Origin of the sequence: Acinetobacter sp. V102_4, from assembly GCF_031799005.1 — a bacterium.
GTDB classification, from domain to species: Bacteria; Pseudomonadota; Gammaproteobacteria; order Pseudomonadales; family Moraxellaceae; genus Acinetobacter; species Acinetobacter calcoaceticus.
Window position 1 is genome coordinate 1 of sequence record NZ_JAVQNR010000049.1, and the last position, 57,671, is coordinate 57,671.

General features: G+C 38.2%; 43 protein-coding genes and 4 pseudogenes. 19 read left to right on the plus strand and 28 right to left on the minus strand.

The window, feature by feature from the left end:
* Positions 1-377: 377 nt before the first annotated feature.
* Together RMB13_RS13515 and RMB13_RS13520 are read right to left on the minus strand one after the other, a co-directional pair.
* Positions 378-1,304, minus strand: a pseudogene (locus tag RMB13_RS13515) (amidohydrolase); the annotation flags it as partial.
* A 45-nt stretch (positions 1,305-1,349) separates the two neighbouring features.
* On the minus strand, positions 1,350-1,541 hold the full coding sequence (locus tag RMB13_RS13520) for a hypothetical protein (protein ID WP_311075393.1): 192 nt from the start codon (positions 1,539-1,541) through the stop codon (positions 1,350-1,352).
* Between the two features lie 127 nt (positions 1,542-1,668).
* Between RMB13_RS13520 and hutU the strand changes: the two are divergent.
* Positions 1,669-2,422, plus strand: a pseudogene (hutU, locus tag RMB13_RS13525) (urocanate hydratase); the annotation flags it as partial.
* 331 nt (positions 2,423-2,753) lie between these two features.
* On the opposite strand, the gene RMB13_RS13530 reads toward hutU, so the two are convergent.
* A complete protein-coding gene (locus tag RMB13_RS13530; protein ID WP_311075392.1) occupies positions 2,754-4,025 on the minus strand; it encodes a phage integrase central domain-containing protein in 1,272 nt (423 codons plus the stop codon).
* A gap of 952 nt (positions 4,026-4,977) precedes the next feature.
* Here RMB13_RS13530 and RMB13_RS13535 point away from each other — a divergent pair.
* Positions 4,978-6,726 (plus strand): FAD-dependent monooxygenase, encoded by a 1,749-nt coding sequence (locus tag RMB13_RS13535; RefSeq protein WP_311085479.1) that lies wholly within the window; start codon positions 4,978-4,980, stop codon positions 6,724-6,726.
* A 386-nt stretch (positions 6,727-7,112) separates the two neighbouring features.
* Positions 7,113-7,436, plus strand: coding sequence for a hypothetical protein (locus tag RMB13_RS13540; RefSeq protein ID WP_205470135.1), 324 nt, complete (start codon positions 7,113-7,115; stop codon positions 7,434-7,436).
* 119 nt (positions 7,437-7,555) lie between these two features.
* On the opposite strand, the pseudogene RMB13_RS13545 reads toward RMB13_RS13540, so the two are convergent.
* Positions 7,556-7,826 (minus strand): annotated as a pseudogene (locus RMB13_RS13545) (hypothetical protein).
* 676 nt (positions 7,827-8,502) lie between these two features.
* On the opposite strand from RMB13_RS13545, the pseudogene RMB13_RS13550 reads away from it, so the two are divergent.
* A pseudogene (locus RMB13_RS13550) lies at positions 8,503-9,059 on the plus strand (TetR/AcrR family transcriptional regulator).
* Positions 9,060-9,431: 372 nt separating this feature from the next.
* Here RMB13_RS13550 and RMB13_RS13555 read toward each other — a convergent pair.
* On the minus strand, positions 9,432-9,722 hold the full coding sequence (locus RMB13_RS13555) for a hypothetical protein (protein ID WP_311085480.1): 291 nt from the start codon (positions 9,720-9,722) through the stop codon (positions 9,432-9,434).
* Positions 9,723-9,790: 68 nt separating this feature from the next.
* Between RMB13_RS13555 and RMB13_RS13560 the strand changes: the two genes are divergently transcribed.
* Positions 9,791-14,377, plus strand: coding sequence for an RHS repeat-associated core domain-containing protein (locus RMB13_RS13560; protein WP_311085481.1), 4,587 nt, complete (start codon positions 9,791-9,793; stop codon positions 14,375-14,377).
* A gap of 48 nt (positions 14,378-14,425) precedes the next feature.
* Complete coding sequence (locus tag RMB13_RS13565; protein ID WP_311085482.1) at positions 14,426-14,911, plus strand: hypothetical protein; 486 nt, start codon at positions 14,426-14,428, stop codon at positions 14,909-14,911.
* Positions 14,912-15,308: 397 nt separating this feature from the next.
* Here the strand turns inward: RMB13_RS13565 and RMB13_RS13570 are convergent, their stop codons facing one another.
* From RMB13_RS13570 to RMB13_RS13605, 8 genes are all read right to left on the minus strand, one after another.
* Positions 15,309-15,668 carry a hypothetical protein gene (locus RMB13_RS13570; RefSeq protein ID WP_004641933.1) on the minus strand — a complete coding sequence of 120 codons (360 nt, stop codon included), beginning with the start codon at positions 15,666-15,668 and terminating at the stop codon, positions 15,309-15,311.
* Between the two features lie 378 nt (positions 15,669-16,046).
* Positions 16,047-17,405: an amino acid permease gene (locus tag RMB13_RS13575; RefSeq protein WP_311085483.1), complete on the minus strand. Its 1,359-nt coding sequence runs from the start codon at positions 17,403-17,405 to the stop codon at positions 16,047-16,049.
* Between the two features lie 148 nt (positions 17,406-17,553).
* On the minus strand, positions 17,554-18,999 hold the full coding sequence (locus tag RMB13_RS13580; RefSeq protein ID WP_311085484.1) for an FAD-dependent oxidoreductase: 1,446 nt from the start codon (positions 18,997-18,999) through the stop codon (positions 17,554-17,556).
* A gap of 18 nt (positions 19,000-19,017) precedes the next feature.
* Complete coding sequence (locus RMB13_RS13585; protein ID WP_198306792.1) at positions 19,018-20,349, minus strand: APC family permease; 1,332 nt, start codon at positions 20,347-20,349, stop codon at positions 19,018-19,020.
* 197 nt (positions 20,350-20,546) lie between these two features.
* Entirely contained in the window at positions 20,547-21,254 is a 708-nt protein-coding gene (locus RMB13_RS13590) for a cache domain-containing protein (RefSeq protein WP_311085485.1), read from the minus strand.
* Positions 21,255-21,319: 65 nt separating this feature from the next.
* Positions 21,320-22,039 (minus strand): FadR/GntR family transcriptional regulator, encoded by a 720-nt coding sequence (locus tag RMB13_RS13595; RefSeq protein WP_004641942.1) that lies wholly within the window; start codon positions 22,037-22,039, stop codon positions 21,320-21,322.
* 55 nt (positions 22,040-22,094) lie between these two features.
* Positions 22,095-22,865 (minus strand): nuclear transport factor 2 family protein, encoded by a 771-nt coding sequence (locus RMB13_RS13600; protein ID WP_198496245.1) that lies wholly within the window; start codon positions 22,863-22,865, stop codon positions 22,095-22,097.
* A 28-nt stretch (positions 22,866-22,893) separates the two neighbouring features.
* Complete coding sequence (locus tag RMB13_RS13605) at positions 22,894-24,324, minus strand: gamma-aminobutyraldehyde dehydrogenase (RefSeq protein WP_311085486.1); 1,431 nt, start codon at positions 24,322-24,324, stop codon at positions 22,894-22,896.
* A 431-nt stretch (positions 24,325-24,755) separates the two neighbouring features.
* Between RMB13_RS13605 and RMB13_RS13610 the strand changes: the two genes are divergently transcribed.
* On the plus strand, positions 24,756-25,205 hold the full coding sequence (locus RMB13_RS13610; RefSeq protein ID WP_311085487.1) for a hypothetical protein: 450 nt from the start codon (positions 24,756-24,758) through the stop codon (positions 25,203-25,205).
* 112 nt (positions 25,206-25,317) lie between these two features.
* On the opposite strand, the gene RMB13_RS13615 is transcribed toward RMB13_RS13610, so the two are convergent.
* On the minus strand, positions 25,318-25,740 hold the full coding sequence (locus RMB13_RS13615; protein ID WP_002120489.1) for an Lrp/AsnC family transcriptional regulator: 423 nt from the start codon (positions 25,738-25,740) through the stop codon (positions 25,318-25,320).
* 135 nt (positions 25,741-25,875) lie between these two features.
* Here RMB13_RS13615 and RMB13_RS13620 point away from each other — a divergent pair, with 135 nt between their 5' ends.
* The 4 genes from RMB13_RS13620 to RMB13_RS13635 all read left to right on the plus strand — a co-directional run bounded on the left by RMB13_RS13620 (position 25,876) and on the right by RMB13_RS13635 (position 30,678).
* Positions 25,876-27,111 carry an aspartate aminotransferase family protein gene (locus RMB13_RS13620; protein WP_311085488.1) on the plus strand — a complete coding sequence of 412 codons (1,236 nt, stop codon included), beginning with the start codon at positions 25,876-25,878 and terminating at the stop codon, positions 27,109-27,111.
* Entirely contained in the window at positions 27,108-28,202 is a 1,095-nt protein-coding gene (astA, locus tag RMB13_RS13625; protein WP_311085489.1) for an arginine N-succinyltransferase, read from the plus strand. The genes RMB13_RS13620 and astA overlap by 4 nt, the downstream gene beginning before the upstream one ends.
* A 400-nt stretch (positions 28,203-28,602) precedes the next feature.
* On the plus strand, positions 28,603-30,066 hold the full coding sequence (locus RMB13_RS13630) for an amino acid permease (protein WP_042897806.1): 1,464 nt from the start codon (positions 28,603-28,605) through the stop codon (positions 30,064-30,066).
* Between the two features lie 243 nt (positions 30,067-30,309).
* Positions 30,310-30,678 (plus strand): hypothetical protein, encoded by a 369-nt coding sequence (locus tag RMB13_RS13635; RefSeq protein ID WP_209830302.1) that lies wholly within the window; start codon positions 30,310-30,312, stop codon positions 30,676-30,678.
* Between the two features lie 46 nt (positions 30,679-30,724).
* Here RMB13_RS13635 and RMB13_RS13640 read toward each other — a convergent pair whose 3' ends face one another.
* Positions 30,725-32,185: a coniferyl aldehyde dehydrogenase gene (locus RMB13_RS13640; protein WP_311085490.1), complete on the minus strand. Its 1,461-nt coding sequence runs from the start codon at positions 32,183-32,185 to the stop codon at positions 30,725-30,727.
* Positions 32,186-32,314: 129 nt separating this feature from the next.
* On the opposite strand from RMB13_RS13640, the gene RMB13_RS13645 reads away from it, so the two are divergent.
* A complete protein-coding gene (locus tag RMB13_RS13645) occupies positions 32,315-33,385 on the plus strand; it encodes an AraC family transcriptional regulator (RefSeq protein ID WP_311085491.1) in 1,071 nt (356 codons plus the stop codon).
* 15 nt (positions 33,386-33,400) lie between these two features.
* On the opposite strand, the gene RMB13_RS13650 is transcribed toward RMB13_RS13645, so the two are convergent.
* The 3 genes from RMB13_RS13650 to RMB13_RS13660 all read right to left on the minus strand — a co-directional run bounded on the left by RMB13_RS13650 (position 33,401) and on the right by RMB13_RS13660 (position 37,407).
* Positions 33,401-34,297 (minus strand): DMT family transporter, encoded by an 897-nt coding sequence (locus tag RMB13_RS13650; RefSeq protein ID WP_311085492.1) that lies wholly within the window; start codon positions 34,295-34,297, stop codon positions 33,401-33,403.
* A 125-nt stretch (positions 34,298-34,422) separates the two neighbouring features.
* Entirely contained in the window at positions 34,423-35,970 is a 1,548-nt protein-coding gene (gene garD, locus RMB13_RS13655; RefSeq protein ID WP_311085493.1) for a galactarate dehydratase, read from the minus strand.
* A 72-nt stretch (positions 35,971-36,042) separates the two neighbouring features.
* Positions 36,043-37,407 (minus strand): MFS transporter, encoded by a 1,365-nt coding sequence (locus RMB13_RS13660; RefSeq protein ID WP_311085494.1) that lies wholly within the window; start codon positions 37,405-37,407, stop codon positions 36,043-36,045.
* A 282-nt stretch (positions 37,408-37,689) separates the two neighbouring features.
* On the opposite strand from RMB13_RS13660, the gene gudD reads away from it, so the two are divergent.
* The 4 genes from gudD (at position 37,690) to RMB13_RS13680 (ending at position 42,756) form a co-directional block, all read left to right on the plus strand.
* On the plus strand, positions 37,690-39,024 hold the full coding sequence (gene gudD, locus RMB13_RS13665; RefSeq protein WP_311085495.1) for a glucarate dehydratase: 1,335 nt from the start codon (positions 37,690-37,692) through the stop codon (positions 39,022-39,024).
* A 248-nt stretch (positions 39,025-39,272) separates the two neighbouring features.
* Positions 39,273-40,184: a 5-dehydro-4-deoxyglucarate dehydratase gene (gene kdgD, locus RMB13_RS13670; RefSeq protein WP_017391618.1), complete on the plus strand. Its 912-nt coding sequence runs from the start codon at positions 39,273-39,275 to the stop codon at positions 40,182-40,184.
* A 30-nt stretch (positions 40,185-40,214) separates the two neighbouring features.
* On the plus strand, positions 40,215-41,801 hold the full coding sequence (locus RMB13_RS13675) for an aldehyde dehydrogenase (NADP(+)) (RefSeq protein ID WP_311085496.1): 1,587 nt from the start codon (positions 40,215-40,217) through the stop codon (positions 41,799-41,801).
* Between the two features lie 241 nt (positions 41,802-42,042).
* The gene (locus RMB13_RS13680; protein WP_005042034.1) at positions 42,043-42,756 is read left to right on the plus strand and encodes a FadR/GntR family transcriptional regulator; all 714 of its coding nucleotides are present in this window, start codon (positions 42,043-42,045) and stop codon (positions 42,754-42,756) included.
* 75 nt (positions 42,757-42,831) lie between these two features.
* On the opposite strand, the gene RMB13_RS13685 is transcribed toward RMB13_RS13680, so the two are convergent.
* From RMB13_RS13685 to RMB13_RS13720, 8 genes are all read right to left on the minus strand, one after another.
* Positions 42,832-44,583 carry a tannase/feruloyl esterase family alpha/beta hydrolase gene (locus tag RMB13_RS13685; RefSeq protein WP_311085497.1) on the minus strand — a complete coding sequence of 584 codons (1,752 nt, stop codon included), beginning with the start codon at positions 44,581-44,583 and terminating at the stop codon, positions 42,832-42,834.
* Between the two features lie 33 nt (positions 44,584-44,616).
* Complete coding sequence (locus tag RMB13_RS13690) at positions 44,617-45,006, minus strand: PaaI family thioesterase (RefSeq protein ID WP_003652750.1); 390 nt, start codon at positions 45,004-45,006, stop codon at positions 44,617-44,619.
* Between the two features lie 39 nt (positions 45,007-45,045).
* Positions 45,046-45,582 carry a DUF3237 domain-containing protein gene (locus tag RMB13_RS13695; RefSeq protein ID WP_311085498.1) on the minus strand — a complete coding sequence of 179 codons (537 nt, stop codon included), beginning with the start codon at positions 45,580-45,582 and terminating at the stop codon, positions 45,046-45,048.
* Between the two features lie 57 nt (positions 45,583-45,639).
* Positions 45,640-46,890 carry an OprD family porin gene (locus RMB13_RS13700; RefSeq protein WP_311085499.1) on the minus strand — a complete coding sequence of 417 codons (1,251 nt, stop codon included), beginning with the start codon at positions 46,888-46,890 and terminating at the stop codon, positions 45,640-45,642.
* An 81-nt stretch (positions 46,891-46,971) separates the two neighbouring features.
* The gene (locus RMB13_RS13705) at positions 46,972-48,111 is read right to left on the minus strand and encodes an acyl-CoA dehydrogenase family protein (protein ID WP_311085500.1); all 1,140 of its coding nucleotides are present in this window, start codon (positions 48,109-48,111) and stop codon (positions 46,972-46,974) included.
* 75 nt (positions 48,112-48,186) lie between these two features.
* The gene (locus tag RMB13_RS13710; RefSeq protein ID WP_311085501.1) at positions 48,187-50,073 is read right to left on the minus strand and encodes a feruloyl-CoA synthase; all 1,887 of its coding nucleotides are present in this window, start codon (positions 50,071-50,073) and stop codon (positions 48,187-48,189) included.
* Positions 50,074-50,154: 81 nt separating this feature from the next.
* Positions 50,155-51,606 carry an aldehyde dehydrogenase gene (locus RMB13_RS13715; RefSeq protein WP_311085502.1) on the minus strand — a complete coding sequence of 484 codons (1,452 nt, stop codon included), beginning with the start codon at positions 51,604-51,606 and terminating at the stop codon, positions 50,155-50,157.
* A gap of 37 nt (positions 51,607-51,643) precedes the next feature.
* A complete protein-coding gene (locus tag RMB13_RS13720; protein WP_171058526.1) occupies positions 51,644-52,483 on the minus strand; it encodes a p-hydroxycinnamoyl CoA hydratase/lyase in 840 nt (279 codons plus the stop codon).
* Between the two features lie 247 nt (positions 52,484-52,730).
* On the opposite strand from RMB13_RS13720, the gene mhpT reads away from it, so the two are divergent.
* The 3 genes from mhpT to RMB13_RS13735 all read left to right on the plus strand — a co-directional run bounded on the left by mhpT (position 52,731) and on the right by RMB13_RS13735 (position 55,290).
* Positions 52,731-53,963, plus strand: a complete 1,233-nt coding sequence (gene mhpT, locus RMB13_RS13725) for a 3-(3-hydroxy-phenyl)propionate transporter MhpT (protein ID WP_231763827.1) — start codon at positions 52,731-52,733, stop codon at positions 53,961-53,963.
* Between the two features lie 70 nt (positions 53,964-54,033).
* Positions 54,034-54,489, plus strand: a complete 456-nt coding sequence (locus RMB13_RS13730; RefSeq protein ID WP_151745196.1) for a MarR family winged helix-turn-helix transcriptional regulator — start codon at positions 54,034-54,036, stop codon at positions 54,487-54,489.
* A 108-nt stretch (positions 54,490-54,597) separates the two neighbouring features.
* Positions 54,598-55,290 (plus strand): GntR family transcriptional regulator, encoded by a 693-nt coding sequence (locus RMB13_RS13735; RefSeq protein ID WP_080632039.1) that lies wholly within the window; start codon positions 54,598-54,600, stop codon positions 55,288-55,290.
* A 43-nt stretch (positions 55,291-55,333) separates the two neighbouring features.
* On the opposite strand, the gene RMB13_RS13740 is transcribed toward RMB13_RS13735, so the two are convergent.
* Together RMB13_RS13740 and RMB13_RS13745 are read right to left on the minus strand one after the other, a co-directional pair.
* A complete protein-coding gene (locus tag RMB13_RS13740; RefSeq protein ID WP_311085503.1) occupies positions 55,334-56,278 on the minus strand; it encodes a PDR/VanB family oxidoreductase in 945 nt (314 codons plus the stop codon).
* A gap of 12 nt (positions 56,279-56,290) precedes the next feature.
* Positions 56,291-57,367 (minus strand): aromatic ring-hydroxylating dioxygenase subunit alpha, encoded by a 1,077-nt coding sequence (locus RMB13_RS13745; protein ID WP_311085504.1) that lies wholly within the window; start codon positions 57,365-57,367, stop codon positions 56,291-56,293.
* Positions 57,368-57,671 lie beyond the last annotated feature (304 nt).

Consider the following 57,671-nt stretch of genomic DNA (forward strand, 5'->3'; position numbering starts at 1 on the left):
GCCATAGGCATGTTTCTAATGCGTTGCGAGCATTGATTGATATGATTCGTGCTGATCATTTCCCTTAAATTTAAGATCCTAGAGAACTCGATTGGTTTCTACTAATTTAAAAATCAATAATAGCTATTATTGAAATTATAGAAGTATTTAACTTACTAATTAAAGCTTACTGGTTATACTCCAGAATGAATTGGAATTTTATTCTGTGATTATCTTTATTTAAATATCAAAAAATAATGCAGATTTTATGTCTCTCTGCATTCAGGCGAGAATATAGTCAATTGCTATTGTTAAAATATAAGCAGTTTTTATGAGATTTAGTGAAATAATATCAACTGGTAAAATTCAACACTTAGTTGAATTTTGCCAATTATTTATTACTTATTATTATTTTTCCAAGATAGCTGTACCTGATCATCAATAGTAGGGTAGTCCATAACAAAACGTATATGAGATTCAACGACCGTTTTTAAAGTTGCATCATCTACAATAAATTCAGGGCTATGGTTTGGAGCTGCTTTACTCATATCTTGATTTGGTGGAGTTGCACCGAGTGAAATATAAAGCGAAGGCATAAGTTTGCCATAATGTGCAAAGTCATCACTTGCACTTGCGTTATTCTCCATTAGATGCAGATGATTTTGCCTACTGTATTTTCTAAGGTAGGTAAGATTAACCTAGTGAGTGTTTTATCATTGTATGTCACAGGCGCATAAGGGGAGAGTTCAATATCAGCTTTGACGTTGTTTGCGAGCGCAGTATGCGTGATTATTTCTGGTAATTGCTGAAGAATATTTTGACGAATATCTTCGTTATTTGTACGAATAGTTCCCTCCATCTCAACATCTTTAGGAATAATATTGGTAGCAGTACCGCCAGAAATGTGTCCTACCGTAATCACAGCCATACCTTTTGTCAGATCAGAGCGACGGCTAATTATAGTTTGTATATTGTTAATTACGGCTGCAGAAGCAACAATCGGATCTCGACCAACCCATGGTATAGAGGCATGTACTTGCTGTCCGGTTAATTTAATACGAAATTCATCAGCACTATTCAACATAGCTGCATCTTTATAGAAAATATTGCCACTTGGTATACCTGCGACTACATGGATACCAAACATGACTTCAGGTTTAGGATTTTTTAGAGCTCCATCTGTAATCATTTTTCTTGAACCAATTTGATTCCATTGGTTAAAACCAGTTAGATCAGCCGCGCCTTCTTCGGAAGGTTGGAAAACAAAAAACTACGGTACCCGCAAGTTTCTTCTTGTTCTCTGCTAGTATTTTTGCGGCCCCCATTGTCGATACATCTGGATTTATTGCATCTCCTGTTGAAACATGATTTTACCCACCAATTAAAAGAAGTTGTAAATCATCATAAGCAATTTGACTGAATGCAGACCATGCTTTTCTATGACCATTATTTCCATCGCGCTTATTTTCGATATCCGAATACCAATATGATGCTCCAACTGAGGTTTTTAAGTGGTCATTTTTAAAAATATTTAAATCTTGGTTAATTCGACCCACCCACATGTTCTTTTCTTCAAGACTAGTTAGTTGGGAATCATCAGTTTTAATATAATTTGCTGTGTAGCGTGATGCTTCAGCATTGGAACCATGATATCGATCTGCATCGGTAGGGAAGTAAGTGAGATCGATACAGTCGATGGCGAAGCACGTACAAGCGATGCTAGATTTCCAAAAAATGGGCGTGCCAACATTTGACTATGGTAATAACATCCGTCAAATGGCGAAAGATGAAGGCGTAGCAAACGCTTTTGATTTCCCAGGCTTCGTACCTGCATACATCCGTCCATTATTCTGCCGCGGTATTGGTCCATTCCGTTGAGCAGCGCTTTCTGGTGACCCAGAAGATATTTATAAAACAGATGCCAAAGTGAAAGAGTTAATTCCTGATGATGAACATTTACATCACTGGTTAGACATGGCACGTGAACGCATTAGGTTCCAAGGTTTACCAGCGCGCATTTGCTGGGTAGGTTTAGGCTTACGTGCAAAACTTGGTTTGGCATTTAATGAAATGGTTCGTAGCGGTGAATTATCAGCTCCAGTTGTCATTGGTCGTGACCATTTAGACTCAGGTTCGGTTGCGAGTCCAAACCGTGAAACTGAAGCAATGCAAGACGGATCAGACTGGCCTTTATTAAATGCGTTGCTCAATACAGCAGGCGGCGAAACTTGGGTGTCTCATCACGGTGGTGGTGTAGGTATGGGCTTCTCTCGACACTCAGGTGTTGTGATTGTGTGATGGTACAGATGAAGCTGCTGCACGTATTGCTCGCGTACTGACCAATGACTCTGCAACAGGTATGCATCATGCCAATGCCGGTTATGAAATCGCGATTAACTGTGCGAAAGAGCAAGGCTTAAACTTGCCAATGATCACTCAATAAAAATTTTCAAAGAACTATCAATATCTATTATTGATAGTTCTAATTGTATTTAACTAAGAGATAAATGAAATCTGAACCTTTTTACTTAAGAAAAATTTTGATTTTTTGAGTTTCTGCTCATGCAGGTGTTTAATTAAATACTACTGGATGTGAATAAGGTTATATAAATTCAATTTTATTGTTTAAGAGCCTACACTAAATTTTCGCTGAGTAAATAATTGGAGAGGCAAATTCTTGTGTAGATTCCACCTTTATAAATAATTTTTAACCTTCAAGGTAATAAATTCAACCAGACTCCTACCTTATTAAGTCAGAGTCTAAATTTATTCTGTTATGTATTACAGAAATTAGCCCAATCTTCCATTAATCCTTTACGCTTTTCAAGATAAGCTCCACGTAAGTAAGCTGCTTCAACTTCGTCTGGTAGCTTGTGTGCTAATACATGTTCACAGACTTCACGAGGATAATCTGTTTTATCTGCTGACCAATCACGGAAAGTTGAACGGAAACCATGTGTCGTGATCACTCGATTTTGTTTCGGATCAATATAGCCAATACCATCTTCTTTTAATTTCTTATCATGCATACGCTTAATTAAAGTGGTTAAAGACATGTCTGACAACATGCCACCGCGTGGAGCAGGGAAAATAAAGTCATCGAGTTGAGGATGAGTTTCTTGATAAAGCTGTTTAAGTAATCTAATTGCTGCTTCAGATAAAGGAACTCGATGTTCTTTATCTGCTTTCATTCGTTCTTTTGGAATAATCCAGATTTTATTTTTAAAGTCGATTTCTTTCCATAAAGCACCAAATACCTCACCTGAACGACAAGCTGTTAATATGGCAAATTCTAATGCTTTGGGAGAAATTCCATTTCTTTGTCGTAAGTCATGAATGAAACTAGCTACTTCCATATAGGGTAATGATGGATGTGGTCTAGATTCTTGCTTTAAATTTCCAAGAATGGGTTCTAAATTGCCTTTCCATGCAGCTGGATTATCTCCAACAAAATATTCCATAGCCTTAGCATAATCGAAAATAGTTTCTATTCGACCACGAATCCGTTTTGCCGTTTCATGTATTTCTATCCAGATAGGCTCAAGTGCTGTAACAATATCTGTTTTAGTAATAGAGCCAATCACAAGATCCCCTATGACAGGATAGATATAGGTTTCTAAGGTAGATGACCACTGCGCAATATGTTTCTCATTTTTAAGTTCTAATGTTTTCTTCTCAATTACAATCTTGGCGCATTCACGAAAAGTTTTGTCACGTCGTTGTTTAAGAAGTAAAGCTTCGCGTTGTTCCTGTTTATGTTGAATAGGATCAATTCCGTTTCGGATTTGTAATCTTAATTCAGTAGCTTTTGCTCGTGCTTCAGCTAAAGAAACTTCAGGGTAGGGACCAAGACCAATATCATGGCGATGTGGTTTTAGCTTTCCATCTTTACCAAAGTGCTTTCCAAAAGTAGCGCGTAGAATCCATACACGAGAATTACCTTCAACATTCAAACATAAGCCATCAACACCCCCTACAGAATGTCGTCCAGTCTCTTTAATTTTTGATACGCTGAGTGCTGAAAGCTCTTTAGATTTTTTTGGCATCTAACCTTTTACCCCACAACCTACCCCTCAAAGAATATTGGAAAGAGCTAGATTGTGCAAGACTGTATTGGATGTGTTTTATTTTAAGACAATGAATTATATGGTTATTATTTATTTCATTGGACTATATAAGACTGCTGTTAGACGGACACCGCTTCCGCCAAATTCGAAAAGCCCCTGTTAATAGCAGGGGCTTTTTTTATTTCTATATTTTCAATATTGATTAAATATAAATTGGTAAATATAAAACTTGAATATGACTCTCTTCAGCAAATAGTTCTCTTTAATGAATCTGTAATTGTTAGAAGAAAGATCGAAAGAAAAACTTAGTTTTACTTATGAGTAATTCACTAGATTATTTTGAACAATGAAATTATCTATATGTAGTTAATGTAAGGGAAGAATGCCTAACGATGGAGTAATAAGTAATCGGATAATTTGTAATCTTTGTATTATTAAAAAATTAATATTATAAATGAGTGCGTTCATCATATTTTCAGCAGAATTTTTTAATTTTATTTAATGATTTTGTGATTTTAAGTCTGGTAGTATCGAAAGAAATTTTAAAAAATTGACAACATAAATTTTATTTATTAGTAAAGAACTTATAAAAGTTAGCTAAATTTTATTTTTTGCGAGTTATAAAATATGCAGAGATTTGCCAATGCAACCAATAAATCTCAAATGTTATATTTGTTTTTGGCTCTAGATCATTGGTTTCTTTAAACTTTGCCATATTTATTAAAAGACTGAACTATGTTGATATAAGAAATCTTGATTAAAAATATGCTTTATAACTTTTATAGACTTATTTAATACTTAATATTGTGAAGTTTTTACCTGCATGATCTAAAAGAGTTTTTAGAAGCACTATTATATCCAAAATGGTTATTTCATTAATTTTATGCAATAGCGATTTAGCTACCAAGAATATGTAATTAATAGGATAAAAATGTTAGAAACTGATGTTTTAATTGTTGGAAGTGGTCCAGCTGGTTCTTCTGCTGCACTTATGTTAAGTAGTTATGGAATTAGAAATATCATAATAACTAAATATAGATGGCTGGCAAACAGCCCTCGTGCTCATTATATAAGTCAAAGAACTATGGAAATTGTTCGAGATTTAGGAATATCTGATGAAGTAATCGCAAAAGCAGCACCCAAGGAAGTTATGGGTGATGTTGTTTATTGCACATCTTTAACGGGTGATGAAATTGGACGTTTTCCTTATGGAATGAATCATCCAGAAAGAATGTCAGAGTATGCTAAAGCGAGTCCCTGTGAACAGTGTGATCTTCCTCAACACCTATTTGAACCTATTTTACTTTCAAATGCAGCATCACGAGGAAGCCATCCAAGATTTGATACGGAATATTTATCTCATGTACAAGATGAGAAGGGTGTAACAGTTACTGTTCTAGATAGACTGACTAAACAAACATACCTAATTCGATGTAAGTATTTAATCGGAGCTGATGGGGCGAGTAGCAAAGTTGTAAAAGATTTAGATTTACCTATGGCTGGTAAAATGGGGAAAAGTGGCAGTATAAGCATTATTTTTAAAGCCGATTTAACAAAATTAGTTTCGCATCGACCTGGATACCTCTGGTGGATCATACAACCTGGAGCAAACATTGGCGGGATTGGGTTAGGGTTGTTGCGTATGGTCAGACCTTGGAATGAATGGCAGATTGTTTGGGGGTATGACATTGAAAAAGAAGAACCATCTCTCAACGATGATGAGGCGATTGCAATTTGCAAACAGCTTATTGGTGATAACGACATTGAAATAAGCATAAGTAGTAAGTCGTTATGGACCGTAAATGAAATGTATGCAGAGCAGTATTCGAAAGGTCGAGTTTTCTGTATTGGTGATGCTGTCCATCGTCATCCACCTTCTAATGGATTAGGTTCAAACTCATCTATACAAGATGCTTATAACTTATGTTGGAAATTAGCATTTGTATTAAATGGCAAAGCGGGTAGTGGTTTATTAGACAGTTTTAATGATGAAAGAGCGCCTGTTGGTGAGAGAATTGTTAAACGAGCAAATCAAAGTGTTAGAGAATTCTCTACAATATTTTCTGCTTTAGAGTTAGATGGAAAGTACAGTACAGAGACGATGCAAGGAAGCATAAATGCCTTAAGTGAAGGTAATGAAAAAGGTGCTATTAAGCGCCGTGATTTAAGATCTGCAATTGAATATAAAGCTTATGAATTTGCTGCTTTAGGAGTAGAAACTAATGTACGGTATCATTCGTCTGCAATTATTGGAGCAGCGTACAATATTGAAAATAAAATAGATTCTAGTAGAGATGAAGATCTTCATTATTATCCCTCATTTACTCCTGGTCATAAACTCCCTCATACATGGTTAGTCAAAAATCATAAAAAAATATCAACCTTAGACTTAATCGGAAATGGAAAGTTTACGCTTTTCTGTTGGTTACAAGGTGACAAATGGAAGTTTGCAGTAGATAACATTAATAGCCAGCTCAACTTAGATATTAAAGTTATACAGGTAGGTCCAAAAAGAGAGGTTGAAGACTCTTATGGAGAACTTTCTCGCTTTTGGGGGAATGATGAAAATGCTTGCATAGTGATCAGGCCAGATGGCTATATTGCTTGGCAAAGCAACAACATTGAGTCGGCGGACAATGAATTGCACAAAGCCATGTTATCAATACTTAGTTTGAATTAGGATTTCACCGCTTCTGCCAAATTCGAAAAGCCCCTGTTAAAAGCAGGGGCTTTTTTTATGTGTATGTTTTTTAGTGCTTAGAAACCCGTATAAAAATTTGGATTGAGTTGGGCAGAATTAGATGCAGCTTAATTTTATATTTTGTAGTTAATTGCACCCTCATAATGGTCAATATCTTGTAATTGTTTGAAGAATTCTTTCGGGTCAACTATTGCTGGTATATGTATAATTATGAGTAGAATAGCTCTTTATAATACTAACCCCTTTGCATCCCTAACTTGCAAAGTAAAATCGATCTCGGTATACGCTGAATTTAAATTAATAGATATGGATAGTTCATGAATTTAATAAATCACTTTAGTAAGTCATTTCTTGCAATTTTTCTTATGATGAATCTTTCAAATACATATGCAGCAAAGATACAGGCTGTAGATGCTGAAGTACAGGAGAGTGCTGGAGACGCAATGGAAGCTGCTGGAGCAGAAGCTGTAGAGGTTGGTGAAGAAGAGGCTGCATGCCGTGCTGACGAGGCATGTGATGTTGCATCTGCTGTTTCTGAGGATGAAATGTATGGTGGCATTCAACAGGAATATGTTGTAAAAGGCTGTAAGGTAACCATTTACAATGATGGGCCTGTGAAAATGGTCAATGTAAAGACGGATCAACCATGTGATGCTCCACTTCCTAAAGACCATAAATTTTCTAGATAGAGCCTGTTAAATTATTTTTCAAAGCTAAGTCACGGTTATCGGGCTTAGCTTTTTTTATTTAGAATGTTGTTTTAATTTAATCATCTTATAATTTGGGGGATAAATTTTCGCTAAAAAACTCATTGATTCCAATAAGTACTAAACAATTCTTTAATGCCAATTTCATCTTCCATATATTTATTAGGAGATATTTTTAACCCAACACCACTTAAATATATTACTGCTTTCCATAGGAGTTCCTCTTTAATAGGAGGATCGAAAGTTAAGTCATTATTTATTATCCAGTGCATTCATTCTTTTTCTTGCCCATTCTTCAGCATCGTCTCGGCTGATTTTATGGTTTAACAGATCATTGAATACTTGTTGTACATCTAATAAAGATATTTTCATTTCATTGTTTTCCATTTTTTATATTCTATTCTTACCCACCGCAACTAATATATCTATATAAATTTCAATACCGTTATAAACCCCAATTTAACAATAAATTTTAATTATTTACCCTTACTTTTTAATGATCTATTTTAATGCAAATGTCGTTTTGTGTGCTTGAGTGCAATAGGGTAGAGCACTATCCTTTGCCTGCTGGCCACATTGCCAGTCGGTTGTCGCAGACCGGGAAAACAAAGTCGATATGCAAAACTCTTGTTTTGTGTGTCGGGAACTCGTTCGCCCCCTTTTTCTCTACGGTAGGGCGGAAGGGGGACACCTTCGGGTGTGCTGGTTCCTTTGTTTCCAGTCTGCGAACCCCCTTTCGTTCTGCCACCATAATTTTAATGTTTTGGCAGAACTCCAAATAAAAAGGAGTTGGCTTTGCACATTCATTATTTTTTGGCAGCCTTTGCCAAAGTTTATATCGACACAACTTAAACGTTTAAAGCAGTTTGATTGCCAATAGGTTTTCAGGCTTTAAATCGTCTCAACCAAAAACTTAATCAACAATAAAACTTGAGATGTGCCAAGCACAGTCTTTATGGGCTTTACTATGCCTTTTTTCTCCCAAAAAGGCAGCGGCATTTTTATCTCATTTATATACAACAAGAATTTATTTTATAACGGTAAAACTATGCCACATTCAGATCTCCCATTCCGTGCTTTAAGTGTGCTTCATACATCCCGATATCTTTTTAATAACTATGGCTTTCACAATGTCGGGGTTGACCGAATTATTGAGTCAGCAAAAGTTCCCAAAGCCACTTTTTATAATTACTTTCATTCAAAAGAAAGGCTAATTCAAATGAGTTTAACCTTTCAAAAAGATGGGCTAAAACATGAGGTACTTTCAATCATTCATGTTCAAAAAGACTTAACTTTGCTTGAAAAGCTTTGCAAAATTTACTTTTTACATGCCGATTTAGAAGGACTCTATCATTTGCCTTTTAAAGCTATTTTTGAGATTTCAAAAACACATCCCAACGCATATCAGGTGGTCGTTGAGAATATCGAAATTGGTTCATTAATGAAATCTATAATTTGCTTTTAACAACCAATGCAAATGCTTCAAAACAAGATGCACACATGTTCTTGTTTGTGATTGATGGGGCAATGGTTCAGCTTTTAGATCCAAACAAGCCAGATGAAAGAGGAAGGCTTTTAGATTATTTTTTTATTACTTTAGGGTAAGTTAGATGAGGATATAGGTAAGGAAAGATACTAATAATTGCTTACTTTTTTTACCTTTAAAAATAAATTAAACCTGAGCTTAATTTAGATAGATATTAACTTTTTCTTAAAACTATATTTAAATTTTATAAAGATAACTTCTAATAATATATTTAATATCTTAAGTTTTTTACTTTTTATTATAGTATTTTTTTTATTAGAAGATAACGATGATATTGATTTGTTAGCTTAATAAATTAATTGCAATGGAAATAGATTTAATAATGTACAAATTAAGCTGTTGTTGAAAGAAAAACTTAAAAGACCCACTATATCTGAATAATTGAATTATCCAGATATAGTGGGCTAATTATAATTAATACATCTAATTAATTATCTTTTTAATGTGATTGTGCCTGACTGATTTGAAAGACCAGAATCAGTGGTGGTTTTAGATGAAAAATCACTTTCTTTCAGTGATTTATCTTGTGTTTGCGTATTCATTAAATTAGTTAATGATTTAGAAATCATCATTTCATTATTTTTGACTTGAGTGTCCTGCTGAGTATCAGGTCTAAATTTAACATTTTTTTGATCTTCAGTATTTTTATACAAATTGTAGTAAATTATACTAACAATTAGCAATAAAAAGACACCGCTAATAATAAAATATTTTTTTTTCATATATACCTTTTCATTTTTGAAACAATTGTTTAAATTATATAATATATTTGGTGAGAAGATGAATAAAATTGAAGATAATTTTTAATAAAATTGTTCTGTTGTTAATTACTTGGCTATCTTTATCTATTTGTTTTGCGGCTGGTACTGATTATTCAGCACTTACAAATAATTTAGCAATTGAACCAGGTATACAGGGAGCTACAAAAGGTTACGACCTACTAAGTGGAAAAGTTACTCAAAATATTCCTCTAGTAAAAGGTAATTTGCCATTTACCATGCAATACCATGCAACCTTACGATTAGAGGGGGAGAATGGCCCAAATTTATACCAGGAATTAGACGAAGGTGGAGTCGCGGACTGGACGAATGAATATTCCGGTTATGTGATTACTAGTACTATCCCTTCAGTTAATACGAGTGTTTTCATAATTCAATTACCAGGAAGTAGTGAAAAATATTTAGTTGTGAATGAGGGAGGTAAACTGCTAAAACGTATTTATCATAGTGGAGCAGGACAATTTGAAGCTAAAACCTTTTATTCAGAAAATTTACGTGATATCTCTTTTAAACAGGTAAATAGCTCTATTGTTATTGTTAAAGATGGTGTTAAGTATACTGCTTCAATTTACAAAAATATGGAATCAGTTTTTGGTAGTACTACTATTCCGAGTTATTTATACAAATTTACTGAAATACAATATCAAGATGGACGAAAATTAAATTTATCTTATGATAATGGTTATAATTTAGTTCAGGTTAAAGATAATAGAAATAATACGCTAAATATTCTTAGAGAATACAAAAAGTTTGGATCATCTAATCAAACTTATCTTGAACGTAAATTAATTACAGGTGTTGAACTCATTAGTGGTTCAAATGTCCAGAGATCGAGCGTTACTTATCAGGAAAATCAAGTCAAGAGTATTATTGACCCTTCGAAAACAGAAACCCGTTATACTATTTCTTCTATTAACTCGATAGTTACAGGAAATTTTTCTTTCCAATATGAAGATCAATCTAGAGGTTATTGGATTCAATATGTTTTGGATAATACATCTAGAAAAATTTCGGATTCCAGTGAGGGAAATTATCCAATTTTGAAAAGAGTAATTGATCAAAACAAGAATGTTTTAAGAGAGTATGAATATGGAAATGTTTGGCAATTTTATAATAATACTACATCAGTATTTTTAGCTTATACCACACAAATTACAGCTTATACGCCACTAAATAATCAAAAAACTCAAAGAAGTATTTCTGCATGGAATGATATTCGAGGAGAATTTGCAAATCGTTTTACAGTCAATGGTCAAGATCAGACTATGGATTATACTATGACAGGAGCTTCACTACCTGGAACTTATAATCAAGCTGAATTGGGACTTATGCTATCAGCAACAGCAACTATGACGGTTCAGGGTAATTATCCAGGGCTGTTGAGTGGTTCCACTCCTATTCGCTCGGTACAGTTTAATCCATTTACGCATCGTTTGAAGTCAATCACTGATTTAAATGGGAATGTATCGACATTTAATTATGATCAACTTAACCGTCTTAGCCAAAAAACAATTGCCTCTGGCACAGCAGATAGTCAATCGACGACTTATAACTATACAGTACTTACAGATGGTGCTGAAAATAGATATCCAACCCCCAATCTGATTGTGACTGATGGACAAAAGGTCACCAATAGTATTAATGCAAATGGATGGATCGTACAGCAGGTAATCTCTTATCCGAAAGGTGGTACTAGTAAAACAATTGCCTATTCTTATTATAATAATGCTAATAATGTGAATTATGGACTTATTAGTAGTGTTGATGGACCACGTGCGGATGTTAATGATTCATCTTCATTTACCTATGATTCCTTTGGTAATAGAGCAACGATTACTCAGAACGTAAATAATCGATCGGTAGTTACTAAATATCTTAACTATAATACCTTTGCTCAGCCAGAACGGATTATTTACCCATCAGGATTAGTAGATAAATTTATATATAATCAAGACGGAACTTTACAGTCAAAAGCTACAGGAAATGGCGGTGAGACTGGAAATGTTACAGGTGCTATAACAAGTTATACTTATGATTATTTGAAACGTAAAATTTCAGAGACTAATCCTGATAATGAAGTTACTACTTACGCTTATGATTCAATAGGGCAATTAGTTCGAACAACTTTACCTGATGGAACTGTTAATGTTCAAACATATTTTGATAATGGAGTAATTAAATCAACGGATGGAGCATTTTTAAGTACTAATGAGATAAATACACAAGGTCTTATATCGCGTACCTCTAATGGTAATGTTTCAGGTTACTATTCTAAATCACTTAGTTATGATCCAAATGGAAATCTTATACAGACCCAATCTTCTTTAGGTTTTATAGAAAAATGGACATATGATGCACTCAATCGTAATACTTCACATACCGATGCAGAAGGTAAATTAAGTACAAATAATTATGATAAATCAAGTAATTTAATAGCAGCTAAAGATGCAGTAAATTCTGGTTCAAGCCCATTTAATTATATAAATGATAAGTTTGTTAAGGATGAGATTAATAATGACTATGGAACTAAATCCTATAAATATAATCAAGCAGATCAATTGGTTAGTAAGTCACATGCTAGTCGTATATGCAATTATTCTAATATAGACTCTATAGGGCGGATAGGAAATATTACTTGTAGTAGTGAAAATGATGCTGATCCTGCATATGCTTATAATTATCAATATACCTATGATAGTTCTAGTTTTGGGCACCTAGATAAAGTATTTTCAAATAGTAATTTTGGAGTTGATACAACATATACATATGATAATTTAGATCGAGTTATAGGGAAAAATCAAACTAATAAAGCTATTGCAGCTTGGGGAGGAACTACTTCACCTTTAAACGTAAAATATAGTTATAGTATTGCTGGTAAAATTAAGTCTATTACAATGCCCTCTGGTCGTGTAATTAATTATAATTATGAAGCAACAAAGGGGCGTATTGCTTCAATATCAATATCTGGTAATCCTTTTATTACTAATGTTAGTTATAATAATTTTGGTCAAGTTAATTCATGGAGTATCGCAAATACTAATTCGAAATATTTAATAGATTATAATGAGGTAAAAGCACTAACTAGTCCTATAAAAGCAGTTAAATTTTTAAGTCAGAACAATGTTGCATTATATTCAGAAGAATATAGTACTGATCAAGATGGAAGAGTTCTGACAATAAAAAATCTGAATAATAAAACTAAGAATTACTCATATGATAGGAATGATAGATTAACTAGTGAAACAACTTCTATAGGTGCAGCAACTCAGAATAGCTGGTCATATGGTTATGATGCTAATGGTAATTTAATAACTAAAACGAGTAAAAATGGTTCTGGAAATGCACAAACAGTGTCCTATACTATAGGATCAGCTACAAATAGGCTTACAAGTAAAGTGCAGTCAGGATCTCTCTCTGGTAATTATTTGTCTACAGGAGAGCTCCGTTTTGCTCCTTTCTTATCTAGTTATGATGGTAATGGTCAAATGCGTTACTCTGGTGGTGCAAATAATCAATACTACATGGCATACAATTATAAAAATGAGCGTACTCTACGTGCATATAGTACCGTAGGTATGAAGGGCGGATGGTATGAAGGAGCTATTCAGTTTGTTTACGATGAAAATAGTAATTTGATTGGTGAATACACTGTAACAGGAGTTCCACTAGTCGAATATGTTTGGATGGAGAATCGTCTTGTCGCCGCAATTTATGGCGCTGGTGCTGGGAAAATCTATGCGGTTGTGACAGATCGTAATGCTACGCCACGTATGTTAGTTGATAGTAGTACAAATTCTGTAGTTTGGCAGTGGGAAAGTAATGCTTTTGGTGCAGGTTTACCGACAGGTTCAGTAAAATTTAATTTACGTTTCCCTGGTCAGTATTATGATGAATTTACAGGTTTACACTACAATTTAAATCGTTACTACAACCCTGAACTTGGTCGCTATATGGAGCCTGATCCAATTGGATTAGAAGGTGGAGTAAATCCATATGTGTATGCAGATAATAACCCATTAACTCATGTAGATTCGAGTGGTTTAGATAGTTATAACTTTTCATTTATCGAAGCTTATAAAGGTGATAGTGCATATAAAGCTAGTTTATTCGAAGAGTGGGGGTTAAGATCATTTAATTTACCGGACTTATTTAGTTCTAATCAACATTTATTATTTAATGGTGGTCCAGGTACCGATGTACAAATTGATGCGGAAATGCTGAGAGTAACACCTAATGGAGAATGGACAAAAATTAAAAAAACAGGGCAATATGTTCTTCCTGTTCGGGCAAATGGTTACAGAAATCATTTTGGTCAATGGGTTGATGAAGGTTTAATCAGTAAACCATCCAAAAGTTCGAAAGGATATTGGGTTCATGGGCAATTAATGATGAGGGAAGATGGAACATTGTTACCGAATGATTATAATTTTGAACAACATAAGGCTAGTAGTGCTTTTGATTTTAAAACTGGGATAAGAAATTGGGGTACTGTAATTGGTGCACGAGAAGCATCAAATGGTTTAACTAATGTAATTAACCAAGGATTTAAATTCAAATTTACAGGTAAACCTTATTGTCCAGCTTGTAAACCACATTAATATAAATAGGGGAAAAGATAATGCATCTTTTCCCTTTAGGAGTTGGATATGAAAGCTATACACATCTTATCTTTGGTAGTAATTTTCTTTATAATTTTTATATTATATAATATTAATAAATTTTCAAATGTAGATAATAAATATGACTGTTTTCTTTCAAGCAAAGTTTGTGTTGATAGAATAACTTATAATAATAATTACTATTATGATTTGTATTTAAATAATAGTGAAAAAACTGGAATTCTATTTGGAAACGAAAACTTATTTTTTATAGATTTTAAGGAAGATTCAGGTAAATTGTATATCATTGTGCAGGAGTCAATAATAAATAATCGAAAAATTATTGAAGAATGTAAGAAAATAAATCAACCTTTTAATTTCCCAGAAAATGAATATGTTTTAAATTTGTATATTTTGAGTAGTAGTGAAAATAAGATTTCAATAAAACTTGTTAATAAAGAAGATACCCCTCAATTAATTAAAGAGTGGTTTTCCCATTATCGGATAAATCCTAAATTGGAATTTATATGCTAAAACTTTTAATTCTGCTAGTAAAGTGATGTGCTATATCCGGAATCATTAAAAATTTACATCAAAATGAATGAAATATTAATGTTTTATTCTAAGCTAAAGATTATGTTAGATACTGATAACTATAATTTTTTATTAATAAGTGAAGATATATTTTATAGAAAATAAGCTATATTAAATTAAAAATGATGGCTAAATAAAGTAATAAAAGTTGACTTTTAATATCGAAATTATTTACTCTATTTCTTGTAATTTCTATTTATTTAAATTTGCTTAGGTCTTATTTTAGGCATAATAATTCATGGTAATTCCCTTTTTGGTTAGGTAAGGAAAGCAACCCAAATTGCTTACTTTCCTTATTTCTTAAATAAATTAAATCTAAGCTTAACTCAGATAAATATTACTTCTTTTGTTTAAAACGGTATTTGCATTTTAAGCAGCGATAGTCCTGAAAAATATTTTTGTCGATCATCACACCCGCTTTTTTACCAAAAATATTACCAACCACACCGCCAGTGATTCCTGCACTAATTGCACCGACAAAAGTTCCTACAGTTCCGCCAACAATCACACCTAAAGGACCAGCAATCGTACCAATAGCTGCACCAACAGAAGCGCCAGTTGCCGCACCACCTACAGTACCTGCCGTTGTGCCAGCAGCTGTCAGTAAAACACCGCCAGTTGTTCTAAGTAATTTGTCATGGTCACGTGCTTCAACTTCTGTAGAACCACACTTAGGACATTGCAGAGTTTTTTCCATAAAATTTCCTGTCTTTCATCATTGAGTGACGCAGTTGATTGGGCTGAATCAGAGAGTGGGTAAAGAACCTGTCTTTCGATGAAGTGTCTTTTGCCTATTGAGTGATTGCAACAATAAACTGGTCTGCTTTGATTTTAGCTGAACATGAGCGCAAATATTTATAGATCATGTAAACACTTGTACTTTAATAATTATCCCATTAAATACCAATGTTTAGAATGACTAAGGGTTACATATCAATGTGCCTAGCAGAGAACCATTCAACAATGATGAATAGAATATGAATGGTTTTTTGAGTAGATTTTCTGAAGTTGCTTAGGGTGACGAGCTGTTAAATGATAAAAGGCTTATCCTGTTTGAATAAGCCTTCTTTGAATATTAGAGTGTTTTTTTCCAACTCAAAAATTTATATAATCCAAACATAAATGCAATCCAAATTGGAATTAAAATAACTGATTTTTCAAAACCTTGAGTCCACATGATATATAAAATCATGCCAATAAAAATCAAAACGATATAGTTACTTAAAGGTGAAAATAGTGCAGGGAATTTGACAACTTTACCTTCAAGTTTCATGGCACGTTTAAACTTCAAATGAGTAAAGCTAATGATTGCCCAGTTTAAAACTAAAGCTGCTACAGCCATGTACATGAGATAGCTTAAAGCTTCTTCTGGGATAAAATAGTTCAGTAACACGCAACCAAAAATCAGAATAGAAGAAAAGATAACAGCCGGTGTTGGAACGCCTTGTTTGCTCACTTTTGTAAAAATTTTGGATGCGTGGCCTTGTACTGCTAGACCATATAACATGCGACTGTTTGCGTACATACCGCTGTTATAAACAGACAGTGCGGCTGTTAAAATAATAAAGTTAAGCAAATGCGCTGCCCAACCAATCCCAAGCTGGCTAAAAATCATCACAAATGGACTTTTATCTAGACCACCAAGGTCAAGCTGATTCCACGGAATGAGCGACATGATAATGGCAAGCGAAGCCACATAGAAAACCAAGATTCGAAAGATAACTTGGTTAATGGCTTGTGGAATGCTTTTTTCAGGATTTTCGGCTTCAGCAGCAGTCATCCCAATCAGTTCAATACCGCCAAAAGCAAACATTAAGAAGGCGAGCATATAAAACAAGCCCGAGAACCCATGTGGGAAAAATCCGCCATGCTGCCATAAGTTTGAGAAGCTAGCGATAGAATCACTACCTGCGGTGAGCAATAAATATAAGCCAAACACGATCATGGCAATGACTGCCGCAACTTTAATAATGGCTAACCAAAACTCAGATTCACCATAAAATTTAACGTTGCCTAAGTTCAAACATGTGACCAAAACAAAGAAAAATAAGGCTGATATCCAAGCAGGAATATGAGGCCACCAGTAATGCACATATTTAGCAACTGCTGTCAGTTCGGTCATTGCGACCAGAATGTAAACCACCCAATAGTTCCAGCCCGATAAAAAACCGGGGAATCTTCCCCAATATTTTTGTGCAAAGTAACTAAAGGAACCGACCACAGGTTCTTCTACGATCATTTCACCCATTTGGCGCATAATTAAAAATGCGACCAAACCGACAATGGCATAACCTAAAATAATAGAAGGGCCAGCAGACTGGATGACTTGGGCAGAGCCTAAAAATAAACCTGTCCCGACAGCGCCACCCATAGCGATTAGCTGGATGTGGCGATTTTTAAGTCCGCGTTTTAATTGGGAAGATGAGTTGCTCAAAATATATGCGCTGAATAAAAAAGCTGATGCTATTGTAATAGATTGGCTAGGGATAACCTAATTTGAAAAGGATTTTACTCAGCTAAATAAAAAAGGATCCGTACAAAGCTATACGAATCCTTTTTTAGAAAATTAGTGATTCTATAAATTAGAAAGACACCATTTTGCCTGGGTTAATCATTGCGCCGATGCCATACATACTTTTTGCGAGTGGAATAACAACGGGAGCAAGGGTACGACCAAACATAATATTTTGATGGTCAATTTTAGATAACATTTCAAAGTCATTAGATTGCCCAATAAAGTCATTTGCAATGGCTTTACCAATGCGTACCGTCTGTGCAACGCCGTGACCACTCCAACCGTGAACAGCATAAATCGGGAACTTATTACCAAATTTACGGCTATCGACTGCACCATTTACGGTTAAATCAGTTGTTCCACTCCAGACAAAATCCATTTCTAGATTTTTAATTTGAGGGAAAACCGTATGAATTCGATGTTCTAGATAATTTAAAGTTTTCTCTGGCCCCCAACACGTTCCTGTGCCTTGGCCACCAAACAATAAGCGGTTGTTAAACACGGGACGGTAGTAATCAATCTGGAACTGAGTGTCATAGACTGGATGTCCAAATGGCAGAAGCTCTTTTGTATCAAGCTCTAGTGGGGCAGTCGTTGCAACATAGGTATAAAACGGAATAGTAGTATTGCTTTGCTCTGATAAAAGTTTAAATGAAGCATGGTGTACTGCTAACACCACAGACTTTTTAGCTTTTACAACAGCATTTGCAGTTTGAACATAAATACCATCTGCTTTTTCTTCTATTGAAATAACTTCTGTTTGTTCATAAACAGTACCGCCATTTTGGCAAAAGCCATAAATTAAGCCACGGTTTAAAGCTAAAGGATGGATTTGTCCACCCAACTCATCAATTAAACCACCCGTATAATAATCAGACTTAATATAGTCCATGAGTTCGTGTTTACCTACAATGCGCGTATGGTCTTCACCTAAATATTTTCGTGCATCGGCGCCTTGAGTTAGGCCAACTAAATGTCCTTCATGAACGGCGGCGGTAATATGGCCGTATTTTCGGTCAAAGTTGAGCTGGTATTTTTCTGAGATGTCATCAATAAGTTGCATGGCTTCTGTAGAAGTAAAATGCCAGAGCTTTTTGGCATCTTCATAGCTTAAGCGATCGGCCATTTCTTGAGCTTCCCAGCGAGCTAAACCTGGGGTAAGTTGTCCGCCATTTCTGCCGGAAGCTGCACTACCAATGCGATTTTTTTCTAATAAGACCGTATCTACGCCTTGTTCAGCTAAATGTAATGCACTTGATGAACCTAATAAACCACCGCCAATAACCACCACATCGCATTCAATATCAGCTTGTAAACTGTCAAATGTATGCCAATCAGAAAGTGAGCTTTCATAGTAGTTCGCTGGATTATCTACCGCTGCACCTTCTACATTTGTTGTGTCAAAATTTGCATGTTTTGGATTTAACCAGCTCCACTCTTTGCCCACTTGTAGAGATTTACTTGGTTTATATTGCACGTCTTTTAAAAGTTGAGGTTTAGAAATAATTTTCATGACGAAGTTCCTTAAAAATTAATAAGCATTACTAATCGCAATACTTTGTTTTTTAATCGTTTTATAGATAAATAAAAGAATGCCTAACGATAACCAGAAACATCCAAAAGTGAGCGAAGATGAATCAAGGTTAAGCCAGAGGCAAATAATGCTGATGACGGATAAAAGCGGTAAAAAGAGGTTTAGAAATTTATTTTTAAACCCTGAGCGCTGTTTATCTTTAATATAAAACTTCATAAAAACTGAGAAATTTACGGCTGTAAAAGCGACTAGCGCACCAAAGCTGATCAGGCTTACGACTTGTGCTAAATCTAGAAAAACCGCAGACATTGAAATAAGACCAACAAATAAAACCGAAAAAAATGGTGTACCTAAGGAGATGTGAATTGTCCCAAAATACTTTTTAGGAAAAATATTATCGGTGCCCATTATATACAGTAAACGTGAAGCGCTGGCATGAGAGGCAAGACCAGAGGCGACAGTGTTCATAATTTGTCCGCATAAGAATACGGATTGGAAAAAAGCACCGCCGACATAAAGCACAATTTCAGGAAGTGCTTCAGTAGGGTGCTGGAAGCGTAGATTATTTGGAAAATAAAGCTGAATAAACCAAGCAGCCGTGAAGAAAATAAGTCCGCCAGCGAGAGTTGTTAACATGACTGCTCGAGGAATATTTTTAGTAGGTTGTTTGGTTTCATTTGATAGCGTGGTAACCGCATCAAAGCCCAAAAATGAAAAGCACAAAACTGAGGCACCCGCAACGAGCGGTAGGATAGTTTGGTGCTCATGCCAGAGTGGGGCTAATGTAAGCACATGCTCATAACCTTGAGTTGAGCCAATACCCTTAATCACTAAATAAACAAAAATGACCATGAGTATGATGGGGGCAAATACAAACACGAGACTTAAGTTGGCAAGTAACCGAATGCGGAAACAATTTACTAAAGTGACTAGGCCCGCCGACACAAACACCCAAAACCAATAAGGCAGACTTGGAATAAGAGCTGTGAGATAAATTGCAGCTAGCAAAACATTAATGAGGGGTAATAACAGATAGTCGAGTAGGGAACACCAACCGACAAAAAAACCGCTTTTAGGACCTAAACTTTCAGCGGTATAGCTATATGCTGAGCCTGATTTTTCTGAATTTTTGCTGAATCTTGCATAGCTCCAAGCGGTGAGTAACATGGCACCAAGTGCGAGTAAATATGCGAGTGGCACATGTCCATTGGTAATGCCAGAGACAATACCGAAAGTATCAAACACCGTCATGGGAGTCATGTAGGCAATACCGATAATTGTGACTTGCCAAAGAGACAGTTTTTTTAAGGAAGACGTTTTATTTTCCATGTCATTTCAACCTCAAATTTCGTTGTTTTGCTTTTCATCCGGAAAAGCGATGCTATTTTTGAGCCAAAACTTCCCCAAGACCTGAATGAGCAAGTCTGTTTGAAGAAAGTTTGAACAAAAGCCAGAGGCTTCAGGTGCTATTTCGCTTTGGTGATGCCCTAAAGCAAGGTCAAATATTTAGTATTTTTGACTTTGCTCTAGATAACGACCAGTTGAAAAGATTGACATGGTCGTGAGAGAACCTGCTCGGGGCTTTGTCCTCTAAATAATGTGCCTGTCCTGATCGTGACGTCATTTGACGTAATGACTCGAGAAGAATCGTTGATCACGATTGCTTTTTGCTTAATGTTTTTAAGCTTCGGCATGAGTAGTTTTTCGAGTGAAGAAACTAAAATGTCTGTGGCAATCACACCGATAAATTGATCACGAATCATGACCGGATGGGCAAGGGTGATGGTATATGCACCATTACAAATATAATCGACATAAGGCCCATGAATGCAGGGACTTTTATTTTGAGCAGGTTTATGGAACCACTCAAAAGAGCGAAAATCTAAAAATCGCTGAGCATTTTGATAGTTTTCAAGTTTGGCTTGTTGTAACTGATCTTCTTTTTTATACCACCATTCGAGTGTCCAATAATCTTGTTCTTCTTGCGTTGCAGGGCTATAACTTGCAAAGCCGATACCTTGACTGTAATGGCTTTCCTGTAATGCCTTTTTAATTTCTTTTTGCAAAGCTGAACGTTCTGAACCTGAAAGCTTAATGTCTTTTGTTTTTTCAGGTTCATGTTTTGACAGAATTTTGCTCGCTTTAGTTGCCAGCTTTTCTGTAATGGCTGTCGTTTCCTCAACCACCGTCTTTAACAAATTTTGAAGCTCTTCTATATCTAAATGTTGGGTCATTCCTATAACTCCTAAAATTCCGTATTTCTCACTCGATATTTGATAAGCGCTCTGTTTTATTATTTTTATTCGATAGATAACTTATATCGAAGCATTTGGTCTGTTAGCATCGAAATAATTTTTCGTGCTTGAATAACAGCATCATCTTCATTGCCTTGAACAAAAGATGATAAAAGTTGGTGGTATTGCGCGACGACCAATTGATGAAAATGGTCATCTTGATAAAGCACAGCAATGAGCGGAGCCCATTCGGCTTGTATAGTTAACTCTTGATTTGCCAGTCGAGCTGATTGGGCAAAAGAGGTGAGAGTAAGCAAGCAACGTAAATCAAGCTGGGCACGAGTGTCTGCTTCAACGGCTTGTTCAAATTGCTCAATCAATTCTTTGATTTTGCCCAGTTCATATTCAGTGGTTCTTTGTGCTGCCAAATAGGCACCATGGCTTAAAATTGCACTATGAAATTCACCTAGATCAGCAAGATATTCATTTGAAGCTTGACGCAAAGGATGTTTGTTTAAGAGTAAATCGGAAGGTAACTCACAAACAAAACTTCCGCCGTTTCGTCCGCGTCGTGTATCAATCAGACCTTTTACCCGTAAAGTATTTAACGCTTCACGAACGGTAATCGGCGACACTCCCATTAAGCGAGCTAAATCCGCCTCGTTAGGAAGTTGTTCATTGCTTTTGAGCAATCCAGAGATAATTGCATTTTCCAAGCGTTCAACAACTTGTTCCGAGCGAGTTGCCTGAGCGATAGGTGCAAAAATTATCGTATATGCTGACATGGCGAATTCTCTAAAAGCTAAGTCAGTGACTTAGCTTAATGAAACGGATAAATGATTAAAACACGCCATATTGATGGACTGCCTGTTCATCTTCAGGCACAGCTGGTATTGCATCCCAAAGTTCAACAATTTTGCCATTATCTACACGCCACAATTCAAAATAGGCATGTCGATTTCCAGCAATATTTCCTTCGGAATGTGTCAATACAAATTGACCATCAGCAATGGAGCGATGAGTTTTGGAGTATACCAAACCTTGCCCTTCATTACGGATATTGTTCAAAAAATCAATCACTGCCTTAACGCCATCCCCAATATCTGGGCTATGCTGAATGAACTGATCGCCGTGGGTGTATTCTTTAAATGCTTCGTAATCGCCATCAATTAATGACTTCTTAAAGAAAGAGGTCACAATCTCACGATTTTCCTCTGGGTCATGGTGAGTTACGATTTCGGTTGGACCATCTAATTGTGTTCTGCCACTCACATTCGGAGCTGCTTCTGCTACCAGACCATCCCAATGTTCCACAATTTTTCCATCTTTAACGCGGTAAATATCAAAGCCAACTAACGGGTTTTCATCTAATCCCTGAAAGCGCCCATGAATAGCAACCAAGTCGCCATCTGCCAATACACGCACAGCTTCATGTTGCATGTCGGGGCAGTCTTCTACCAGTTGACGCAATCCTGAAATACCGTTGGCAACCAGTGGAGAGTGCTCAATAAAGTCTTCCGAAAAATAACGGTCTAGAGCAGTGGTGTCATGTAAATTAAATAACTCGTGATGCGCCTTACTCACAAAGTCTTTCATTTCTTGTTTATTCATTTTGATCTCCTTTCAAATCTGATTTTTATTATTCATTTGAACTCATTACATGTTTAACGCGTGTATATTCTTCAAAACCGTAGCCTGATAAATCTTTACCATAACCTGATTTTTTGAAGCCGCCGTGTGGCATTTCTGCGGTTAGAGGAATATGGGTATTAATCCAAACGGTTCCGAAATCAAGTTCACGAGACAGGCGAGTTGCGCGTGCATGATCTTTAGTCCAGACACTTGAAGCTAAGCCATATTCAATATCGTTGGCTTTTTCAATGGCATCATTTTCATCTGTAAATTTTTGAACAGTAATCACGGGCCCAAAAATTTCATTTTGAATTGCTTCATCGTGTTGTTTTAAACCACTAATCACAGTCGGTTCAAAATAGAAGCCTGGACGATTGGCTTGCTTGCCACCCGTTTCAACTTTGGCGTGAGCAGGTAAGTTGTCAATAAAGGTTTTAACATTCTTTAATTGATTAGCGTTGTTGAGTGGACCATAAAGTGCGTCTTGATCATCTGGTTCACCAAAGCGTGTATTTTTTGCGGCTTCAATTAATTTACCTAAAAATTCATCGTGAACTGCTTCAGCAACAATCACGCGTGTTGCAGCAGTACAGTCTTGTCCTGCATTGAAGTAACCCGTTAAAGCAATCATTTCAACTGCTTTATCGATGTCGGCATCTTCAAAAACCACCACAGGTGCTTTACCACCAAGCTCAAGATGAGCTTTAGCTAAATTTGCTGCCGCAGAAGCTGCAACTTGTAAGCCTGCACGAACCGAACCTGTAATAGAAACGAGCGCAGGTGTTTTATGCGATACAACTTTTGAACCGACCTGAGCTTGGCCTAACACCACATTAAATGCACCTTTAGGAAAAAATGGTGCAGCAATTTCTGCCAGTAAAAGTGTACTTTCTGGTGTTGTGTCACTTGGTTTAAGTACCACAGTGTTACCAGCTGCTAAAGCAGGCGCAATTTTCCAAACAGCCATCATGAGTGGATAGTTCCAAGGTGTAACTTGACCCACTACACCGACTGGTTCGCGGCGAATAGAAGAGGTTAAACCTTCTAAATATTCACCTGAAGCTGTGCCATTCAGTAGGCGAGCAGCACCTGCAAAGAAACGAACCTGATCTGCTGATGCACCCACTTCTTCAGATGCAATTAAGTGTTTTAACTGACCCGTATTACGACTTTGCGCCTCAATTAAACGCTCCGCATTTGCTTCAATAGCATCTGCCAAATTCAATAATGCTTTTTGACGAGTTGAAGGTGTACTGCGTCCCCAAATTTTAAAAGCTTCTTTTGCAGCAGCGTAAGCAGCATCAACTTCTGCCTCGGTTGCATTAGGCGATTGACCATAAACTTCGCCAGTCACAGGGCTTACCAAGTCAAAATAATCATTTCCTTTGCTAGCAACATATTCGCCGTTAATAAAGTGTTTTAGTTGAGTGTTAGCCATTTTTTATACCTTGTCCTTAGGTTTTAACATATAACATATAATACTATATGTATTATGTTTTAAATTTTCTGTCAAATGCTTTGATGAGGGGAGAGAGCGAAAAAGGTTTGAATTTGAATCAAATTAGATTTTAAGTTTTTGATTTGATTGTTTAAAAAAATAAAAAAATTATGTGGATTTTTAATTATTCTTTATTGATTCACTACCGCAAGATAGTTCTGTACCTTTTTATAGGGGGAGGGTGCAAGTTTTTGGAAAGGGAGCATGATTTTCAAAAGTTAAGTCACTTACTTAACCTAAGTCCCGTAAAAATTCATTTCATATTAATAATGACCAATATATTATTAATATCTAGTTAGACTAAGTATGATCTTGAATTTATTTTAGTAATAATTTATTGAAAGAATATAATTTTGAATGAGAGTGATGTTATGGAATCTATGCATTTGGTATACCATGTTAGAGATAAAATAAGAAAAGATCCTAATTATATAAAAACAGTTCAGGCTTTAACTTTAAATGAATTAAGACCAATGCATGGATTGAAAGGCGCATATGGGCTATATGGTTCGCTCGAGTGGTTAAATAATTTAGATTCAGGGATAATTCCACGTCAAGAAATATCAGGAATAATTCGGCGTATTTATACAACTGATATGGATAATGGCAACATACCAGACACTATGGATATCGAATTAAAAGATATTGGTAAAATTGTGAAGCAAGGTATTTTTTTTAATAATGAATCAGATATAAATCTTTTTATGGTAGGGAAGAGGATAGAGATTATTTATTATATAGAGGATATGAAAGCAATTGATCAGGCAACTGGTGAAAATGAAAAGCATAAGTTTGTTCTTGAAATGAAAATTTCAAACTGATCATAGATAGTCTTTCAATATATTCTACAGAAAGAGATACCCTATTCTGTAGAATAGTATATTGAATATGTTTGTAGGTTATTAATTTGAAAAAATAATAAAACCATTAATATCAGGTCTTATGACTCGCAAGCAGGATGCTGGTTTCGCTATTATAAATCCCTGAAATGTTCCTGATTCTTTCTAAAACTTTATCGAAGTTTTCTAAAGTGTCAGATCGTAGCTCGACCAAGATATCCCATTTGCCATTGGTTTTATGCAAACATTCGACTGCACTTTCTAGGCGTAGTTCTTTAATCACAGACTGCGCTTTGGTCCCTTCGACCATAATGCTCATCCATGCGCGGATGACATTTCGTTCTGCATTGGGTTTAAACCGTACAGTGTATCCGGTAATGATGCCTGAAGACTCTAAATACTCGATTCTCTTTTTAACCGTTGCTCTTGAAACGTGAACTTTTTCGGCTAACTCGGTAACAGACATCCGTGCGTTATCTTTAAGCAAACCTAAAATAATTTGATCAATGTTATCCATATTGTAATTGTCAATTATCAGATTGGTAAAAAATAATTCATTTTTGACTGAATTACAAATTTTGTGAATCAATTTGATTTTGAATAATAAGGTCATCAGTTAAGCCTAATAATTCAATTTAATGGACTAGATAAGATGAATAATTTTGCAGTTTCTCGTAGTAACTTTAACGAATGGATGGTTCCAGTTTTTGCACCAGCAAATTTCATTCCTGTACGTGGTGAAGGTTCACGTATCTGGGATCAAGAAAATAAAGAATATATCGATTTTGCAGGCGGGATTGCAGTAAACGCATTAGGTCATGCGCATCCAGTGGCAGTGAATGCTTTAACAGAACAAGCAAAAAAACTTTGGCATGTGGGCAATGGTTATACAAATGAACCTGTTCTACGCCTTGCAAAACAACTCACTGAAAATACATTTGCAGACAAGGTATTCTTCTGTAACTCAGGTGCAGAAGCCAATGAAGCTGCATTGAAACTAGCTCGTAAAGTCGGTCTAGACAGCGGTGTTGCTGGTAAAAGTGGCATTGTAGCATTTAAAAATGCTTTTCATGGTCGTACTTTATTTACCGTTTCAGCAGGCGGTCAACCTAAATATTCACAAGACTTTGCACCGCTTCCAAATGGTATCAATCATGTTGCCTTTAATGATTTAGAAGCAGCAAAAGCGGTAATTAATGAGCAAACTTGTGCGGTTATTGTTGAGCCAATACAAGGTGAAGGCGGCGTTATTCCGGCTGACATCGAATTTTTAAAAGGCTTACGCGTACTATGTGATGAGTTTGGTGCCTTACTTATTTTTGATGAAGTACAAACTGGTGTAGGCCGTACAGGTTCACTTTATGCCTACATGAACACTGGTGTTATTCCAGATGTTCTTACAACTGCAAAAGCACTAGGTGGTGGTTTCCCAGTCGGTGCAATGTTAACAACTGATAAGTATGCACCACATTTTTCAGTCGGTACCCACGGTACGACTTATGGTGGTAACCCGTTAGCAAGTGCGGTTGCAGGTGCCGTATTTGAATTTATTAATACGCCTGAAGTGCTTAACGGTGTTAAAGCGCGCCATGATTACTATAAAAAAGCTTTAAATAAATTAAACGAAAAATATGAAATCTTTGAAACAATTCGCGGTCAAGGTTTACTCATTGGCTGCGTCTTAAAATCAGAGTTCACTGGCAAAGCAAAAGATATTAACAACCTTGCGGGTGAAGAGGGATTACTTAGTCTTATTGCTGGTCCAAATGTTGTGCGCTTTACACCATCTCTGATTATTCCTTTGGCTGATATTGATGAAGGCTTAAAAAGATTTGACCGTGCACTTGCTCGCTTCGTAGCAATTCAAAAGGATGAACAAGCGGCATGATGATTATTCGCTACATTGAACCTAAAGATGTTAATGACCTTTACCTGTTGGCTCAAAAAGCAGGTTTTGGCTTGACGTCTTTACAGCCCAATATAGAAAAATTGGCAGCGCGCATCGACCGAGCTTGCAAGACAGTGGCAGGTGAGTTGCCAAAGGCAGATCAGGTTTATCTATTTGTTCTCGAAGATACTGAACTCAACAAAGTGGTGGGTGTGTGCGGTATTGAAGTCGCACTCGGTTTAAAAGAGCCTTGGTACAACTTTCATGTAGGGACGCAAGTTCATGCCTCGGAACCGCTAAGTGTTTATAAAGCTTTACCAACACTATATTTAAGTAATGACCACACCAACTGTAGTGAGCTTTGTACTTTATTTTTAGATCCGGACTATCGCTTAAATAAAAATGGCAAATTTTTATCTAAAGTTCGCTTCTTGTTCCTATCTGCATTTCGCCAATATTTTGAAGAAACGATTGTGGCAGAAATGCGTGGTTATTCCGATGCAAATGGGCAGTCACCATTTTGGAATGCGGTAGGCCATAAGTTTTTTGATATTGAATTTACCAAAGCCGATTATTTAAGTGGAGTAGGGCAAAAAGCATTTATTGCAGAGCTGATGCCAAGACATCCTCTTTATGTCGATATGTTGCCAGATGATGCTAAAGCAGCGATTGGTATTGTTCATCCAAATACTCGACCAGCCTATAATCTCTTGCTAGAAGAAGGGCTGCGCTATAAAGGATATGTCGATATTTTTGATGGTGGGGCGACATTGCAGGCCGATATTGAAAACTTACGGGCGATTAAAGAAAGTCAGTCTGTAGCGGTCCAAATTGAACAACCTGAAAATATTGCGGTAGGGGATGAACCTTACATTGTAGCCAATGATGACTATGAAAATTATCGCGCCATTCTTGTGTATAGCAAACCTCATCAGAAAATATTGCAACTAACACAAGAACAAGCAAAACAATTGAATGCCGAAAATGGTTGTTTAGTTCGTGTGCTAAGTGTTCAAGCTAAACACGTTTTCAATCCAAAAGTAGTAAACAAACTCAAAGAGACTGATCATTTGCGAATGGCTGTTAATTAAGCAGAAATACTATACATTTCACCAAATTTAAGAAGGAATACTATATTATCGCTAACGCAAGATTGGTACATGGATAAATACAATCTTGCTCGCTGAGCTGGAATTCATTAGCCTGCCTCTATTCTATAAACGACAGACAATTAAAATATTTAATTAATTTATATATTTTAATTGTCTACTGAAATTATATTGATAGAGGCCAGGCTAATATAATAATGAAGGAAAGGATTTATGATTAATTTTTATTGTTATAGGTAATAGCTTTTAAAAAGGAATTTATAAGGTTTTAAATGATTTAATAATATTTTTAACATGATTTAATGGACTAAATTGATAATCATATAATTTATTTATTATTAAAACATTTACAACGATTGCTATAAATTGGAGTAAATATTACATGAGTAAGAATAACGGAAAGCAATTCCTGGAAGGAGATCTTCTTGGTAGTCAACATATGACTGAGCAAGAAGAAGAGAAATTGCAACGCTCATTAACCAATCGTCATATTCAGATGATTGCGATTGGCGGTGCAATCGGGACTGGATTATTTATGGGTTCCGGAAAAACATTAAGTATTTCAGGAACTTCAATTGTTTTAACCTATTTAATTATTGGTTTCTTCTTTTTCTTCGTAATGCGAGCAATGGGGGAGTTGCTGCTGGCGAATACTAATTTTAAAACATTCGCAGATTTTGCAACGGCATATCTTGGTCCGTGGGCGGGATTCTTCCTGGGTTGGTCCTACTGGTGTAACTGGATTATTACAGCTATTGCAGATGTGATTGTGATTGGAGGGTACATGCAGTTTTGGTATCCCGATTTACCCGTCTGGATTCCTGCATTTACTTCATTGGCAATTTTAACCATACTCAATTTTGTGGCCGTTCGGCTATTTGGTGAACTCGAATTTTGGTTTTCCCTCATCAAAATTACAGCAATTATTCTGTTCATTCTTGCGGGTATTTACTTAATTAGTACCGGATTTACTTCTCCAAATGGTGTTAAGGCATCGGTTAGCCATTTGTTTGAAACAGAGTCGATGTTTCCTTATGGTGTAACAGGTTTCTTAGCAGGCTTCCAAATTGCCATATTTGCGTTTGTGGGTATTGAACTGGTGGGTACAACTGCTGCTGAAACCAAAGACCCGCATAAATCACTTCCAAAAGCGATTAACTCTATTCCTTTACGTATTTTATTGTTCTACGTAGGTGCATTGGTTTGTATTATTGCGGTCACATCTTGGGCTAAAGTGTCGCCAGAAAAAAGTCCATTTGTAGAAATGTTTACATTGGTGGGTTTACCAATTGCAGCAGGTTTAATCAATTTTGTTGTAGCAACTTCAGCGCTATCTTCTGCCAATAGCGGAATTTTTGCAACCAGTCGTATGTTATACGGTTTAGCATTAGACAATGATGCACCTAAAAGCTTTAGTAAGTTATCTAAAAGTAAGGTTCCAATTAGAGGACTCGTATTTTCGATGGCTTGCGTGACGGTGGGAACGTCTATTTTATTTATTGTTCCAAACGTTATGACTGCGTTTACAATTATTTCAGCGCTCACTTCAATTTTATGTATTTTTACATTCATGTTGATTGTACTTTCTTATATTTCCTATCGTAAAAAATTCCCTGAATTACATATTCAATCCCAATATAAAATGCCGGGTGGATTATTTATGGCATGGTTTACGATGCTGTTTTTAGTTTTCACTATTGTAATTTTAGCTTTAGATCATGACACCTTAATTGCGCTTGAATGCTCACCAATATGGTTTATTGGTTTGTTTATTGCCTATAGATATAAAAAGAAAAAGATGTTGCAGCTTGATATTTTAAAAGCTCAAAAGGTTGATTATATTTAAATTGAGTGTAGTAATCTTTATATCGAAGCTAGGGAGACCTAGCTTTTTTGTTTTTAAAATAATAATTTATAATTTTGTTTAAGATAATTTGTTCATGGTTACAAGATTTAATAGCAAACTTACTCAGAAAATTTTTATAAGGTCTGAAATGAATTTCAGGATTTTAAATATGGGCATAGATATTAAAATGAATTAAATTGATTTTAAAACTAAAGATTACAAAGTAAAAGGAATAGTAAACCCATGATACTTAAGTGTAACGATAGTAATTTGTACGATTTTACTATTGGGAATAGATACATCTGTTTTGGGGTGCAATTTAATGAATATCGAAATGAAACAAAGGTATCTGTTCGCCGTGATTCGGATGGTACCCCTGTTATTGTAGAAATTTCTAAATTTGAAATAATTAATCCTAGTATACCTGAAGGTTGGGAAATTTCATTTTATAAACAGGAAGATACTATAACTACTGCTATTGAACCTAAAGAATTTAGTGGAGCATTTTGGGATGACTATCATAATGGAAATCCTAAAATGGAAAAGTTATTTGAAGATACTTATATAAAGATCTGTAAATTTCATAATTTTCTATTACGTCCCATTGATTAAGTAAAACCTAATAAAAAAGCCTCATTACGAGGCTTTTTTATAATCCTTATTTAATATTTGGATCACCTTTTTCCAAGAAAAAGCGGATCGCTAATTTTTGTAGGAATGTTCCATAAGGAGGGTGGAAAAGTTGAGTCGGGAAAAACCGATGGCGTGTAAATACCGTTTTTGCATGTGAAAGTTCACGGAAACCTTCTTCACCATGATATGACCCCATGCCTGAGTTTCCGATACCTCCGAAAGGAGCATCATGGTTAACTACATGCCAGCCCCAATCATTGATGGTTACACCACCCGAATGAGTTTCACGTAAAATACGGTCACGTTCTACCGAACTATGTGTAAAGCAATAAAGTGCTAAAGGTCGTTCATCTGATTTCACATAGGTAATTGCATCATCTAAAGAATCATATGCAACGACAGGTAAAATAGGGCCAAAGAGTTCTTCTTTCATAATGCGCATGTCTGGAGTGCAATTCAGCACAATCTGTACAGGCATTCTGCGGCGTTGTTGGTCAAAGCTATAAGAGTCGCAAGGAATAATCCGCGCGCCTTTTTCTTGTGCATCGGTCAAAATATCTTGAATACGTTTTAAATGACGGTCATTTACAATAGATGTGTAGTTATCATTGTTTGTGATGTTTTGACCAAACATTTTTATAAAGCTTGATTTTGCAGCATCCACAAATTCATCAATACTTTCTTTGGGAACCAAAGCGTAGTCAGGTGCTACACAGATCTGACCACTGTTTGTTGCTTTACCATGCGTAATACGTTTTGCGGCATCGGCAATTGGGTAGTTACGGCTCACAATTGCTGGTGATTTACCGCCTAACTCAAGTGTAACAGGAGTTAGATTTTCAGCCGCTGCTCTCATTACCACTTTGCCAATAGCTGGAGAGCCAGTAAATACAATATGGTTAAACGGTAAAGAGGTAAATCTTGCTGGGTCTGTAATTTCTTCACCAAAGACTGCGACTTCATCCTCATTAAAGACTTCGGCGAGCATACGTCGTAGCATTGCATTGGTATTCGGTGTAATTTCAGACAATTTAATCATGACTCGGTTGCCCGCAGCTAATGCGGCAATGAGTGGTCCAAGTGCTAAATAAACGGGGAAGTTCCAAGGAACAATTACACCAACCACGCCTTTAGGTTGGTATTGCACACTTAAACGATTTGATAAAAATAAAAGTTCCGTACGGCGTTTACTTGGGCGCATCCAGCGGCGTAAGTGATGAATTGCATGATCAGCCTCTAACACAGAGCCAAGTAAATCTAATAGTTTAGATTCATCCAGTGATCTTGAACTAAAGTCAGCATTAATCGCAGCAGCTAAAGCATCTTGATAACGAATAATTTGTTTTTTGAGTTGATGCAGTTTTGTTCGGCGAGCCTCAAGGCTTGGGTAAGGGTCCGCTTCAAAATTAGCACGTTGTTTGGAAAAAATAAGTTCCATATGTTCAGTGGCAGAGCCGCTATATTCTTTTAAAGTGGAGCTTTCCATTTTTATTCCTTCCCATATTTTGCTTATCATACTTTATGCTTGAAGCGTCGTATGGTCGATGTTAAATTGAGACAACAAGAGGTAGTTTAGTGCCATTATGCACGTCACTCTAGGGATGGTGTGAGTTAAATGCCTAATAATATTTATAAAAGTACAAATGTTGTTATCGAAGGAAATTATGATAATACATCCTTAGGTTCGAATACATATTTGCTAGGTTTGACCAGTTTATTTGATGAAATGGGTTCGCAAGGCTATTCAATATCAGATGTTCTATCTGGCACAGATATTTCGTCGGACACCATGAATCAACCCTCTTTATATATTTCTCAACTTCAAAAAATCCAGTTATTTCAAAATATTCAACGTTTATCACATGATCCGTTAATTGGATTACGTGCTGGACAAAAGCAGCGGCTGTCAGATTTTGGGGTGTATGGTTACGCACTCTATTCTTCGCGTAATTTTAGGCAAGCAGTAGAACTTGGCATTCGACACATTAAGCTCGCTGGGCCTATTTTAAAGAAGTCTTTTTATATTCGAGATGATGCTGCTGTTTTTGAAGGGCAAGATATTATTGCACTAGGTAAGCTTTTGCCTTTGGTGTGCGAATTTTGGTTTAGCTCAATGCAAACCTTAATTGAACGTGTGCTTGAAGGGCCATTTCAAGCCAAGAAGCTTTTATTACCTTATCCAGCGCCTGATTACGCAGAAGAATATGAAAAAGTTTTTCATTGTCCTGTTCAGTTTAATGCTGGGGTGATGCAATGGCACTTTGAGTTAAAATGGCTCGATGTACCTTGCCCAAATGCTAACCCGATTACCGCGGATATGTGTAAGTCGTTTTGTGAGCGGATGCTTGGTGCTGCTGAGCTTGAAGAGCCTGAGTTGGTGAAAACAATTCGTTTGATATTGTTAGATGGAACAGGGCTTTTCCCATCGGCTCAGGAAATGGCTGAGCGGTTGCATATTTCAAAACGTACTTTACATCGGCGGTTAGCGGGTTTTAATTTAACCTATCAAGAATTGTTAGATGAAACTCGGCGCCGTCTTACGGATGAATATTTGCGAGAAACAACTTTAACCATAGACGAAATTGCCGAGAGAATTGGCTTTTCAGATACTTCTAATTTTAGAAAAGCCTATCGGCACTGGACAGGCATTTCACCAAATGAGTATCGATTACAGTATCAAAATTAGAATAAGATTTGCTTGCTACTTAAAGCAAGAGAATAACTTTTTTTGCAAAAATGGATTACAGAGCAAAATAGCAAATAAAATAATAAATATGCCGATCAGACTAAACAGATCCGGTAATTCATGCCAAAAAACAAATCCCCAAATTCCTGCAAAAATAATGGCAATGTAGTTCATTGGGCCAATTTGTCCTGCTGGTGCTAAGCTATAAGCATAAGACATAAATAGTTGGCTAATGTTTGCTAAAAGTCCTGCGGCAATCAGCAATGCGAGTTCATGCCAAGTGAAAATACGCCAATGCCAGAACATTGGAATTGATGAAATTAAGCTGCCAAAAATACAGAAGTAAAAAACAATACGCTCAGGCGGTTCTGTACTGGTTAAAGCTCTTACAGTGACAAAAGCCATCGCTGATAAAAAACATGCGCCTAAACCAATAAAAGACAATGCATTGAGTAGGCCTTGATCGGGTTTAGCAACAAATAAAACTCCAATTAACCCAATAACGGCGGCAAAAATCATCGATTTAGTAATTCTTTCCTTTAAGAAAAGCCATGCAATGAGTGGAATAAAGATTGGTGATGAATAGCTAAAAACCATCGCATTCGATAGTTTTAAGTTCGCAATTGCATAGAAAAAACCATACATTGCAGCGAGCCCCACAACACTTCGCCAAGTATGCATCCAAAGCTTATCGGTCTTAACAAAGTCCAGCCCTTGCTTAAAGAGCATAGGAATAAAAATAAATAAACCCACTGCATTTCTAAAAAATACGACGGTGGCATTGTCCACTGTTTGTGAAGCAAAACGAATGCATACTCCCATAATGGAAAATAATAATGCCGATGTCATGAGACAAAGCAATGCTTTTCCAAGTTGAGTTGAGGGGAGAGTTGGAGCAGTCTGGTTTTGCATAGAGAAATAGAGTTCTTAATTTTCAGTGTTATTTTAGCAGCGATGGTAAGTTTTGGTGAAATGTGTCGTAATTAATAACTAAAATGTGAAAAGATGAGGTGATATGCCTCATCTTTTAAACTTTATTAGGTCACTGGTGCGGGGTTAAATACAGCAAGTGAGTTATGGATTCCCCAACGGTCCGACCACGTTTGTTGCTCACCACTCGCCACTTGTAAAATCAGTTCAAAAAGTTCCCAGCCCACTTCTTCAATGGTTTTCTTACCAATGGCAATATCACCAGCACTGATATCGATCAGGTCATACCAACGGTTTGCAATGTTATTTCGGCTTGCCATTTTAATCACGGGCACGGCTGCTAAACCATAAGGTGTACCGCGGCCTGTGGTAAAGACTTGAACCGTAATTCCCGATGCCATTTGTTGAGTACCACAGATAAAGTCACTTGAAGGTGTTGCCGCAAAAATTAATCCTTTTTTAGTCGGTCTTTGCCCAGGTGAGAGGACTTCTACAATCGGTGAGCGACCAGATTTAGCAATCGACCCCATTGCTTTTTCTACAATGTTATTGAGTCCGCCTTTTTTATTGCCCGGCGTGGTGTTGGCACTTCGATCTACTTGGCCTGCTGCTAAATAGTCATCGTACCATTTCATTTCACGAATTAAGTCTTTGGCAACTTGTTTATTTGCTGCGCGTGGGGTGAGTAGGTGAATTCCATCGCGAACTTCTGTAACTTCGGAAAACATGACGGTACCGCCACATTGCACAATCAGGTCGGCTGCAAAACCAACGGCAGGGTTTGAAGTTACTCCAGAAAATGCATCACTCCCACCACATTGCATTCCTACGACAAGATGAGATGCTGGAACTTCTTCACGTGTACGCTGGTTTAATTTTTCCAGATGTTGTTCTGCCACGGCTAAAATATGGTTCACCATACTTTCAAATCCGTTATGGCGTTCATCTTGCAACTGAATAATGTCTTCATTTGCTAGGGGAATATATTTGTTTTCTTTGGGAATATTTAAGAGTCGTTCCGGTTGCATTTTTTCACAACCTAAACTTACAACCATAATCTCTCCACCAAAATTAGGGTTGAGTGCAAGATTATGGATAGTACGAATAGGCACAATTGCAGCAGGTGCATCAATGGCCACACCACATCCATATAAATGGTTTAAACCGACGACACCATCTACGTTTGGATATTTCGATAATAGATCTTTTTCAATAATTTTGACGACATAATCGACAATACCTTCTACGCAGTTAACGCTTGTGGTAATGCCTAAAATATTCTTTGTGCCTACGCTGCCATCTTTATTTTTATAGCCTTTAAATGTATATCCGCTAAGAGTAGGAAGTTGTGGATCAGGACGGGTTGCTAACTCGAGATCATCTAGTTCAGGTGCTTGGGGCATTTCGGTAACATTTTCATTCACCCATGAGCCTGCGGGTAAGTCTTTGTTAGCATAGCCAATCGTTTCGCCATAACGCATAATTGCTTCGCCCTGTTTTAATTCTTCTAATAAAACTTTATGCCCTTGAGGTACATGATCAACCAAGGTCAATTGATATTCTTCAATATTTGTAGATGGTGGCAACCCGCCGTCATTAACCACAATAGCAACATTATCAAGGGGACTAATTCTTATCAGGATAGGCTTGGGCATGATCATTCCTTGTATACATTTGAAGAGGGGGCTATAACGCTTAATTTATTCAAGCGTTATAGCGCTAAAGTTTTAAGATGTTGGTTTTAACTCGAAGCGTTGGATTTTGCCCACCATACAGAGGTAGCAAATAATGGCGATGACAGCATGTATGCCTACAAAAATAAGCGCCCCATTGAAAGAACCTGTTGAATTGATGATATAGCCAATTGCAATAGGGATAACAATGCCTGCCGTATTGCCGAAGGTATTAAATAGTCCACCAGACAAACCAACCATTTCTTTTGGCGCGACATCCGACATAACCGCCCAACCTAATGCACCAAAACCTTTACCAAAAAAGGCGAGTGACATGAAGAACAAGATGGCAGTTTGTGAGTCTACATAGTTACAAACCACAATACTGGTTGAGAGCAGCATGCCAAAAATAATCGGGAATTTACGTGAAAAGGTTAAAGATTTATTCATCTTGATGAGTTTATCGGAAATTACACCGCCTAATACGCCGCCAATAAATCCGCAAAGAGCAGGTAATACAGCCGCAAAACCAGCTTCTAAAATCGACATGTGGCGTTCTTTAACAAGGTAAACAGGGAACCAAGTAATAAAGAAATAAGTTAAACAGGTGATACAGTACTGCGCGATAAAAATACCTAAAAGCATACGAGATGAGAGCAGCTTCTTAATATTTTTAAAATTCATCTTATTGTTTTCATCAGCAACTTTAAGCTGATTTTCACCCATGTTGGTAATTGCACCGCCTGCTTGTATATATTTGAACTCATTTGAATTAATCGTTGGATGCTTTTCTGGACTATAGATGACTTTTAGCCAGATAAAAGCAATCACAATGCCTAGTCCACCCATAATCCAAAAGACGGATTGCCAGTGAACATGGGCAACGAGCCATCCCATGAATGGTGCGAATATTACAGTTGCAAAATATTGGGCTGAGTTAAATATTGCAGCAGCAGTTCCACGTTCTTTGGTGGGGAACCAAGCTGCTACAATCTGGCTATTGCCTGGAAATGCAGGGCTTTCAGACAATCCAACCAAGAAACGTAAAATGAATAATGAGGCGATAATAAGAGGAATAGAACCTAAAATATCTACAAAACCTAAGAGAATCGTGAAAAATGACCAGAGCATAATGCTCCAGAAATAAACTTTTCGAGCCCCGAATTTATCGAGTAACCACCCGCCCGGAATTTGGCCAATAACATAAGCCCACCCAAATGCAGAAAAGATATATCCCATGGTCACTGAGCTTAATCCAAGCTCTTGAGACATCGGGGAGGCAGCCATTGAAAGCGTGGCTCGATCACCGTAATTTAATGAAGTGACTAAGAAAATCATCGCTAAAATGTAATAGCGCGTTTTATTATGCTTTGCTCGTTGCTGGCTTACAGCAGCAAGATTTGTTTGCAAATTATCCATATACAAACTCTTTTAATAATCGACCTATTTGCATATCCGTGAAATAGGTGACGTCATGTCAAATTCATCGATAGAATAGATGAGAAAACGGAATTTTGTATCTACTCTATAGTCCTAGTTCTAAAACCGCGTCTTTAGATGTATGACATCATATGATTAAAAATATTATTTTGGCAAGTAGCCTCGAAAAATAATTTTTATGCGAGATTATATTGACAAGTCATATGATGTCTTATAAGTTTTATTTGTGAAAAATACATCAGTATGCCAAGGAGTATTTTAATGGCGACCTCTACACCTATCGTTAAATCAATTCGAGCAATTCCTGTTGCTGGACATGACAGTATGCTGCTCAATTTGAGTGGTGCCCATGGACCTTATTTCACTCGTAATATACTTATTATCGAAGATAACTCTGGCAATATTGGTGTTGGAGAAATTCCGGGTGGAGAAAAAATTCTAGCCACATTAAATGATGCAAAAGCATTGGTAGAAGGGCAGCCTATTGGAGAATATAAGAATTTACTCAAAAAAATCCAGCAAAATTTTGCTGACCGCGACAGTGGTGGACGAGGGAACCAAACCTTTGATTTACGTACCACAATTCATGTAGTGACTGCCTATGAGTCAGCATTACTTGATCTGCTTGGTAAGCATTTAAATGTAAATGTTGCAAGTTTACTTGGCGAAGGACAGCAACGTAGTGAAGTTGAGGTTTTAGGATATTTATTCTTTATTGGCGACCAAAAACAGACTTCTTTAGACTATGCGACAACACCTCAGCATAACCATGACTGGTACAAAGTTCGTCACGAAAAAGCATTAACACCCGATGCTGTACAGCGTTTGGCTGAAGCATCTTATGACAGATATGGCTTTAAAGATTTTAAGCTTAAAGGTGGGGTGTTGCACGGCGAACAAGAAGCTGAAGCTGTTACAGCAATCGCGCGCTGTTTTCCAGAAGCGCGTGTGACGCTTGATCCAAACGGAGCATGGTTTTTAGACGAAGCAATTGCTTTAGGTAAACATCTTAAAGGTGTGTTGGCCTATGCAGAAGACCCGTGTGGTGCAGAACAAGGTTATTCAAGCCGTGAAATTATGGCCGAGTTTAAACGTGCAACAGGCTTACCCACTGCGACCAATATGATTGCGACCGACTGGCGTGAAATGTCGCATAGTATCCAATTGCAAGCCGTTGATATTCCTTTGGCTGATCCACATTTTTGGACATTGGAAGGTTCGGTTCGAGTTTCACAGCTCTGCAATATGTATAACTTAACGTGGGGTTCACATTCTAATAATCACTTCGATATTTCACTTGCTATGTTTACCCATGTTGCTGCCGCTGCGGTAGGTAAGGTAACGGCAATTGATACGCACTGGATTTGGCAAGAAGGTACAGATCAGCTAACGAAAGCGCCGCTTGAAATTAAGGATGGTAAAATTCAAGTGCCAACAGCACCGGGTCTTGGTGTTGAGCTGGACTGGGACCGAATTAACCAAGCCCATGAACTGTATAAATTAAAAGGTTTAGGTGCCCGTAATGATGCCGATGCCATGCAATTTTTAATACCAAACTGGTCGTTTAATAATAAAAAACCGTGTCTGGTTCGTTAGTTTTAAATACAACATGTTTTTATTTTATGGCTGCCCTGATAGGCAGCTTTTTTGTGTTTGTACACAAATTTGAGATGATTTTTAAATTTTGAATATAAAACAAATATTTAAATGTAATTTAATTAGGTTTTTATAGAGAAGTTTTAGCTCTTTAAAAATTTTCATTTTTCATTGAGAAAATGTATTGATAAAAATAAAACTTGTGATATAAGATGTCTGACAACATAAACACGTATGGATATTTGCTAATGGATGCTCTTGAGTTAAAAAACATTGTTTCTGATGGTCTTCTTTCTTTTCCAGTGACTGACTTTGACCAAAATGGGGACTTTAATAAATCTTCTTATGCAAAACGTCTTGAGTGGTTAGCGCCTTATGGGGCAAGTGCTTTATTTGCTGCGGGTGGTACGGGTGAGTTTTTCTCGTTAACTGGAGATGAATACTCGGAAGTGATTAAGACCGCTGTAGACACTTGCAAAGGCAGCGTACCTATTATTGCTGGGGCAGGCGGTCCGACACGACAAGCGATTGCACAAGCGAAAGAAGCAGAACGCTTAGGTGCACACGGTATTTTGTTAATGCCGCATTACTTAACTGAAGCAAGCCAAGAAGGTTTGATCGAACACGTCAAGCAAGTATGTAACTCAGTAGACTTTGGCGTAATTTTTTATAACCGTAGCGTATCAAGATTAAATCTGGATTCAATTCAGAAATTAACTGAGATGTGCCCAAACTTAATTGGCTTTAAGGATAGTTCTGGTCAAATCGACATGATGACTGCGGTAACGCAAACCATTGGTGATCGTTTGTCATATTTAGGTGGCCTGCCGACAGCAGAAGTTTTTGCAGCACCATATAAAGCCTTAGGTTGTCCAGTTTATTCATCGGCTGTATTTAACTTTATTCCAAAGACTGCAATGGAGTTTTATAACGCGCTTCGCAGTGATGACTTTGCAACGACGAATCGTTTAATTAAAGATTTCTTCTTGCCGCTTATTAAAATTCGTGACCGTAAATCAGGGTATGCGGTAAGCATGATTAAAGCAGGTGCCAAAATTGTTGGGCATGATGCAGGTCCTGTACGTCCACCATTGAGCGATTTAACTCAAGCAGACTATGACGATTTAGCTGCCTTAATCGCAACCTTAGGTCCGCAATAATTTTATGTATTCAGGCATTGGAGACGAAACATGAGTAAAAATAATGGTCAGCAGTTTATTAATGGGCAACGTATTGCTGCAAATGCACCAAGCATAGAAAGTGTAGGTGCAAAAGACTATCAACCAACAGGTTATGTATTTAGTCAGGCAACGCTTGAAGAAGTGGATCAAGCTGCTCAAACTGCACATAATGCTTTTTTAGTTTATAGCCAAACATCTCAAGAGCAACGTGCCTCTTTTCTTGAAGAAATTGCTCGTCAAATTGAAGCATTAGGCGCGAACTTACAAGAAGTGGCTTCACTTGAAACAGGTTTGCCACTTGCCCGACTTCAAGGTGAAACAGGCCGTGTTACTGGTCAATTAAGACTATTTGCGGAACTTTTACGACGTGGTGATTTTTACGGTGCCCGCATAGATGTTGCATTGCCAGAACGTAAGCCTTTGCCGCGTGTTGATCTTCGCCAGTACAAAGTTGGGGTAGGTCCGGTTGCTGTTTTTGGCGCAAGTAATTTCCCGCTTGCATTTTCAACCGCCGGCGGTGATACGGTAGCGGCTTTAGCAGCAGGCTGCCCAGTTGTGTTCAAAGCACATTCAGGCCATATGGCAACCGCTGAGCTTGTAGCAGAAGCGATTGAAAAAGCAATTGAAGTTTGCGATATGCCTAAAGGCACATTCAACATGATTTTTGGATCTCGTGTTGGTGCAAACTTAGTAGAACATCCACTGATTCAAGCAGCTGGTTTTACAGGTTCTCTTGAAGGTGGAATGGCGCTTTATAACCTTGCGCAGAGCCGTCCTCAGCCGATTCCATTCTTTGCAGAAATGTCGAGTGTTAATCCGGTTGTTGTGTTGCCCGAAGCCCTTACATCACGTGGTGAACAAATTGCTCAAGAAACGGTTGCTTCATTTAATATGGGATGTGGTCAGTTCTGTACAAAACCAGGACTCATTTTAGGTGTACAAGGTCCTGAGTTTGACAGTTTTGTAGCAGCTTTAGCTGAAACTACGCAAAAATCTGTACCTCAAGTCATGCTGAACGAAGGTACTTTGAAAAGCTATCGACAAGGAATTGATGCATTAACTGGCGAATCTGGTTTTGAAGTGATTGCAACAGGGCAGGAACCTGAGCTAGTTTCTCAAGCAAAAGCGCACTTACTTAAAGCAGATCAATCTGTTTTATTATCGGGCAACCCGAAACTTCAGCATGAAGTGTTTGGACCGATGTCGATTGTGATTGGCGTAGAGGATGAAGCGACTTTGTTAAAAGGGATCGAGGCTTTAGGTGGACAGCTTACGGCAACCATTATTGGTGATGAAAATGAATTATCTGAAGCAGGTGAGCTTCTTCATTTACTAACTGGTAAAGCTGGCCGTGTATTGTTTAATGGCTTCCCGACTGGAGTTGAAGTGTCTGATGCTATGGTGCATGGTGGCCCTTTCCCTGCAACGAGTGATGCACGCGGAACGTCGGTAGGTACGGGAGCAATTGAGCGTTTCATGCGTCCGGTATGTTTCCAAAATACGCCACAAGTGTTATTACCCGATGCGTTAAAAGATAGTAATCCGCTACAGATTACCCGTCTGGTCAATGGGCAGTTAAGTCAGGCTCAAATTTAAAAATTGTGCAGCTCAATCAAGGGTATTGGGCTGCATATTTTTTAGCTTATTCAACGAATTATTAAATATTCAAATAAGCACAAGTTGCTTACTTTTTAAATATGTGTGAATGTTTGGTAATTAAGATAAAATATTTTGATTTTAATAACTTAGGGGTATAAAAACCGAATATGACTATCGCCTAAGTTTATAGTAAAATGAATTTTCTAATTTTTTCAACATTTCACGAGTTCTTCAGATTATGTCTAGTGCAATTAAACCTAGATCAACAAAAAAACTAAGCCAGATTATTGTAGAACAACTGATCGAAAAAATTCAGTCTGGAGACTTCCAAGTCGGAGAGAAAATTCCGACCGAACTTGAATTAATTGAAACTTTTGAAGTAAGCCGTTCTGTCATTCGTGAAGCAATCACTGAGTTGCGTTCTTTAGGGTTTGTAGAGACTCGTCACGGGATTGGTACTTTTGTCAAAGAGCAGACTGTTGAACAGAATTTTTTGCTCTCTAATGCCAGTTTAGAAACTATTAACGATATTGTTTCTTTATTGGAGCTTAGGATTAGCCTTGAGTCTGAAGCTGTCTTTTTAGCATCAGAGCGTCGTAAGCAAATCCATATCGATAAAATGAAAGCTGCGCTAGAAGACTTTGAACGCCATATTTCATCAGATGCGAACGATGGTACGGTAAAAGCGGATTATGATTTTCATATTGCCATTGCTGAAGCTTCTGAAAATCAATATTTCGTTGATTTTTTAAAGTACCTTGGTGAAAAAATTATTCCGCGTGCACGCCTAAAATCTATTGAACAAAGTCCAGAAAACCGTGAAGAGTATTTAAAAGCGGTTCACCATGATCATGTCAATATTTATAACGCAATTGTTGATCAAGATGGTTTGTTGGCTCGACAAATGATGCGTGCTCATCTGTCTAAAAGTATTAAAAAGTTTAAGCAGTAAAGCTTGAGCTAAGATTAAGTTGAGTGAGATAAAAAGAGAGCCTATGTAAGCTCTCTTTTTAATTTTAAGTAACAGTTATTTACAGCTAAAGTTTTCAGCTTTTTCGCTATCACCCTGACCATTGTAATGGGCAATTAGTGGGTAAGGGCAAAGTGGACGGCTACGGTCTGGTGCCCAGTCTTGCGGAAGTTCAGTATTCACTTGACCACTTGGGTTACCAGTGCCGCGTGCGGTTGCAATGATTTTGTCAGGTGCTTGTCCATATTCGACCCAGTTGACTAAAGCAGTCAATGCGTCAAATTGGTCGGTCGCAATGCCATCACGGGTATGGTTCATTCCCGGAACTCTAAAGAAACGTGCAAATTCAGGCGCTGTACCTTTTGCATCATTTTTATAGTGTTGTAGTAGCTGATCGTACCAATTTTGGGTGTCATCGACAGAGAAAACGCCGTCTGCTGTACCTTGTACTACAATCATTTTTCCACCGTGATTACGGAGTTTATCCAGATTGAGTTCATCGGGTGGCATCATGAATGACATAGAACTTTCGGTGTATACATCATTGGTCGCCGAGAGTTTTGGATAATCAGTATCAAAATTATAGTTAAAGGCAAACTGTCTAGAGTTTTGAACTACAGTTGGGTCTGGTGGAACCTGAAAAAGAATACCGACAGCAACTGGGTCACGCGCTGTTCCAACCGAAGATTCAAATTTCCAGCTTGCCCAGTTACTGCCGACTAAACCCGGGTCGAAAGGTTGGGTTGCATAGAGGGCTTGTCCAGCCGAATTTACAGGGCCACGGTAAATGTTGGCTAGTACATCAATTTGTTCGGTACTTAAACAGGTGCCATCTCTTGTGCTTGAACAAACGGGTACGTCTTTGTGAATATCAAATGCAGTACGGCAAGCCTCAACATCTTGAACCAGCCCATCTGCAACACCGTCTAGAGCATCGCATCGATCTAAAATCGCTTTTGCTAATACTTTGCGCTCTGAAAGGGTAAGAGCGGTACTTAAGTCATTTTCATCGGTTGCGACACGACGAAGCTGCTGTGCTGTGTAAAGTTGAGCTGCGGCTGCACGAGGTAAATGAAAACCGGGTGTACTTGCTAGAATTCCATCATATTGGTCGCCTAAACGGGTTGCGGCAATCATAGCGTGGCGTCCGCCATTTGAAGTGCCGCCTGCATAGGAGCGGTCTGGCAATTTACCATACGCTGTTTTAATTAGATTTTTTGCCATAGGCGTGAGTTTGGTAATCGCACCATAGCCGTAGTTGATTCTGGCTTGAGGATCTAAACCAAACATTGGATTTTGTGAGGCGTTATGTCCTGCATCGGAAGAAATAACAGCAAAACCATCATGTAAAGCATTGGTAAGTGGACCACCACTGCCGACCTGACCCGTTGCAGGCACAAGGTTCCCATCGGTTCCACCATTGCCTTGATAGAGAAAACGACCATTCCAATCAACAGGTAAACGCATTTCAAAACCAATTTGATAGGTTTGTCCATCGACAGGACTTACACGTTGGTCCATATAACCTTTGATCAAACAATGAGCACCAATAGGTTTGTTGGCTACCGTCAATGTGCCTGCCTCTTGAAGCGTGGCCGAGCTAATCACGGTATTGTTGTATTGAAATCCCAGTAAATTTGAACAACTTCCTGTCATTTTTACGCCCACAGCAGGAGACAACTGAGGCGGTTTCGTTGTTGAGGGCGTAGTTGTGTCATCACTATCACTTCCACAGCCTGCCAAAGAACCAAGCATGGCAAGCACTAAAGCGGAGTGCATCAAAATTCGTTTATTGTTGGTGTAATTCATTTATTCATATCCTTATTGAATGAATGTTTGCAATTAATCTAAAACCAGAAAATTAGCTGTGCTTCGTGCAATCATTTTGTTGTTTTGCCAAGCTTCACTTTCGAGATTCAGTACGGTTTTGCCTTGTTTAATGAAACGGCATTTTGTAATGACTTCGCCTACAGCACAGGGTCTTAAAAAGTCCATGGTTAAGTTGATGGTGGTGGCTGGTTTCCGGTCATTGGCGAGATATGCAAAAAGTCCCATCACATCGTCAAGCATGGCGCAGATCATGCCGCCTTCAACGGTGCCGCGTGGGTTGGTAAAGCTTTCTAATGCTGTGTAATGGATGGTGAGTTCAGTGTTTTTTTCATTCCAATGGATATTGTGTCCACCCAAATGGTGATGGATGGGCGGTAAGTGTTCTAAAGTTTTTTGATCCATAATGAAGGGTCTATCCTTTTGTAAGTGTTATAAAAATTATTATTTCAGGGTATAGGCATCATAAATAACCGCTTTGCCCAAGCGCATTGCACTACCTACTGCAACGGTCTGGTTAAGCCATGCATATTTAGGTGAGCTGGTTTCAAACTGCATGGTAATTTTGAAATAGTAATTTTTCGGGTCGACATCTTTGCCTTGAGCAAGCTGTTTTAGTATTTCTGCCGAGCCATGTCGGTAACCTTTGGTTTGAAGATAAATGAGTGCACCGTCATCTGTTTCTAACAAATATCGCGTATCAATAATGGCTAGTCCTTTACTGTCGACAATTTGCCAATCTGCGCCATTATTTAAAATGCGGCCCTTAAGTGATTTGCCTTCGAATGTCCCACCTGTAATAGGAATAATTCGGCGTTTACCTGCGTCACTGGTTGTGCCTAATTCCCAAATAGGTGCATTCAGATCCACACTAAATTTTGCTAATGGCTCAAGCTGAATAGGTGGTGGGTTATATTGTGTTTCGGCATGAGTCAGGCCAATGAGACTAATTCCGCAGAGTAGTGTTACAACTTTCTTCATGATGGATTTCCCTAAATAACAAGAGGTTCTATTCGAGACAGAACCTCTTGTTTTGAATTATTTAAATTTCCATGTGTAGTCGATGTTGATGCGGGTTTCATTTACAGGTTTGATGTTGGCTGTAGAGAGCATGTTGTTGTCATAAATGGCATAGCGCGCGCGTAGCCCTAGATTTTTTAACCAGCCACTTTGAACGGTGTAACCTAAATCAAAGTCTGTTTCGCGTTCTTTTAAATTGGTTCCGCCTAAGTTGGGTGCATAAATATTGTGACCTGTGGTGTAACGGGTCATGAAACGTAAACCCGGTACATAATCTTTAAAGTCATATTCATAACGGAAGCTATAGGCTTTTTCTTTTGGGTTTAAAAACTCGCCCGGCCATGTATCAATTAACAGGCCTGTTTCACCGCCGGTCAAATACGGAAAGGCAGTGTCGCCGTGATGTTGGAAGGTTCCAAAAATAAACTTATGGTTTTGATGTTTAAGTTCGAAATGCGCATGATAAAGGTCATTATCGACTAAACCTGCTTTTGCTTGTCCATCATCTCGGCTGCGGTAGTAACGTAATTGAGAGCTAAAATTAGTAGTGTCATTAATTTTGTGTTGATGTAAAGCACCGACCATGGTCTGGTTATAAAGATCATCAACATCCATGTAAAAAGCGGTGAGCTTGAGTGCAGGATTAAACTGATAGTTTCCACCTAAATAATAGAGTCCATCAGTTTCAGCACTTTTAAATCGTCCATTCACCCCTGAAATTTTAATTTTTTCATAGTTGGTCGAATCCCGATGATTCACTTTATCGAGATAGGCCGCCTGTAAATCAAAATCTTTAATATCTTTACTGGTCAGTGAAATTCCTCGATAAGTTTGAGGTAATAAGCGAGCAGGTGAAGCCACTAAAACAGGATTCATTGGCATTAACGTACCAATGCGTAGCTCAGTCTGGCTCATTTTAGCTTTTGCTGTGACACCAATTTCTCCGTAAGAGTCAGCAGGTTCATTGGTACGCGTGTCTCTAGGTAAGTTTCCTGTACCTCCATGCTCTGCGTCGGCATCGAGTTTAAAACCCGCCGTTGTAAGTACATCCAGTCCAAAACCGACAGTCCCTTCGGTATAACCTGAATTGGCTTTGAGAATAAACCCTTGTGTCCAGTCCTTGGCAGCAGGGTAAGCGGATTGCTCTTGGTAGTCGCGGTCGAAATAGAAATTTCGCGTGGTGAGTTCTACTGAACTGTTATCAATAAAACTGCCCGCCCAGACCGATCCTGAGAGCATAAGGGTAGAGTACATCCATAATTTCGACATAGCATTTCTTCCTGAAATATCATTTCTTGTTTTCAACAAGGCATGGTTGTTGTGTCTGCCTTGTCTAGTTTTTAAATCGAATTATTTTCCGAGCAGTTCTCGGGCAACGATTTCTTTCATAATTTCATTGGTTCCCCCATAAATTTTTTGTACCCGTGCATCCACAAAAAAGCGTGAAATCGGGTATTCCTGCATGTAACCGTAGCCACCAAAAAGCTGAAGTAATTGGTCAATCACTTCGCATTGGACATCGGTGATAAAGCATTTCAGTGCGGCAACTTGAGTGACGCTTAATTGGTGTTGTTGATACAGTGCGGCACATTGGTCTACAAAAGCTTGGGCGGCTTTTGCTTTGATTTGGGCATTTGCGAGCACAAAGCGTGTGTTTTGCATTTGACTTAACGGTTGTCCGAAAGCTTTACGTTCGAGCACGTAGTCTTTGGTAATTTCGATAGCCCCAAAAATCGCCCCCAAAGCCATTATGGAAATACTCAAACGTTCGCGAGGTAACTCTTGCATTAAATAAGCAAAGCCTTGTCCTTCTTCACCCAAACGCTGAGTTACAGGCACACAGACATCATCAAAAAAAAGTTCGGCTGTATCTTGAGCGTGTAGTCCGATTTTTTGTAAAGAGCGGCCTTTTTTAACGCCGTCTAAAGCAGCATCGACTAGAAGAATTGAAATACCTTTTGCTTTGGCTTGAGGGGCAGTTTTTGCTACCAGAACGATCAGGTCGGCATGCAAACCATTTGAGATAAACGTTTTTGAACCATTTACACAATAGTGATCATTTTCTAAAACGGCTTGAGTTCGTATGGCCTGTAAGTCTGAGCCTGCATTGGCTTCGGTCATCGCAATTGCAGTGATGACTTCACCTGTCACCATTTTTGGTAACCAATAGCGTTTTTGCTCTTCAGTTCCAATATTCTGCAAGTAAGGAGAAACCAGCTCATTTTGCCCACCAATTGCAACAGCTAAAGATGCAAAGCCAGCTTGAGCGGTTTCTTGAACCAGCATGAGAGAGTAATGAACAGGAGCGCCATAGCCGCCATATTCTTCGGGCACATCTACGCACAAAAAGCCATTTTCCCCAAGACGAAGCCATAGATCACGTGGGATTAGGCCATCGTGTTCCCACTGTTCGTAATACGGAGCGACCTGTTCTTTTAAGAACCTGTGGTAACTGTCTCGAAATAGTTCAAATTCTGTATCTTGTGGCATGTTGAACCTTTTTTTAGGCAAAAGTGGGGCTATTGCTCAAACCGAAGTTTGAGCTTCCTTTTTTATTTCAATAGCTTATTGTTTTAAGGTGGGTACCCGAATAATCAGCGGGTTGTCGCCCTGCTTTTGATAAAGCTCATCAATTAAAGCTGCACGACGTTTAGTAATATTGCTTTGATTGAGGTTGCCTTTATCGGTCACTTCACCTGCATCAAGTTGAGGTGGCTCTGTCATTAAATAAAGCATTGAGACTGTATTTGAACTGCCAGTCGCATCTTTATTAAAAGTCATTAAAAATTGGCGGAACCATTGCTGGACTTTAGGGTGTTGTAATATCTCTGTTGGAGAATGTTCGCCAAGCTTAAGGCCTGCGTATTGAGCACAGGCTTCTAATTTTGGAAAAATCAAAAAACCAACCGCATTTAGGTTTGAACCAGTAATACAGACATCTTGAACCAGTAAATTACCTTGAATGAGTACTTTGTTGCGTATTGTGCCCACATTCACAAAAGTACCCGTATTGAGTTTAAAGTCTTCAGCAATTCGCCCGTCGTACATGAGGCCTTTAGTCGGATCATTGATATCGACCAAACGAACAGCATCACCTGTGTGGAAAAAGCCTTCATCATCAAACACAGTGCTTTGTTGATCTGCCTTTAAGCGCCAATAGCCTTTCATCACATGTTTGCCACGAACACAAAACTCAAGTTTGTCACCACATGGAACCAGTTTAATTTCACACCCCGGAGCAGGGTAACCAATAAAGCCAGCCATCACGCGTGGACCAGTTGTAAAAGCACAAGATGGTGCAGTTTCAGTCATGCCCAATCCGCTCATAATGCGAATTTTTTCTCCGCAATGTTGCTGAGCAATTTTATCGAGCCTATTCCAACCAGCTTCTGAAAGCGCTGCACCTGCAAAGAATAAAATTTTAACTTTGGCAAAAAAGCGATCTCTTAATTCTTCATCTTTTTCTAAAGCTTCGGTGAGTTCTTCCCAACCTTTTGGCACATTTAAATAAACTGTTGGAGAAATTTCTTTGAGGTTACGAATGGTTTCGTCAAATTTTCCTGCAACTGGTTTGCCATCATCAATGTAAATGGTACCGCCGTTATAGAGCGCAATGCCGACATTATGACTGCCGCCAAATGTGTGGTGCCAAGACAGCCAGTCGAGTAGGACGGGTGGCGTTTCTTCAAACTCAGGGAAAGTCTGTAACAGCATTTGCTGATTCACACATAACATTAAATGTGTGGTCGGCACAGCTTTAGGGAGTTTGGTTGAACCTGATGTAAATAGAAATTTAGCAATCTGGTTTTCATCAAGAGTTTGGTAAAACTCTTGGACATTTGAAACAGGCGTATCTAACAGAGATTGAAAAGACGTGCAGAGCTTATTGCTCACAAGACCTTTATTGGTTACCACTTCAATGTCGGATGTAATACATGCTTGAATGGCTTTGGCAAAGGCTTGACCATCGCTAGCATAGACCAAGCCAGGTGTGAGCACTTCAAACACATGTTTGAGTTTGCCAAAGTCTTGAGAAATAAGAGAGTAGGCAGGGGAAATTGCTGAGAAAGGCACACCCGCCAGCATAGCACCCATAGAGAGTGTTAAATGTTCAAGATCATTACCACTTAAAATGACCAGAGGTCTTTCTTGGCTTAAATTACGTTCGTGTAATGCCTGAGCAATATGCCATGCGCGTTGTAAAACTTCTGCATAACTCAGTTTGACCCATTCACCTTGAGCATTGCGTTTTGCTGCAAAAATATGGTCTGGTTTAGTTTGTGCAAAATGAATTAACCGATCTGTCAGTTTTTGTGGATACGGTTTTAATTGCTCTTTTGGGCTGATATAGAGCGTGTCATCTTTATGGTGATAATGAATATCATGTTGCCCTAATTTTACGAACCGTTCGCGGTCTTGTGATTGAGTGGCATTCATTTGCATTTCTTTCACTCCATGGAAAGCGCATCACTGCGCTTTATTTTTTGCATCATGCAATTTTTATTTAATATGTTGTTGTCCGCATTACCCTGACTAAATCGGGTAATGACGTGATTGGGTTTGAATGGTAATCCAGCGTAGTTCGGTAAATTCGGCAACAGAGACTTTACTACCAAAACGTCCGTAGCCACTCGATTTTGTTCCGCCAAATGGCATTTGAGCTTCGTCATGTACGGTCGCGCCGTTAATATGACAAATACCTGAATCAATCTGTTTAGCCACTTCCAATGCCTGCGAAATATTCTGGCTAAACACTGCTGAAGAAAGACCGAACTCGCTGTCATTTGCCAGTGCTACGCCTTCTTCAACGGTTGCAAAACGTTGAACTGTGCAGACAGGCCCAAACGATTCTTCGCGGTAAAGCAACATGTCAGGTTTAATATTGAGCACCAGTGTCGGTTGCATGGTGGTGTCTTCAATATGAATACCTAAAGGTAAGTCAGCACCTTTGTTTTGAGCATCTTCTAGCAAATGCTGAATACGGTTTGCAGCACGGCGACTTTCTAAAACACCCAGCACATTGTCTTTTGAAGTTGGATTACCTGCCTGAATAGAGCGGGTTTTCTCAATCAGCTTTTCAATAAACTGGTCGGCAATTTTGTCTTGAACCAAAACACGTTCGGTCGACATGCAAATTTGTCCCTGATTAAAGAACGCTCCAAAAGCGATGGCATTTACTGCTTCATTAATGTCGGCCTCGTTTAAAACCACGACAGGGGCTTTGCCACCCAATTCGAGTAAAACTGGTTTTAAATATTTAGCAGCAGTCTCGGCAATAATTTTTCCGACTTTGGTTGAACCCGTAAAATTAATGCGCTTCACGGCTGGATGAGACACTAAGCGCTCCACGATTTGTGGTGCATCTTCGGCTGCATGCGTAATTACATTCACCACACCTTCACCTAGACCCGCTTCATGTAACACTTCACCAATGAGACGATGTGTTGCTGGGCAGGCTTCCGAGGCTTTTAACACTACCGTGTTACCACAAGCCAAAGGCATAGCAAGCGCACGTGTTGCCAAAATGACAGGGGCGTTCCAAGGTGCAATCCCTACAATCACACCGCAAGGAACTCGCACACCCATCGCAAGATTGCCCGGCACATCTGACGGAATGAGGCTTCCGTCAATTTGTGTGGTCATTGCCGCTGCTTCACGTAACATGTTTGCAGCAAGGTGAACGTTAAACCCATACCATGTCGCAGTTGAACCTGTCTCTTGCATTCCAGTTTCAATGAATTGCTCGGTCTTTTGGTCCATTAAATCGGCTGCTTTTAACAAACGTAAACGGCGTTCGGTAGGCGAGAGCTTCGACCATACTTTAAAAGCTTGTTGCGCCGATTCGATTGCACGATCAACATCGTCCAAAGTTGCAGCAGCAGCTTTGCTTGCCACTGATCCATCAATGGGGCTAATACGCTCAAAAGTTGCCTGATTTGATGCATCAACAGATTGACCGTGAATAAGTAACTGTACATTTTGCATGGGTTGTGTCCTTACATTGCCATTAAAGAATCAAAAGTTAACCAGTACGTTTATAGCTCTGTAAACCCGGTTTAATTGATTTTTCATCTAAAAATTGTTTCAAACCTTCTTGGCGACCATTTTCAGTATCACGATGGATACATTGATCAAGTTTGGCATATAAGTAGTCTTCGTTTTGGTCCCAAGTGAGTTCACGGCAACGCTTAAAGCCGTTTTTAGCAGTACGAAGCACTACAGGGTTTTTCTCAAGTAGGCAATTTGCAAGCTCGGTTACTTCTGCTTTTAGCTGTTCAAGTGGTACGCTTTTATTTACCAGTCCCATAGTTTCGGCTTCTTTACCACTAAAGGTTTTACCCGTCATGATGTAGTACAAAGATGCACGGTGACCTACGGTATCGGCCATTGCTTTACTTACAAGGTTACCCGGTGGGATACCCCAGTTAATTTCAGATAAACCAAAGGTTGCTTCATCTGCTGCAATCGCAAGATCACACGCCACTAATGGTGAGAAACCACCTCCGAAACACCAGCCGTTAACCATTGCAATGGTTGGTTTTGAATACATACGAAGAAGTTGCCACTGCCAACGACATGAGTCACGGCGAATACGTTCTTGATAAATTTCAGGCTGAGTGTCGACTTCGCGGAAATATTCTTTCAAGTCCATGCCGGCTGTCCAAGAGTCACCCGCACCAGTTAACACTAAAACACGTGCATTTTGATCAAGTTCTATGGCTTCAAGCACATCAATCATTTCACGATTGAGTGTAGGACTCATGGCATTTTTCTTTTCTGGGCGATTTAGTGTGACCCAAGCAATTCCATCTTCAACTTTAACATCTACGGTTTCCCAGCGATTTTCATAAGTCATCTTCATACTCCTTGAATGATTTTGTGATGTTCTGAGATTTAATTTAATATCAGTTAAACTTACATTCAAGTCTTTTTTCTAAAATTTAATAATTATTTTATAATTGTATGTATTTTAAATAAAAATTAATTTAATAAATAATTTTATATAAAAATATGTTGATTTTTTAGTAAGTTTAACTGATATTTTGGTGTGTTTAAACAACAATACACAAAGGGCTAAATGGAACGACTAGTCAATAAAGGACAACACAATGGAAAAGATATTAGGACAGTCTGCAAGAGCAAAGATTACGTTACTACTTTGTTTTGCAATCGCAATTTTTGAAGGTTTTGATCTTCAATCAATGGGGGTAGCCGCTCCACGAATGCGGGCTGAGTTTATGTTGGATAATGGCCAGATGGCATGGGCATTTAGTGCTGCAATTTTAGGAACACTACCGGGTGCAATATTAGGCGGTAGATTTGCAGATATTGTCGGGCGTAAGAAAATTCTGATTTTTAGTATTCTGCTTTTTGGAATTATGTCTTTGCTAACAGCATATGCTGCTAACTTCAGTTTGCTGTTACTCATCCGTTTTTGTACCGGTTTGGGAATGGGCGGGGCACTCCCGATGATGATTACACTTGCCTCTGAAGCTGTGCCTGACCAGCACAAGGGCAAAGCGGTAAGTGTCATGTATAGCGGCATTCCTTTTGGTGGATTACTCACTTCTGTGGTTGCCATGTCGTTGGCGGGTGATGCAGAGTGGCGTCATATTTTCTATATTGGTGGGATTGCGCCTATTTTGTTAATTCCACTCATCATGCGCTTTTTACCTGAATCAAATGATTACCTGCAACGTAAAGTTCAAGCGCAAAAAACGACCCCATTCTTTGAAGTTTTATTTGCTAAAGAACGCCGCATGTCGACCATTCAGCTTTGGGTGAGTTTCTTCTGTACCTTAGTGGTCCTGTACTTCTTGTTAAACTGGTTGCCGTTACTGATGGGTGCGCAAGGCTTATCGAAGCTACAAGCAAATTATGTACAGATGGGCTACAACGTTGGTGGAATCTTAGGTTCAATCTTAATGGGTGTATTGCTTGATAAATTACGCATGAGTTTTGTGATTAAGCTGATTTATCTTGGCATTTTATTCTCACTTTGTTGCTTGGCAATTTCTCCAACCGTTGCATTACTGGCACTTTCGGCAGTGGGCTGTGGTTTATTCATTGTGGGCGGACAATCGGCATTGTACGGTCTGGCAGCAATGTATTATCCAACAGAAATGCGTGGAACCGGAGTTGGTGCGGCGGTTGCAATTGGCCGTATTGGTTCTTTTGCCGGACCTTTAATGGCTGGTTTTTTACTTTCACTTGGACAAAGCTCGACCATTGTGATTGGTTCAAGCATCCCAGTGATTTTAATTGCAGCGATCTCTGCATTACTTCTTGTCAAAAAACCTAAACAGCCTGTACATTTAGTACAAAGCTCAGGTGCTCGCTAAGTTTTAACGAAAGTATGGGGTTGGCGCCTCATACTTTCACTACAGATTTTCTTATGATGAATGAAAGGTTATGGTACGTTCGAATTCAGTTCAAAAAAAAGTAGAAGATGAGCCTAAGTTAAGTTACATGATTGCTCGTGTTGACCGAATTATTAGTAAACATTTAACAGAACATTTAAAAGAGCTTGAGATTACCTTGCCGCAATTTACTGCGCTTTCTGTTTTAGCTTCAAAAAGTAATGTATCCAATGCCAAACTTGCTGAACGTTCTTTTATTAAGCCGCAATCTGCCAATAAAATTCTGCAAGATTTGCTGGTGAATGGCTGGATTGAGAAGAAACCTGACCCTACGCATGGCCGCCGTATTTTAATTACACTCACCGAAAGTGGTGTTGAAAAACTCAATAAATGCAATGAAGTTGTATTAAAAGTTGAAGAAAAGATGCTTGAAGGCATTGATATCAATCTGGCTTATTTAATTCGTAATAACCTCGATATCATGGTGAATAATCTTAAAAGCCTTTAAATAAATGGGCTTTTGGGGGGAACTAAATTCCTAAGCACTGATTCACACAGAAAATTTATTTCATTTTGCAAATGAACTTGTTAGCATCGAAGTGACGTTTTTGACAATGTGTGGCAGCAAATGTCTTCAGGGCAACAAGTTTTACTTAAATTAAGAAAAATGATTATTTCAGGGGAACTTGAAGGTGGTGCCAGAATTGCTGAGATTCCCACTGCCGAGTTACTTGGGGTTTCGAGACAGCCTGTTCGTATTGCATTTCGGTTGCTCGAACAAGAAGGTCTTCTCATCAAGAACCCAACCCGTGGCTACACCGTCCGTGAAATTTCAGAACAACTGGTTCATGATGCGCTTGAAGTGCGGGGTGTGCTTGAAGGATTGGCTGCGAAAACTTTGGCAGAACAAGGCTTAAGTGAAGAGCAGAAAAAGACCCTCCAACATTGCATTCAAGAAACTGAAAAACTCTTTAATGAAAAAGACGAGTTTGGCGATACCGAACTGGAACGTTACCATCATTTTAATGTCATTTTTCATGACACGATTATTGAGGGCGCGCAAAATGTAGCGCTCATACAAGCTTTAGCAAAAAACAATCAATTGCCGATGGCTTCTGCTCAAGCCATTACCTATGATGAGAAGCAAGCTTTGTCGGAATATCGTCGTTTGCACTATGCACATTTACAGCATTGTTCGATTTTCGATGCGTTGACACATCGTCAGGCAGGGCGTGCTGAAACCTTAATGCGTGAGCACAGTAGTGTAGTGATTTTAGGTGAAACGCTAAGAAATGTTCTTAGTGCTTAAGGTGAAATAAGTTCCTCTATTTTTGAATAAAGGAACTTAACTATTAAAGCTCAATCACAAGATTTTTGGTTTTTGCACGAGAACAGCAGGGCGTAAACTGATCGTTCAGCGCATGTTCATCTTCGGTCATAAACATATCGCGATGATCTGGTGTGCCTTCTACAACGCGGGTAATACACGTACCGCAAATACCTTGCTCACACGAAACAGGAATATCAAACCCATTTGCAATTAATGCTTCAGTAGCAGTTTGCTCCGGTAATACTTCAATTCGGCGGCCTGTACCTTTAACTTCAATAGTAAATGCTTCGTTGTTTGAAGTATCTGCTTTTTGAGCGACAAAGTGCTCTTGATGTAGTTGCTCGCTATGCCAATTCGCTTGCTCGGCTGAGCTCATGACAAACTGCATAAACCCTGTAGGCCCACACACATATAAGTGTCTATCTGGTGAACTCTGACCTAAAACCTCTGCCATATTACATTCGGTATCTGGCTGATCTTGAATATGAAAATGAACTTGATCACCAAAATGCTCGGTTAAATTGCCATAGAAGGCAATCATTTCATGACTACGGACAAAGTAGTGTAATTCGAAAGGAACATTGGCCGATTTAAGCCGATACGCCATCGATAAAATGGGGGTAATGCCAATACCACCAGCAAATAAAACCGCCTGTTTTGTTTGAGGATGAATTTCAAATAAATTACGTGGTTCACCAATCTTTAAGTGGTCACCTTCACGATATTCAGTATGGATACAGCGTGACCCACCGCGTGAATTGGCATCATGTAAAACACCAATCACATAACGATGCTTTTCACTGCAACAGTTTGAAATTGAATATTGACGGGTTAGGCCGTTTTTAAGATGCACATCAATATGAGCACCTGCATCAAAACTCGGTAGCTCCATACCATTTGCTGCAATCAGTTCAAAGGCACGAATGGTCGGGGTCAGCTGGTGAATTTTTTGAATAATAACGTCCATGTTCATGCTCCTTTAAATAATCCGAATGTTTGGAAACTTTTGTGCGGATGTTTCAGGAGGCGTTTTATTTTCTTCGGCAAGTAGTCGCTCAATCACCTTACGAGACTGTACACCGCCTGCGTCGATGTTAAGCATCAGTAACTTGCGATGTGGATTGTTCAAAATATTTTGCTGCTGTTGCTCCAGCATTTCTAAATCTTCAGTAAAGATTTTGCCTTGGCCTTCACGAATTTGATCGGTAAGTTCAGCATTATCTGGCTGGAAGTTGCGTGCCATTCCCCAGAAATACCAATGTGAGGTTTCAGTTTCTGGAGTAATAAAGTCCACGACAATTGACGAAACTTTTTTGTCTTTTGGTGCGTCATAACCGCCATGTCCAGCATGTGCCACACCGACTTCAATATGCACATTACTTGGGGCAAAGAAGTGACAACGTTGCCAACGGTCAACAGGGACATCATCTGCCAAGTGGTTGCCACGAAGGGCCATTTGCCAAAATGGAGGTGCGATCACATTTTCCATGTAACGTTCAGTAATGACATGGTCACCATCAACTTTAGTGATTGGTAATGATTCATCAATTTCTTTTTGTCCGATGCTGCTTGAGTGAACATAGGTTTCGTGGGTTAAATCCATCAGGTTATCGACCATGAGGCGATAGTCGCACTGAATGTGAAACAGACCTCCGCCATAGCTCCATTCAGGATGATCTGCCCATTCTAAAGTTGGCAGTTTTGCTTCATCTGCTAAAGCCTTTTCGCCTGGCCATATCCAAATAAAACCAAACTTTTCAACAACTGCATATGCTTTGTTGCAAGGGAAACCATTTACGCGTTGGGCTGGCATTGAAACGGTTTTTCCATCACAGCTCATGACTAAACCATGATAACCACATACGAGGTTTCCATCTTCGACATAACCTAGTGAAAGTGGGGCACCACGATGCGGACAAAAATCTTCGACGGCTGCAACTTGATTTTCTTTACCACGGTAAAAAACGATTTTTTCGCCACAGATGGTGCGACCTAGTGGTTTGTCTTGGATTTCTTCTGGACGGCAGGCAACATACCATGCATTTTTAATAAACATTGTGATGACTCCTTATCACTTATTGGATCCAATTTATAGTAAATAAAAATATTGGTCAATTGATAAGCAGTATATTTTTTAAGAAATATTGTTCTTTTTAGATTCTGTATTCTAGTGTTTTATCGGTTTTGTGGAATCTTGAGATGATTGCTGGTTTAGATTTTTATTTTTTAATTGGATCCATATTGTTCAATTCTAAGCTGAAGTTGGATCGTTTTTCGAATAGCCGATTTGAAAATGGGTAAATAATTTGTGGATCCATATTTTTGTTTTAAACATTTATTAATAAATTATAGATATATTT

Excerpts from the sequence above, each read along its gene's own strand:
- RMB13_RS13520 (WP_311075393.1), bottom strand. The coding sequence starts at position 1,541 with ATGTGGGTGGGTCGAATTAACCAAGATTTAAATATTTTTAAAAATGAC.
- RMB13_RS13530 (WP_311075392.1), bottom strand. The coding sequence starts at position 4,025 with ATGCCAAAAAAATCTAAAGAGCTTTCAGCACTCAGCGTATCAAAAATT.
- RMB13_RS13535 (WP_311085479.1), top strand. The coding sequence starts at position 4,978 with ATGTTAGAAACTGATGTTTTAATTGTTGGAAGTGGTCCAGCTGGTTCT.
- RMB13_RS13540 (WP_205470135.1), top strand. The coding sequence starts at position 7,113 with ATGATGAATCTTTCAAATACATATGCAGCAAAGATACAGGCTGTAGAT.
- RMB13_RS13555 (WP_311085480.1), bottom strand. The coding sequence starts at position 9,722 with ATGAAAAAAAAATATTTTATTATTAGCGGTGTCTTTTTATTGCTAATT.
- RMB13_RS13565 (WP_311085482.1), top strand. The coding sequence starts at position 14,426 with ATGAAAGCTATACACATCTTATCTTTGGTAGTAATTTTCTTTATAATT.
- RMB13_RS13570 (WP_004641933.1), bottom strand. The coding sequence starts at position 15,668 with ATGGAAAAAACTCTGCAATGTCCTAAGTGTGGTTCTACAGAAGTTGAA.
- RMB13_RS13580 (WP_311085484.1), bottom strand. The coding sequence starts at position 18,999 with ATGAAAATTATTTCTAAACCTCAACTTTTAAAAGACGTGCAATATAAA.
- RMB13_RS13585 (WP_198306792.1), bottom strand. The coding sequence starts at position 20,349 with ATGGAAAATAAAACGTCTTCCTTAAAAAAACTGTCTCTTTGGCAAGTC.
- RMB13_RS13590 (WP_311085485.1), bottom strand. The coding sequence starts at position 21,254 with ATGACCCAACATTTAGATATAGAAGAGCTTCAAAATTTGTTAAAGACG.
- RMB13_RS13595 (WP_004641942.1), bottom strand. The coding sequence starts at position 22,039 with ATGTCAGCATATACGATAATTTTTGCACCTATCGCTCAGGCAACTCGC.
- RMB13_RS13600 (WP_198496245.1), bottom strand. The coding sequence starts at position 22,865 with ATGAATAAACAAGAAATGAAAGACTTTGTGAGTAAGGCGCATCACGAG.
- RMB13_RS13605 (WP_311085486.1), bottom strand. The coding sequence starts at position 24,324 with ATGGCTAACACTCAACTAAAACACTTTATTAACGGCGAATATGTTGCT.
- RMB13_RS13610 (WP_311085487.1), top strand. The coding sequence starts at position 24,756 with ATGGAATCTATGCATTTGGTATACCATGTTAGAGATAAAATAAGAAAA.
- RMB13_RS13615 (WP_002120489.1), bottom strand. The coding sequence starts at position 25,740 with ATGGATAACATTGATCAAATTATTTTAGGTTTGCTTAAAGATAACGCA.
- RMB13_RS13620 (WP_311085488.1), top strand. The coding sequence starts at position 25,876 with ATGAATAATTTTGCAGTTTCTCGTAGTAACTTTAACGAATGGATGGTT.
- astA (WP_311085489.1), top strand. The coding sequence starts at position 27,108 with ATGATGATTATTCGCTACATTGAACCTAAAGATGTTAATGACCTTTAC.
- RMB13_RS13630 (WP_042897806.1), top strand. The coding sequence starts at position 28,603 with ATGAGTAAGAATAACGGAAAGCAATTCCTGGAAGGAGATCTTCTTGGT.
- RMB13_RS13635 (WP_209830302.1), top strand. The coding sequence starts at position 30,310 with ATGATACTTAAGTGTAACGATAGTAATTTGTACGATTTTACTATTGGG.
- RMB13_RS13640 (WP_311085490.1), bottom strand. The coding sequence starts at position 32,185 with ATGGAAAGCTCCACTTTAAAAGAATATAGCGGCTCTGCCACTGAACAT.
- RMB13_RS13645 (WP_311085491.1), top strand. The coding sequence starts at position 32,315 with ATGCCTAATAATATTTATAAAAGTACAAATGTTGTTATCGAAGGAAAT.
- RMB13_RS13650 (WP_311085492.1), bottom strand. The coding sequence starts at position 34,297 with ATGCAAAACCAGACTGCTCCAACTCTCCCCTCAACTCAACTTGGAAAA.
- garD (WP_311085493.1), bottom strand. The coding sequence starts at position 35,970 with ATGCCCAAGCCTATCCTGATAAGAATTAGTCCCCTTGATAATGTTGCT.
- RMB13_RS13660 (WP_311085494.1), bottom strand. The coding sequence starts at position 37,407 with ATGGATAATTTGCAAACAAATCTTGCTGCTGTAAGCCAGCAACGAGCA.
- gudD (WP_311085495.1), top strand. The coding sequence starts at position 37,690 with ATGGCGACCTCTACACCTATCGTTAAATCAATTCGAGCAATTCCTGTT.
- kdgD (WP_017391618.1), top strand. The coding sequence starts at position 39,273 with ATGGATGCTCTTGAGTTAAAAAACATTGTTTCTGATGGTCTTCTTTCT.
- RMB13_RS13675 (WP_311085496.1), top strand. The coding sequence starts at position 40,215 with ATGAGTAAAAATAATGGTCAGCAGTTTATTAATGGGCAACGTATTGCT.
- RMB13_RS13680 (WP_005042034.1), top strand. The coding sequence starts at position 42,043 with ATGTCTAGTGCAATTAAACCTAGATCAACAAAAAAACTAAGCCAGATT.
- RMB13_RS13685 (WP_311085497.1), bottom strand. The coding sequence starts at position 44,583 with ATGAATTACACCAACAATAAACGAATTTTGATGCACTCCGCTTTAGTG.
- RMB13_RS13690 (WP_003652750.1), bottom strand. The coding sequence starts at position 45,006 with ATGGATCAAAAAACTTTAGAACACTTACCGCCCATCCATCACCATTTG.
- RMB13_RS13695 (WP_311085498.1), bottom strand. The coding sequence starts at position 45,582 with ATGAAGAAAGTTGTAACACTACTCTGCGGAATTAGTCTCATTGGCCTG.
- RMB13_RS13700 (WP_311085499.1), bottom strand. The coding sequence starts at position 46,890 with ATGTCGAAATTATGGATGTACTCTACCCTTATGCTCTCAGGATCGGTC.
- RMB13_RS13705 (WP_311085500.1), bottom strand. The coding sequence starts at position 48,111 with ATGCCACAAGATACAGAATTTGAACTATTTCGAGACAGTTACCACAGG.
- RMB13_RS13715 (WP_311085502.1), bottom strand. The coding sequence starts at position 51,606 with ATGCAAAATGTACAGTTACTTATTCACGGTCAATCTGTTGATGCATCA.
- RMB13_RS13720 (WP_171058526.1), bottom strand. The coding sequence starts at position 52,483 with ATGAAGATGACTTATGAAAATCGCTGGGAAACCGTAGATGTTAAAGTT.
- mhpT (WP_231763827.1), top strand. The coding sequence starts at position 52,731 with ATGGAAAAGATATTAGGACAGTCTGCAAGAGCAAAGATTACGTTACTA.
- RMB13_RS13730 (WP_151745196.1), top strand. The coding sequence starts at position 54,034 with ATGGTACGTTCGAATTCAGTTCAAAAAAAAGTAGAAGATGAGCCTAAG.
- RMB13_RS13740 (WP_311085503.1), bottom strand. The coding sequence starts at position 56,278 with ATGGACGTTATTATTCAAAAAATTCACCAGCTGACCCCGACCATTCGT.
- RMB13_RS13745 (WP_311085504.1), bottom strand. The coding sequence starts at position 57,367 with ATGTTTATTAAAAATGCATGGTATGTTGCCTGCCGTCCAGAAGAAATC.